We start from the raw sequence: 57,125 nt of genomic DNA, 5'->3' as shown, positions 1-57,125 counted from the left end.
AGCTATTACGGTAAAAAACGCGTTGCTGCGAAATATCCCAAGCGACTTGCCGATTTTCGGCGATCCGAGCGAGCCGGGGGAGGGCGAGCCGTTTGATTACGCCGCAAATTCCGCCGTGAGCGTGGGCTATCCGATGCTGCTGTCGCATTACAGCAGAGACGGCGCGTGGGCGTTCGTACGCAACGATGGCGTGTGGGGCTGGATCAGAAGCGATGCGATAAAGCGCATCAGTCCTCAGCAGGCAGATATTTACGCAAATTCTAAATTTATAACGATCCTGCGCGACGGCGCCGCCGTCTATGACGAAAATGGCGCGGAGCTTTTTAGAGCGCGCACCGGCACGATCCTGCCGTATGATTTTAGCGGCGAACGCGATCTTGGCGGCACGCTCGGCTTGCGGAGCGTATTCGGCGGCGAAATTTTAACTCAGTTTGGCGGCAAGAGATATTTCATTAGCGCGGAGGATGCGAGACTTTGGCCTGCGCCGCTTGATGAGCAAAACTCAAAGATCGTAGCCGCTAGCCTGCTCGGGCAGAAATACGGCTGGGGCGGGTATAAATTTCTTCGCGATTGCTCGCTTATGACGAAAGATTTTTTGGCGAATTTCGGGCTGTGGCTGCCGCGAAATTCTAAGGCGCAATCGGCTCGCGGCGAGCGTTTTTCGCTAGCGGGGATGAGCGCGAATGAAAAGCTTAGCTTAATCGGCAAAAACGGCGTAGCGTATAAAACCCTGCTGTATATGCCTGGCCACGTGATGCTCTACGTAGGGCAGGTGGATGGAAAGCCTGCGGTGCTGCACGATATCTGGGGGCTTCGTACGATGGATGGCGGGCGCGCAGTCATCGGACGCACGGCGATTACGTCGCTTACTATCGGCTCGGATCGCGCGGACATCGCTGAGGATCGCCTGCTGATATCGCGTATCAGCTCGATGAGCGTGCTTTCGGGCGAGGAGGACTTTATTTTGGACGATCGGTTCGCTCCTGAGGATCCGAGTACCCTATCTGCGTATGCGAGCGGAAATTAGCGGCACATGCGCCTATAAGCGCGAATTAGGCTTTACTTTATAGCTGCCGTCGTAATTGATTTTGCTGTTTTATGGAGTCTCACGCGCTTGACGGACGCCGCAATGCCTGCAAGCGTAAATTTAAAATGGCGTTTTTAAATACCGACTATTTTAAATTTAGCCTAGATAGCGAATGAATTTGAAATTTCGGGCTTAAATTTAGTCTAAATTTAAGCCTATATCTCGCAGTCTTTAAAATTTCGGGCAAAATTTTAAAATTAGCCCGCAAGTCTAGTTAAAATTTTAAAATCGCTATCTAAATTTACGCTCCCGCTTTAAAGCTCAATCGCGCGCCGTTCTCTTAAAAGAACAAAAAATATCTCGGCGTTTTGCGTTTATACTCCAAATACTCCCGCCCGTAGGCCTGCTCGCAATAGCGCTCTTCACCCAGGACCACGAGATGGTTGTATATGGCAAAGGGCACTATCGCTATAAGTAGCCACAGCGACGCTGAAGCGACGCAAACGCCCGCCATGCCGAGGAAATAAAAGAAATACATCGGATTGCGCGATAGGCGGTATATGCCGCCTTGTGCGGCCTTGTCCGAAGGGGCTGCCGCATAGTCGTAAAACGCCTTGATGAAGCCCGCAAAAGCCGCTATATAGATCACCGCTCCGATCCAAAACCACGCGCTGCCCGTCTTAAGCGGCACGAACACCGACAAAATAAGCAGCGCTACTTGCAGCAGCGAGCTTATGATCGCATTTCGCTTGTCCGCGAGCGTGTACCAGGAGGTATCGGTAGCGCGCTTGCCGACCTCTTTGTAGATAAACATATACACGAACTGTATCAGCACCATCGCAAATGAGGGTATCCAAGCGCCCGTTAGAGAGGGCTCAAGCGTTGTAAAAAATGAAATTTCCATGATCGCCCCTTTCGCTTTAAATTTTATCTTGCAGCTTTGTTTTGCCCTTGTTTGCTTGCCGTTGTTTTGTCCTTTTTCGCTCGCCGTGGGTTTTAAATTTTACTCCGCCTCGCACTGCCCGTTTGACATGCTGCGGCTATGTTTGTCCGCCGCGCCGCGCGTTAGAGATGTCGCTTTGGTTGGGACAATTCGGTAACGACGCCGTCATTTAGGTATCGACTCGCCGAGCAACGATGAGATCTGTATTTTATGCGGGCGACATCCGCACTTCAACGCGCCAAAATGCGAGACAGCGGCGCTTGTTTTGACGATACGACGACGCCCGCCCGTATGACTAGACGATTTGTCTATTCGGTGTCGAGATAGGACGGGCGGTCTGCTCGGCACCGATGTGCCGCCGCACGATGAAACATTCTGTGCCGATGTATCCGCTGCCTACTACATGATGAAACTGTTCGGCGCGGATGCTGACTACTAGGTGCGGCGCCGACGTCGTTGCTTCGGTGCTGCGTCTTATTTACCCTCTGGATTGAGTCCTTTTAAAATATAGCCAAATTCCGTATCGCTTAGCTCGTAATTCATAAATTTTTTATAAAACGCCTTCGTTTCGGCCTTTATGTCGATGTCGGCAAAAAGCTCCGGCTGGATGGTTTTCGCCGCCCACAAAATTTGAAGCACTGCATCCGCGCCGTATCGATCCCAGTTGAAAACCCCGCGCGGATTGCCGTAAACGCGTCCGTTTTTGACCGCATCCGTGCCGCTGTAAACCGGGCTAGATTTGATCTTCTCTACCGCATCTTCGTTGTGATCGCCGCCCACGATTATGATCTGCGGGTTGCTAGCGATAATCTCCTCGGCGGTTATAGTCTTCATCGGGCCTTTGGTGGCGGTGATCGCATTCGTTCCGCCGGCCAGCTCTATCCACGAGTCGATCAGCGTGCCCTTGCCGTCGATCTTTAAAAGATCGCTTCCGCCTACGATGTGAAGGACGCGCGGGCGCTTATCGGGGCTTAAATTTGCGGTGCGGCCGCTAACCAAAGCGATATTTTTATCTAAATTTGCGATCAGATCCTTCGCTCTTTGCGGCGCGTCGCCGCCTAGCATATCGCCGCACATCCTGATGCTGCGCCTCATCTGCTCGTAATCGCTAAAGCTCGCTTTTAAAACGGTAAAGCCCTGCTTAGCTAAATTTTCGCCCGCCAGTGCGGTTGAGACGATGACTACGTCGGGGTTATGGCTCATTAGCTCCTCTAAATTTACGTCGTTATTTTTTAGCAGCACGGGGATCTGCGCTAGGCGCGGATAAATTTTAAGAAACCATGCGTTTTTGCTGATATTATCGGTGGTAGCGACGATCTTGTCCGCTCCGCCCAGAGCCAGTAAAATTTGATTGTTCGCATGCCAAAGTGCTGCGATGCGCTCTACGTTTGTCGGGATTTTGACCTCGGTGCCGTCCATATCCTTGATAGTTCTAAGCTCTGCTGCGCTCGCAAAAAGAGCACCCGCTAAAAGCAGTAGTAAAAATTTTTTCATTTTTTCTCCTAAACGGTATTGAAATATACGCCGCTATATTACAAAAAACCTCATTAAAATTGCGTAAATTTTAACCGCTATCGCTGCGATTATTTATTATTTTTCAAAGTAAATTTTTATATAATCCATTTTAAATTTAGCATTTTTGAAGGAGAGAAAATGGGTGAAATTTTATATTTGATAGGCGCTGCCGTCGGGGTTTTAATCGCGCTTTTTATCATCGTGCCTCTGTTTTTCAGGCGCATAGTGGAGACGAACGAAGTGCATATCGTCCAAAGCGCGCGCAAGACGACGAGCTACGGCAAAGATACCGGCAACGGCAACAGCTATTATGAATTCCCAAGCTGGGTGCCGGTGTTGGGCGTTACGAAGATCGTTTTGCCCGTCTCTGTTTTTAGCATCAAGATCGAGGATTACGAGGCGTATGATCTAGGCAGGCTTCCTTTCGTCGTTGATATTACGGCGTTTTTTAGGATTATGGATTCAAATTTAGCCGCGCAACGTGTCAATAATTTTGAGGATCTTAACAATCAGCTTAGAAATATCATTCAAGGCTCGATCCGCTCGATCCTTTCGAGCCGCGTGCTTGAGGACATCTTGCAGATCCGCTCCGAGCTCGGAGATGATTTTACCAAGGCGGTAAAAACGCAGCTGCAAAACTGGGGTATCGAACCCGTTAAAAACATCGAGCTGATGGATATCCGCGATAGCAGCGGTAGCAAGGTTATCTTAAACATCATGGAGAAGAAAAAATCACAGATCGAAAAGGAAAGCCGCGTCGAAGTCGCAAACAACACCAAGCTCGCCCAGATCGCCGAGATCGAAGCTGCGCAGGCAACCGAAGTGCGCCAGCAGGAAGCCAATAAGATGGTAGGCCTTAAAACCGTCGAAAACGAGCGGGAGGTCGCGATCTCAAAGGAGCAGGCCGAGCAGCTCATCAAGGATCAGCAAAAGATCACACAGGAAAAGGCGATGGAGGTCGTGCGGGTAAACGACGTCAAGCAGGCCGAGATCAAAAAGCAAGTGGAGATCGTAAAGGCCGAGCAGGAGCAGCGCAAGATCGAGATCGACGCCGAAGCGCGCAAAAACGCCAAGATCCGCGACGCCGAAGCGATCAAAGAAAATCAAATTTTAGTAGCGCAGGGCGATAAAGAGAAGCAGTTTCTCGCAGCCGCGGCGCTTTTGGAGATGAAGGACAAAGAAGCGCAGGGTACGCTAAAGATAGGCTCTGCAGAGGCCGAAGCGCTTAGGCTAAAAGAGCTCGCGCCCGTAAACGCGCAGATCGAGCTGGCGCGCGAGATCGGCGAAAATCAGGGCTATCAGACCTATCTCATTTCGATCAAACAGATCGAAGCGAACCGCGACATCGGCCTAGAGCAGGCCAAGGCGCTAAGCGCGGCGGATCTTAAGATCATCGCGAACGAAGGTAGCGTGGGCGAGGGGATGAGTAAATTCGGCGAAATTTTAAGCGCCAAGGGCGGCACGCAGCTAGCCGCGATGCTTGAAGCGCTAAATCAAAGCGAGGTCGGTAAAAAGGTGCTGGATAAAATTTCAGGCGCCAAGAGTGAGGACAAATCCGAGTAATATTCGCAGCCTGGGGCGAGTAAAATTTTAAATTTACGCGCTAGCGACGCTGCGGACGAGAGTAAATTTGAGCGATACGCTAGCGGCACGGCGCGGGCGAGCAAATTTGAGCGGTCTGCTCGTCCGGGCGGTTTGGCTGTCTGCACTTGGATAAAATTTAAGGCGCTAGAGAAATTTAAAGGTTGCGAAATTTCAAATACTCGCGAAATTTCGGATTTTCGTGGGATTTTAAAACGCTACGAAATTTCAAACGCTCGTAAAATTTCACGCCCTTGTGCGCGAGCATTTAAAGACGGCGCTGTATCGCAAGTATTCGCAGAGCGCCGAAACTGCGGGTAAATTTTAAAAAATTCGCAAAGCGAGATTTAAAATTTAGGCGCGGGTGCATAGCGCTCACGGATTGCACTTAGTAGCCGCCAAATGCTTAAACTCTGCCGCCTAGCGGTCAAATTTCGCCGACTAGCGAGGCTAAATTTATTCGGTTAGCATTAAATTTAAGAAGCGCGAGCCGTTTGAGCAGCGCAAAATTTAATCCGCCTGCATAAAATTTTAAGGAGCGCACGATGACAAATGCCGTAAATTCCGCGCAGTACCAAGCGCGCATTAAGCAGGCGGAAGCTCTTTTTGAGGGGCAAAATTTTACCCGGCGCCAAACGATAAATTTAGGTAGCGGATATGAGATCGTAAAGGACGCATATAGGCTCGGCGCGGCAAATTTTAGCGGCGGCGAATACACGCTGTTTGGCGCGCCGCAGATAAAAAGCCTACACCGCATAGACGACGGAAATGGCAGCTGCGTAGCCCATCTCAAAAGCCGCGCGATAAAAACTTGGCGCTGCATAGACGATCGGGTGGAATTTTTCAGCCTGATCCGCCACGCAAACGGCAAATTTTACCTCGTTTTTCGCCAGGATCTATACGGCTACAGCGTGCTTGAACTGGATCGCGGGCGGATCATGCGCTTCGTGCCGGACGCCTGGACGCTCGGCAAGGAGAGCTTTATCTTCAGCGGCGTGCGCTATCTGCGGGGCTGGGACGCGCTGGCCGTGAGCGGCTGCTACTGGGCGGCTCCAAACGGCGTGCATTTGGTGAGCTTTGCCGAGCCGATGAGCGAAGAGCAGAGATATATCGATGTCTTAGACTGCATGCAGGGCGGCTACGACATCTACGAGCAGGCTGATTTTGCGGGCTTTGAGGGTAATGAACTGAGCCTGAAATGCTTTCGCGCGGACATCTTGCGATATGAAAACGTAAAAATTTCGCGCGAGCAATGCCGCGAATGGATGCGCGAAGTAAAACGGCTATAAGCTTTAAATTTGCTAAATTCGCGCTTAAATTTCAAGGCTTGCAAAACGGTAAAATTTAAGACAAGCCGCAAAAAGCGGAATTCGGCGAGACCAAGGGGGCTATAATAAGGAATACGGATGTTTTTTGAATACATTTTAATCGGCGCCTGTGTGGGCTTTATCAGCGGATTTTTCGGTATCGGCGGCGGCACCGTCGTGGTGCCCGTGATGATGCTCTTCGGCTACGATGTCAAGTACGCCATCGGCATTAGCATCATGCAGATGATCTTTAGCTCGATCTTCGGCTCGTTCGTAAATTTTAAAAGCAAAATGCTAGACATCGCGCCCGCGCTGGTGCTAGGGCTCGGGGGCTTTTGCGGCGCGCTTAGCAGCGGCTTTATCGTAAGCTATTTCTCGTCAAAATTCCTTCTGGGCACGCTTATTTTGGTGCAGATAATAAATTTAATCAAACTCTTCAAAACCCCGACCGAGCCCGCGGGCGAGGCCAACGAATCTAAAATTTTGCTCTTTATCGTGGGGCTGTTCGTCGGCGCCGTGGCGATCAGCGTGGGTATCGGCGGCGCGGTATTCGTGATGCCTATTTTGATCAGCTTTTTAAACTACGACATCAAAAAGGCCGTCAGCACGGGGCTGTTTTTCGTGATATTTTCCTCAAGCGCGGGCTTTATTAGCCTTGCCGCGCACGGGCTCGTGTACTACGAAATCGGCGCGTTACTCGGCGTCGGCTCGCTAGCGGGCGTTTATGCGGGCGTCAAAACCTCGCACAAGATCGGCAAAAAAGCTCAAAAGCGCTGGATGATAGCTCTCATCGTCGCAATACTTTGCGTGACGATCAAAAAATTTATCGTCCTAAACTAGCGCTATTCGTTTCGCCTGCCACGCCTAAATTCGGCCTAGAGCGTGCTTTAAATTTTAAAATTTAAACTCCGTCCGTTTGCGCGAGCGATTTTTGAAATTCGTATTTGAAATAAAATGCCCACGCTAGCGGACAAAGGATTATTAAAATGACGGCTGTGACTTCGGCGGCTTGCGCATGAAATATTACGAATAAGGCACCTATGTAGTTAAGAACATAAGCAAAACCCCAAAATACCGCGCTTGAGCGGTCGTTTGATATCTCGGTTGCGACCAAATAGATGCAAATGCAAATTAGCGAGGCAATTAAAAAGGCCTCAAAGACGCCTAGTTCTTGGTAGTTTACGTCCGAAGCAAAATAACCCAGCGCGCAAGACGCTAAGATTATCGCGAGTAAAATTTTGCATAAAATTTTAAGCGATTTGACTTCGGGCGAAGCATAGATTATATGCGCGCAAAGAGCTATAAAATAGGCACCTGCGACAAAATCAAAAAATATGTAATAAGCGAATTCTCCAAATATCCCCAAATCATAGCCGCTTCCTAAAATTTTTTCATCTATGACATATAGCGCGCCGAATTTCGCCGCTAAAAATGCAGCCGTAAGCAGGATCGGGTGTAGTAGCGCCCTGCCTGCGAGCAGGTCCGCGTAAATGCGCCCGAAGAAATTTATCAATCTTTTCACGCTAGGCTCCTTTGAGATTTCGCCGCTTTCGGCGTCTTTCGTGAAATTTTCGCCGCTTGGTTTAAATTTGATCTTAAATCGGGATAAATTTTAGCTTGAGAGCTTTTAAAAATCGCTTAGTGGCAAAGGCGGTGAATTTGCATGCTTGGAGGCAGGCTGCATATTTTAAAATTTACGTTGCTTAAATTGGCTTTCTTATCACAAGCTGTTTTGCGGGCGAGCACATATTACAAAAAGTGCGGATGAAATGGGGCATCAACTAGCTCGTCCGTCCGCTCGTAGCATTTAAAATTTTATTCGATTTTTAGTTGCGCAGCTGGCTTATCTGCGGCGGGTTTGCGTATAGCGAGGTTTGTGCGCGGCTGGCTTGCTTGCGGTATAGATTTGCACGTAGTGAGGTTTTGCACAGCTAGGTTGCGCGCAGGCGGCGGGTGGATTAAAATTTGTTTTAAATCATTAGCGAGGGTGTGCCCCTTTTCGCAGCGGATGCGAAGCAGGGCACAAATTTTATAAATTTACGGCAGATCGCCGAGCTCAAAGCGTAAAAATTACGCGCCTAAAACTACAGCCGACAAAAGCCCCCACAAAATGGCCTCTATCGCTAGCACCGAGTGAAGTACGGCCTTACTCATCGCTTCTCCTTTGTTTTTAATTTTATTTATTTGCCAGACTCGGGCCGCTATGGGCGTGCCCGATCGATCTATGGACGGGATTATACAGAGCGATTGTGTTCTTAATGTGTCTTTTTGAAATTTAGAACAAAATTTCTCCGTCCGTCGCAAAACGCGAGCGAGCGGCAGGGGATTTAAGGCAAAATTCGGCAGTCTGTGTTAAGGCGCGGCAAATTTAAGCGAGCCTGCCGCCCGCCGTAATGCGCGGCAAAGTCGTAAAGGGCGGTAAATTTAAAGCAGAATTTCGACTTTGTCGCGGCGCGCGAGGCGTCCGCGCTTTTTTACGTCGTCAAAGCTTGTATCATCAGAGATTGCATCGGCCAGGATTGTGCCGTCAGGGCCCGTATCGTCAAAGCTTGCATCGGCGCGACTTCGCCTGTGGGGCGAAATTTTACGGCGAGCTACGAATTACAAGACGCAGATTATCCGCGCCGTCTTGATCTGAAATTTAAAGCGGAATTTTAACGCTCGCTTCGGTTCCGACGCCGGGTTCGCTTTCGTATTCGATCTGCCCGCCTAAAAGACCCACCGCCGTGCGTACGATGCTAAGCCCAAGTCCGCTGCCAAGCTCCTTGTGCGATTCTTCGCACTGATAAAATCGGTCAAAAATTTTATCCAGCTTCTCGCGCGCGATGCCGATGCCTTCGTCTTTGATGCTCACCTGTGCAAAACCATCGCAAGCGCGGCAACGGACGAAAATTTTACTGCCCTGGCGCGAGTACTTAAGCGCGTTTTCGATCAAATTTCGCCAAATTTGATTTAACAGCCCCGTGTTTGATCGCACGCTAAGCGGCGTTAGATCGAGCTCAAACTCGCGCTCTCCGTAGCTTTGGCTCAGCGATATGATGCATTGCCTAAGCTGCTCGTCGATACGTACCGTCTCATCTAGGCGCACCGCCGCACCGCTATCGAGTCTCGTTAGCTTTAGCATGTCGGTGCAGAGCTTGCTTAAGCGGTTTGCTTCCGCGCCGATGGAGGCTGCGTATCGCACCGCGCGCTCCTCGCTCACGCCGCCTTCGATCATCTCGCTTAACGCAGCGATCGAGGAGATCGGCGTTTTCATCTCGTGCGAGACGTTTGAGACGAACTCTTTTTGCAGCTGCTCGTGCTTTTGCAGTTTCTGCGCCATTTTATTGACGTTTACTACGAGCTCGTCCAGCTCGTGCATATAGACGTAATCAGTGCGGTACCTGTGTATCTTACGCTCGGCGCGCGCCTCAAAATCGCCGTTTGCGATCGCGGTAATCGCGCCTAGTAGCCGCTTGATCGGGCGAAATAAAATTTTAAGTCCGAAGTAAAGCAAGGTAAAATTTAACGCCATCGTGATTAGGCAGATGATCGCGCACAGCGCCACTCCGTCCCAAAACCCGCCGATCTTACCGCCGATGCCTATGTAAAAAAGCATGCAAACCGCAAAGCAGACGATGAAATTTATCACACCGAATGCGAGCGAAGAGTAAAACGCGATGAAGCTTTTGAGGCTGATGAGGTATTTTTTCATGCTCGCTCCTTTTTTACCGCTTTGTAGCCGAGCCCGCGCACGGTGATTATCTCAAAGTCTTTGGAGTTTTCGAATTTCGCCCGTAGCTTTTTGATGTGCGTATCTACGACGCGCTCGTCGCTGTCCGTTTCGTAGCCCCAAATTTCGCTCATTATCTCAAATCTCGTAAAAATTCTGCCCGCGTAGCTTAGCAGCAGAAACAAAAGACGAAATTCCTTCGGCGCCAGACTTATCCGCTCGCCCGCCGCGCGGACGCTTAGCGTATCGTAGTCAAGCTCGCTTCCGCCTATGAGAAGCCGCTTTTCGTTCGCGATCTTGGCTCGCCTTAGCAGCGCATGCACGCGCAGTACGAGCTCTTTTAAATTTATCGGCTTACTCATATAATCGTCCGCGCCGCTTTTAAAGCCCGTCTGCATATCCTCGATCTCGTTTTTTGCCGTTATGATCAGTATCGGCTGGCTCTTGCCGTCGCGCCTAACGTATCTGCTAAGCTCAAAGCCGTCCATCTTAGGCATCATCACGTCCGAGATGATCAGATCGAAGTGCGCCTCATCCAGTGCCTCTGCCGCCTGCTTGCCATTGGAGGCGCAGCTCACGCTAAAGCCCTCATCAAGCAGCTTTTCTCTTATCGCCGAGCTCAAAACCTCATCGTCTTCGACCAGTAAAATATTAAGCATAATCGCTCCCGTTTTGCTAAATTTATGCGCTTAAATTTATACATAAAATTTTAAGAAATAATGAGATATTATACGTAAATTTTTTCAAGGAGTAAAGAATGAATTTCAAAAAAACCATATCGGCTGCCGTTATTGCAGCTTCTGTGCTGGCGCTATTTAGCGGATGCGCGAAAGAGAGCTCTCGCGTAGTACAAACCCCTACGGTAGCGAGTCTAAATACCAACTACTCGGGCGAGCGGATCGCCGTGTCGGTAGGACGCTTCAACAATCAGTCCTCTTACAACAACGGCGTGTTCTCCGACGGCGAGGACAGACTGGGTAACCAAGCGCAGACGATTTTGATCTCAAGCTTGCAGCAAACAGGACGTTTCTCGGTGCTTGATCGCACGAATATGCGCGCCATCAAAGAGGAAAGCGCAATCTCCAAAAGCGCACAAAACTTAAAGGGCGCCAGATACGTTATCACCGGCGACGTGACTGAGTTTGGCCGCAAGACGACCGGAGATCATCAGCTGTTTGGAATTTTGGGTAAAGGAAAGACCCAAACCGCGTATTCTAAAGTAAATTTAAACATCGTTGATGTTAGAACGTCCGAGGTGGTCTTTTCGACCCAGGGCGCGGGCGAGTATGAGCTATCAAACCGCGAAGTGCTAGGTTTCGGCGGCACTGCGGGCTATGATTCGACGCTAAACGGCAAGGTGTTAAGCCTAGCGATCATCGAAGCGGTCAATAATCTCGTAAACGGCCTTGAAAACGGCGCGTTTAAAGTGAGATAAGGATAAAATTTGAAAGCAGGTAGCGTTTTTGCGCTTTCCGCTGCTGCCGTGATCTTTTGCGGCTGCGGCGGCGGGACGCGGAATCAAATTTATTACTGGGACGGCAGCTACACGGACTCGACCTATCAGTATCTAAAGCAGGAAGGCGACGTAGGCGAGCAGATCGAAGCGCTTGAAAAATCTATCCAAAAGGCATACGAAAAGGGGCTCAAAGTCCCGCCGGGGCTTTATTCACATCTGGGACTTTTGTATCTAAGCGCGGGCAACGGCGCGAGGGCGAGGGAGAACTTTGAAAAAGAAGCTCAGGCCTTCCCTGAATCAAAGCCGTTTTTGACCTTCGTTACAAACCCCGCCGCGCTTAAAAAAGCTGAGGCTGCGACCAAGCCGGGCGCTGATAAAGTCCAAGGATCAAGCGAACGCGAAGTCGCCAAAGCAGCCTCTGTAAAGCAAGGCAAAGCTGCCGCGAAACAGGGCGGCAAAACGAATAAAAAGGCTAAAAAATGAAAAATAAAGCTCAAATAGCGATTTTTAGCGTATTCGTGGCGCTGTTTTTTAATGCGTGCGCTCTAAGTGAGCCTGAAATTTATGACTACTCGGCGCTTCAGCAGGCTAAGCCTCGATCGATTTTGGTGCTGATGCCGACAAACGAAACTACCGAAGTGGATGCGGGTCCCGCCGTGCTTGCCAACGCGATCTATCCGCTAAGTGAGGCGGGCTATTATGTATTTTCGCCTGCGCTCGTGCATGAGACCTTCAAAAATAACGGAATTTACGAGGCGAGCGAGATTCAAAACGTCTCCGCGCACAAGCTAAGGCAGATTTTTGGTGCGGACGCCGTGCTGTATCTGAACGTCGTCAAATACGGCACTTCGTATATGCTTATCAAAAGCACGAACGTAGTGGCGGTCAATGCCAAACTTGTGGATCTGCGAAGCGGCGCGACGCTCTGGGAGGGCTCGGCGCAGGTCAGCGACGACTCGGGCGGAGGCGGTAACAATCTCGTGGGTATGCTGATCTCCGCTGTCATCAAACAGATCGGCGATACTGTCTCCGACGCGGGATACAAGCTCTCTGCGAGCGCAGATGCGATACTTTTGGGGCAGAACTGCAACAAATGCTTGCTCTACGGCCCGTATTCGCTACACTACGGACAGGATAGACAGCTTGGCGGCGGCAAATAAATTTTAAAAAGGACGAAAATGAAACTAGCCGAGGCGCTGATACTGCGCGCAGATATACAAAAACGCATCGAGCAGCTAAAATCAAGACTCGCAGATAACGCAAAGGTGCAAGAGGGCGAGAATCCTAGCGAAGAACCAAAGGCGCTGCTAGCCGAGCTAGACGCGCTCACAAGCGAGCTTGAGCGGCTAATCGTTCGGATAAATTTAACCAACTGCACCGCAAAAGCGGACGGCAAGAGCCTAACCGAGCTAATCGCCAAGCGCGACATACTCACGTTAAAAGCGGGCGCATTGCGGGCTTTCGCGCAAGCTGCCGCGCAAAAAGTGGACGCTTATTCGCGCAGCGAGATTAAAATTTTAAGCACGGTCGATGTCGCGGCGCTGCAAAAGCAGGTGGACGAGCTAGCAAAGCAGATCAGGCAGCTCGACACGACGCTGCAAGGCGCGAACTGGCAGACCGATCTGATCGAAAGCTAAAAGCGTAAAATTTAGAAAAATTTCGGGTAAGTATCGCAAGAGGCGAGTACGAAACTCACCTGCGAAGCAGGTTTATGGCAGCGCTCGCGGAAACGGGCGCACCCCTTTTACGATTTATTTTCAGTAAATTTACAGGGGCAATGTAACTACGCAATGTAACTACCGCGTACTGATCTAGCGATACCGAGGGCGGGAACGGGGAAATTTAAAACGAAATTTTGATTTTTACGGCGCGCTTTGCGGGATTGCAGCGAAATCCCGCGGCGGATTTCGGGCGGGCTTGACGCCCAAATTTTGCGTTAATTAAGGCGCGCTTGCTATTTTGTATTTTAACCGCGAGCGTCAAATTTTACAAAAATCATAAAATTTAGCCAAATTTAAAGGATGAAATTTGAAATTTAAAACCCTTGCGCTAGCGGTCGCATTTTTCTTTGCGACCGGCATGAATGCGGAGCTTGCGACAGAAGCAAATTCCATAAATTTTAGAAAAACGAGCGGCGCGGAGCAAAATCTCGCGGACGCAAAAGACGCCAAATTTCAAAACGCACATTTTAAAAGCGCAGATACCGCAGCGCGCAGCATAAACCCAAACTCATCGCAAAAAGCAACCCTCATCGACGAAGCGAAAAATTTCTACCGCGTGGACGAGCTGCTGTTTCGCAGCGCTCAGCTTGATGGAAGCTACGCCGCGAAGCTGCACGAGCTAGGCATCAAAAGCATCGTAAATCTGCGCCATTTTAGCAGAGGCGGCGACAGAAGGGCGTTTGGGGATCAATTTTGGCTCGCGAACAAGCCGCTTCAAAGCTGGGAGATAAAGCCCGCGCAGATCGCGGACGTCTTGCGCACCATTCGCGAGCGCCAAAAGGAGGGCGCCGTGCTCATGCACTGCTATCACGGAGCCGATCGCACGGGCCTTGTGGTGGCGATGTACCGCGTGATCTATCAGGACTGGAGCCTGGGTGCCGCGCGCAGCGAGATGATAGACGGCGGATACGGCTTTCACTCCATGTGGCAGGATATCGCGGGCTTTTTGACGCCGCAAAACGAAGCACTCGTAAGAGCCGAGCTTGGAATTTAGACGAAATTTCTCTGCCCTATAAGACGGCGGCAAAATTTGTAAATTCGAAGCGCGTGAGCTTGATTTAACAAAAGCTTGTGCGGCTTAAATTTGACTAGAGCCCGCCTGGCTTAAATTTGGCGGGCTTAAATTTGCAAACTACCGCGGCGAGTTATTGCGGTGGCGGAGACATTTGCGGGCCGAGCCGCGGCGAGCCTAAATTTTACGGCGGCATAGTTTGAAAAGAAGTTTTGCGAGCTCGATAGATGGGTTTAAATTTAGCGTCACCGCTTGCGCGATAAAATCACGCGCTTTAAAATTTTAAAAACGGAGATTGCAAATGATACATCACTTTGCGGATCTGCTAGATCGAAAGGACGATTACTGGGCGATGGTGCCGAACCGCGAGCGTTTCGCATTCGCGCTAAACGGCCCCGTGGCGGATAAGCAAAGCTTGCAGATCGCTACTATCGGGGCGGAGACTCCTTTTTGGGAGCAGATTTTTGAGTGTGGGGATCTGCAGGAGCTTACTCTGCATCTTCCGAGCAAGGAGCAGATCGCCGCACTACCGAGACTTGGGCAGCTTAAGCGTCTGCGCATTACGAGAGCTCAAGTAAAAAATATCGATTTTCTCGCCGAGCTGCCGCTTTTGCAGGAGCTCGTTTTGGAATACGTCTCGGGATTTTGTGCCCTTTCGCCTCTGCGCGAGCTGAAAAACTTAAGATCGGCGCATTTTGAAAATTTACGCAGAGCGAGCGATTTTTCGGGACTTAGCGGCATAGCCTCGCTACGATATCTGTGTATCAACGGTACGCTGGATTGGGATCAGCCGATTGTAGATTTCGAGTTTCTCAAAGGCTTATGCGGTCTTGAAGTGCTAAAACTAACCTGGGTGAAGTGCAAGGCTCCATATCCGGCGCTTTTGCCGCTTGCCGCTCTTAAAAATCTAAAAAAGATAAGCCTGTATCCGCACGCCTTTGCGCTGGAGGAGTATGCGCTTGCGCAGCTTATTTGTGAGGGCGTAGAGGGTGCGCAAATGTCGCTTGCGGTGGAGTTTAAAGATACCGGCTATGTATATTTTCTAGGGCGAGGCTCGGGATACACCAAAATGGGGGCGAAAAACGAGCTGCAAAGACGCGCGGAGTTTGAACAAAAATTTGAGGCGTGCAAACAAAAGGCGCGGGAAATTTTAAATTTATAGGTATCGCTAAAATTTCACTCTTTGCGGCGAGCTAAATTTAAAACCGAAAATTCCTAAAAAATATAGCAAAGAGATTGCAAGATGTAAAATTTAAGTCGTAAAATTTTACGCATTTTTCTACTGAAAATTCTCATACCCTTTTTTCAAATATGCGCTCACGCCGCCGCCGCGCACGTATCGCAACCACAATCGGCTAAATTTTAAAAGTCCGATTTACGCTTGCGGCGACGGGACGTGTAAAACGCCGCAGATATTAGAAAAATATCCGTAAATTTAGCCGAAACAGAGTAAAATTTGAGCGGCAAATTTAGCAAAAGGAGCGATCGTGGAAAATTTATTGTTAGCGCAGTTGCGCGAGGCGCTACCGCAGGGCATGCGCGTGCCGAGCGAACTTGAGACGCTTTATGCGTGGATCGAAGCAAACGGCTTTTATGACGACGCGGGCGGGCGCAGACGCGGCTATCTCTACCCGCAAGATCGGCTGCAGCAGAGCTGGAGCGACGATGAGCGCGAGGGCGGCATGGACATCGTATTTTTCACGGATGAGCCGAAAAATCGCGACGAGGAGTTAAGGTATTGGTTTTACGGCGAGGATCGCGAGCTTGCCGCGGAGATCAAGCAGCGGCTTTGCGTGCTCGCGGGCAGCGGCTCGGAGGGCTCGATGTGCGCGCTATGGCTGGACGATGCAGGTGAGACTAGACCCCGCACATGGGCTCCGGCTCGGGCTCGAGCATGACCTGTGTTTTGGCTAACAGCGGGCTTGATTTTTTGCGATTGCTCGCGATCGGATACGATGAGATCTGCTGGGATGAGGATTTTAGCACGCCGCCAAACAGCGAGGATGACGATTTTATCGTGCATCCAAACGTGAAATTTCAGCAGTGGGTAACACAGACGTTCAAAACGACGATCCCGCAGACCGCGCTTGAGCTCGTCACTCCCGCGCATCTAGACAACGAGAACCCGAGCGATGAGTTTTTGATCTGGGTAAATCGCGTCGCGGGATAAAATTTAAAGCGGCTTTTTTGCGCTACTTAATGAAGTATTGCGGGGTTTGCTTTCACAGGAAACCTTGTGAAATTTAAGCTTTTGCTGGCTAATTTAAAGAGCGTAAATTTAATGGGTATCTTTTGATTAAAATTTTAATGGTAGCGGTATCCATTTGGAAAAGCATTAATCATCTATTACTGCTTTTGCTACTCTTAAAAATTTTAATAAATCTGCCTGATAGAATTTAACTCTTTGCAGTGTGGCGGTAGAATTTTGCTGCTATTTGAAATAAGACGCGATAGAAAAGTTGGCACGTTTTTAAGAATCCAAATAAATTTAGCTAAATTCTGCGCGGATGGGTTATATCAAAGCATGGAAATTCTGTCGGTTTATTAGCAAAGAACTGATTGAGACTAAATTCTAAAGCAAAAAAACAAGGCTAAAAGCTTTTCGGTAGTTTTAGCGATAGGTTGTCTCTAAGTGTCGTATCAGAAAAATTGTGACCGCAGCGACGTAGGCAGCGCGCGCAGAGCAAAAAATGGTGCACATCAGTATCGACGTAGAGCTTTTAGATTTCGTATAAAAGATCACATCCAAACGATCCTATTGTCAAATATCTGCATAAATATTACGACGGATTTTTATCGAGGGCATGGGGGCGAGCTACAAGGTATATCCAGCGAATACGTCTTTGCAACTAGCTGCGCGCAGGCATTTAAAAGACGGAAAGTAAAAGCGAACAAGTTAAAATCTGAAAGCATTAATAGCCGCGCAATAGGCAAATTGCGCTCAGTGGCGAAGTGAGCGCAGCAAACTTTTCTTTGAGCTATTTGCACGCGCGCAGGGTGGTGGCAGGCGCTACTTTACTTTAAATCTCTTTTTGGATCTTGGGTTTGCGCGCGCAGAGCAGCAAGCGCTAAGCAGCTCGGCGCGGAGGTATCGTATTTTGCACCGCTTTCGCAGTAACTCTCCTTGATACCTGCCAGCTGACGCACTTTCTAGCAAGATGAGTGATTGTTGTTTTGACATTGATGAGGATGAGCTTGGCGGGCTCATGACAGCATATACAGCTCAGTAGCGGTAAACGCGTAGTTCGCAGCGTTTTATGAATTTAGCGGAGGGTTTGAGCCGGGTGGGCATGCATAGTTTTTTAGCGCCTTGTGGAAATTTAATACGAGTATTATTGCGAGCGGGTGCAAATTTTTAGGTAAAATTTTATGCTCATTGATTTTTATATGGCTGCACTAAAGCATGCTCTATACGGAAAAATTTCGTATAAATTTTTAACGTAAACTTTGCCCATTTAGGGGGAGAGGAGAAGGGAATAAAATTTTACGATCAAAAGGGTGGGGGATTATTCAGCAAGCTGCGTGTGCAACGCAAAAATAGCGATCCAGGAAGCGTGCCAAGCAGTACGGATGAAACGAGACGATCTTCATCCGCCACTTTTTAAAATAAAATTTCGCGACTAAAAAAGCGATTTTGCCTTTGTAAATTTTAAAATTTTGCTAAAAATTCTTCGTATTTTTCTGCACTTTTTGCGATATATTCGCTATCTGGATGAAATGAAAATCCATAGCCAAAGTGGCACGGCAGCAGCTTGGCGCCTGTAAAATTCATCGCGCATTTAAAAGGCGTGATAACTTCTTCTATGTCAAATCCGATCGTGCCGTCTTTTTTATAGTTGTTTCGCTCGTCGCCGATAGTGATCGCTAGGGCGAATTCTTTACCTTTTAGCTTGTCGCCGGTGCTGCCGTAAGCCCAGCCGTAGGCAAATACATCGTCGAACCATCGCTTTAAAAGCGGCGGATAGCTGTACCAATAAAGTGGAAACTGAATGATAATTTTATCGTGGCTCAAAAGTAACCCCTGCTCGCGCGCTACGTTTATTTTGCCGTTAGGATAAGCGGCGTAAATTTCGTGAATATCAAATTTATCCGCTTGCTTTTTGGCTACCTCGCGCCACGCCTTGTTTGCGTGTGAGCTTGCCATATCGGGATGAGCGATGATGATGAGATTTTTCATATTTTATCCTTGTTTTAAATTTCTTACATTATATGTTTTTTGGCTGAAATTTTGATTTATCATCTAGCATAATATGGGTATGAAATTTCAAATAAAATTTTACTTCCACTCAAATACTACCGGAAGACTTGTAGTTTTTTGCATGCGATTAGAAGTTAAATTTATAAGCAAATATGGCAGACCCCAAAATCGATAGAATTTTATCTATTAGATTGTATTAAAAATTTTAAATGGTATGAAAAATGCGCCGAAAAATTCGGCGCAAATGAAAGGAATACTAATCTTAGATCAGCGCAGGAGCTACGATAAATCCTAGCGCGACTGAGATACCTACCATTAGGGTACCCGGGATAAAAAACGAGTGATTAAATACGAATTTACCGACCCTCGTCGTGCCGGTATCGTCCATCGCGATAGCGCCCAGCGTCGTAGGATATGTAGGTAGCACGAACAAGCCCGAAACGGCTGCGAACGATGCGACCAAGATCCAAATTTGACCGGAATTTTCAGGGCTAGTCATTCCAAGCGCGGCGGCAACGGCAGGCATCATGACCTTTGTAGTCGCAGCCTGCGAGTATAGCAAGCAGCTTAGGAAGTATAGCGCGATAGCTAGCACGAAAGGATACTGCGTGACGACGTTTTTAGCCACATCTTTGATGGCATCGATATGTCCGTTTACGAAAGTCGTACCGAGCCATGCGATACCGATGACGCAGATGCACGCATTCATACCGCTTTGGAAAGTGCTGGTAGAGAGCAGTTTGCCCGTATCGATCTTGCACAAAACAGCGATAAGAAAGCCGATAGTTAGCATAAAGCTGATGATCGCGCTATCTCTTGAAAGGATTGGTTTTTCTACCAAGCCGACGCTCTTTGAGATCGCAAGCGCATAGCAAACGACGATCAAAACACCGACGGCAAATATCGCAACCGATCTTTTCGCGTAAGGTTTCGGCTCTTTATACTCCTCGGCTTTGATCTCGGCTACAAGACCTTTTGAAAGTCTCTCTTTGTAAACAGGGTCTTTTGAAAGATCGAGATCGTAGAATTTATTTACGATGAAAGCCGTGATGATCATAGCTACGAAGGTAGTAGAGATGCAGATAAACAAAAGCTTAGGATAGCTAACGCCTAGCTTCTCGCACAGACCGCTCATAGCGACGAATGCCGCCGAAATAGGGCTCGCAGTGATCGCTACCTGAGACGAGACGACCGAGAGCGCAAGAGGAGCGGAAGGCTTGATATTCTGCGTCTTTGCGACCTCGACGATAACCGGGATCATAGAAAACGCAGTATGCCCTGTGCCCGCAAGTATCGTAAGTAGATAGGTAACGATAGGCGCTAGGAAGTTGATCTGCTTAGGATTTTTCCTTAAAATTTTAGATGCTACCTGAACCAAATAATCAAGTCCGCCTGCGACTTGCAGCGCCGTAATCGCGGAGATTACCGATGCGATAATTAGGATAACGTCAATCGGGATATCCTTCATATCGACCTTCATGCCCAAAATGGCTAGGACGACAACGCCTAAGCCGCCTGCATAACCGACGCCCATGCCGCCTAGCTTAACGCCTAGGTAGATGCCGCCGAGCAACACGATAAATTGCAATATCACCATAAAGTCCATTGCAAAACTCCTTATAAAGTATTTTTTTTAACGGCGCGCAGAATTCTAAAGATCTCAGCAGGTAAAATCCGAATTATCTTTATAATTCAGTGGTCGGAATTCTATGCGGAATTTTATCCTAAAATTTCGCAAGTGGAATTTTACTCCACGGAAGCTAAATCTAACTTGATGAAATTCTGCATCTACGGAATTCTGCACGATCAATCTTATCTATATTAGAATAGAATTCTACTTTGCGGAATTTCGCCTATTAAATTAACCGACGAAATTCCGCGCCGCACCTAGTTTGGAACTATTTTTTGCTCATATGTGGGTTGAGCATAGATTTAGGCTCTAGGATCTTATCGATCTCCTCTTTTTTCAAATATCCGCGCTCTAAGCAGATTTCGCCGACAGATTTTCCGGTCTGAAGTGCCTCTTTGGCGATACTTGCGGATTTTTCGTAACCGATGTAAGGATTAAATGCAGTAACGATACCGACGGAATTTAATACCGATTTTAAGCAAGCTTCAGGATTTGCCTTTAGGTGTTTGATAGCTTTTTCAGCTAGTGTATTCATCGCATTTTCTAAAAGCACGATCGAGTTAAATAACGCATATGCGATGCCGGGCTCGAACGCATTTAGCTCAAATTCTCCGCGTTCGGAGCAAAGCATAATAGTCACGTCGTTGCCGATTACCTCGTAGCAAGCCTCGCCTACGACCTCGGCGATGACCGGATTTACTTTGCCCGGCATGATGGAGCTGCCCGGTTGCATCTTAGGAAGCTCGATTTCGCCTAGACCGCATCTAGGACCGGAGTTCATAAGACGTAGGTCGTTTGCGATTTTACTTAGGCGGACGGCTGCTGTTTTTAACGCGCCGCTAACGTGAACGAAATCGGCAGTGTCTTGCGTAGCGGCGATGAAATCCTCTGCAGCTTTAAATTTAACGCCGGTGATCTCGCCTAGCTTTTTCTCGACTACGTTTTTGTAATCAGGGTGGCAGTTGATACCCGTGCCGATCGCCGTAGCACCCATATTTAGGTAAGTCATAGACTCCCTAGCGGCTTTGATAAGTGCGATATCGGTTTTGATGTAGGTAGCAAAAGCATTGAAGGTGTTTCCAAGAGTAGTAGGAACGGCGTCCTCAAGCTCCGTCCTTCCCATTTTGATGATATCTTTGTATTCTTTGGCTTTAACTTCAAGCTCTTTTTTCAAATTTTCCATAGCTTTTAATAGATCGGTTAGCTTGGCGTAAGCGGCGACTTTGATCGAGCTAGGATAGGTATCGTTGGTACTTTGACCCAAATTTGTGTGGTCGTTTGGATGGAGGTATTGGTATTCGCCCTTTTTATGTCCCATGCTCTCCAAAGCTATATTGGTAATGACCTCGTTGGTATTCATATTCGTCGAAGTTCCGGCGCCGCCTTGGATCATATCGACTACGAATTGATCTCTAAACTCTCCTGCGATGAGCCTGTCGCAAGCTTTTGCAATCGCATCGGCTTTTTGTGCGTCTAGGACTCCGACCTCTTTATTGGCTAGCGCAGCTGCTTTTTTGATTTGTGCAAATGCTTTGATAAAAAATGGATAGTCTTTGAGCGTTCGTCCGCTTAGATGGAAGTTCTCTAGTGCCCTAAATGTTTGCACACCGTAGTAAAAATCGTCGGAAATTTCTAATTCACCGATGAAATCGTGTTCTTTTCTGGTCTTTGCCATAATAAGTCCTTTCGTTGAAATTGTTAATGGAATTTTAAAGCTTTTAGTATTAAAAACAGCTTAAAACGTAACGAAAAATTAAAATTTAGAAATTAGTATGATTGTTTAAGGCTTTAAATAGAATTTTACTTAAAAAATATTTTTGAATTCGCTACTAAGGCATAATTACACTTTAATAGAAATATCGTATTGCACGCAGATTATGAAAGTGAAATTATAAAAATTCTTGTTTAGCTTAAATTATAATTTGAAGAATTTGAACTTAAAGGCGATAAAATGGAATTTTTTATTGTATTTATATTTACTAGCGCGAAGCTATTTTTTGCGTTTTATAAAATAAACATATAGAAGCGAGATTATAATGACGACGGCGAACAGAGCGATCGTAATTAGATGCAGATCTTGCTTGATTAGCTCCTCGTTTTCGCCGATGAAATATCCCAGGCTCATCAGTATTAATGTCCAAATCGCAGCCCCAAGGCCGGTAAATAGCACGAAGCGCGCGATATTCATCTTTGCAAGCCCCGCAGGAAGGCTGATGTATTGACGAATGCCTGGGATTAGGCGGCAGTTAAACGTTGAAATTTCGCCATGGCGGTTAAAAAACGCTTCGAATTTTGCAAATTTCTCCTCGGTGATACCTACATATTTTCCGTATTTAGCGATAATCTTACGTCCAAAAAAATAGCATAGATAGTAATTAAACAGCGCGCCGGTGATGCTGCCGCCAAGCCCACAAACAAATGCTATAACAAAGCTCATCTGCGATTTTGAGGCCAGATAGCCCGCAGGGATCATCACTACTTCACTTGGGAAGGGAAAGAAGCTGCTTTCTAAAAACATCATCACAAAAATGCCAAGGTATCCCCAGCCCGCAACAAATTCTACGATAAAATTTACGATATTAGAAAGCATTTGAATTCCTTGATTTAATGTGTAAAAAACTAGCTACGCTTAAAATTCCGCAAAATTTAACATCAGCAGAGCGAATAAATTTAGAATTTAACAATCCGACGATATAAGAGTGAGCTTAAAATTTCGCAAAATTTAGCGCATATAAAACAAAAGCGCGGGCTAAAATTTATCCTTGCAAGTTACTGCCGCAGCGAACTTACGTATAAATTTAATAGCCTCGCGCCTTAAAATTAAAACTATTTTGCGTATTCGATGTTTAGTTTGCCGAATAGCTCGTTAGCTTTGTCATCGATTTTTTTGTTTACTTTGCTTGGAAGTAGCTGATTTTTGATGAGATCTTTTACTTTTTCAAACGGCATAGTCTCAGCCTTTTTGCTGCTTTCTTTGTAGATTACATGATATCCGAATTGTGTCTTTACCGGCGTTTTGCTCATCTCACCATCTTTTAGCGCAAACGCCGCTTTTTCAAACTCCGGCACCATCATGCCTTTGCCAAAAGAACCCAGATCGCCGCCGTTTTCTTTAGCACTTGGATCGATTGAAATTTCTTTAGCTAGCTTATTAAATTCCTCTTTTAAATTCTCTTTTTTGACTTTTGATAGTTTCGCAATCGCATTTTTAGCAGCCTTTTCGTCTGCTACTAAGATATGACTTGCGGTAACGGAATCTGGTTGCATGAAATTCTGTTTATTTTCATCATAAATTTTTTTAGCTTCCTCGTCGCTGATGCTTACGTCTTTAGCCTGTTCGCGTTGCCATAGATTAAATGCGATGCCATCTTTAGCAAGCTCTAGCTGATGCTTATATTCGTCGCTGTTTTCAATGCCTGATTTTTTTGCCTCTGCGATTAGGAGTTTGTATTTGATTAGATCATCGATTAGTTTTTTCTTCTCATCGGCGGTCGGTTCCTGCCCGCCGTGCTGCATACCTTGAGCTAAAAATGGTGCAACATCCTCATCCGTAATAGTGATATTCGCGTCTTTTGCAGTAGCCAAAACGCCTGCATTAAGCGAAGATATAGCCATAGCGGCAACAAAGCTGAAAGATAAAATTCTTTTCATTATTTTTCCTTTATTCGGTAAATTTCGCGCAATTATAAAAAAAGATAGTAAATAAAATAGCGAATGCCAGCAAATTCGGCGCGAATCGTGCGCCGAATTTTAAAAAGAGGAGAAGTTAAAAAGACGGGATGATTGCGCCTTTATATTGCGTCTCGATAAATTTTTTCACTTTCTCGCTTTGGATCGCTTTATCTAGCGCCTTGATTTTAGGGCTGTTTTCGTTGCCTTCTTTAACACTGATGACATTTGTGTAAGGGTTGCCCTCAGCCTTTTCTAAAAATAGCGAATCCTTGATTGGGTTTAAATTTGCATTAAAGGCAAAATTTGAGTTGATAACTGCAATATCTACATCGCCCAGGGTTCGCGGAAGCGCGGCGCCTTCAAGCTCTAAAATTTCTAAATTTTTAGGGTTTTTCGTGACATCTAACGGCGTGCGAAGCTTGGCGTTTTGATCAACTTCGATGAGCCCCGCGGCTACGAGCAGATCAAGTGCGCGGCTTTCGTTGGTCGGATCGTTTGGCACGGCAACTTTGGCGCCGTTTTTAAGATCTTTTAAATTTTTAATCTTATGGCTGTAGATGCCCATCGGCTCTAAATGCACGCCCACGGTCGCTTTTAATTTTGTGCCTTTATTAGCGTTAAATTCCTCCATATACGGCACGTGCTGAAAAAATCCCGCATCCACGTCGCCGCTATCAGTAGCGAGGTTCGGGGTTACGTAGTCGTTGAAAACCTTGACCTCAAGATCGTAGCCTTGGGCTTTTAGATCGGGTTTGATCTGCTCTAAAATTTCGGCATGCGGTATCGGAGTAGCGGCGACTACGATTTTTTCGGCAAGAGCGAAGCTGACGACGCTGGCGCTAAGAAGCGAAGCGAGAAGAAATTTCTTCATATTTAATCCTTTTGGTTAAAATTTCGCGGTATTATAGCAGGTAGAATTTTTAATGTCAAGTGTTTTTATATGATTTTTCAAAATTTTATCTAAAATATTCTAAAATTCGATATTTTTATATATATTTAAATACTACATTTTATTGTATAATGCAGAATTGGCACGCTTTAATGAGCGCTTTACATAAATTCCGCTAAAATCGCAAAATTTAAAATTTTAAAAAAGGGCTGAAAATGGCAGATTTTTACGACGCGAAAGCCGTAGAGGAGAGCTTTTATAAAATTTGGGAGCAGCGCGGCTACTTCGAGATCGACGGCAATAAAGATATCCAGCAAAAAGGCAAAAACTTTTGCATTATGCTACCGCCGCCGAATGTCACCGGAGTGCTTCATATCGGGCACTCGCTCACTTATACGTTGCAAGACATAATGACGCGATACAAGCGAATGGACGGTTACAAAACGCTGTGGCAGCCGGGGTTAGATCACGCAGGTATCGCGACGCAAAACGTCGTCGAGCGCGAGCTTTTGGCGCAAGGGATCAAAAAAGAAGAGATAGGGCGCGAGGAGTTTTTAAAACATGTTTGGCACTGGAAGGAGCAAAGCGGCGGGCAGATCGTAAAACAGATGAAGCGCCTTGGCGTCACGCCTGCGTGGAGCAGACAGCGCTTTACGATGGATGAGGGGCTTAAAAACGCCGTGCGTAAAGCATTCGTAAATTTATACGACGCGGGGCTCATCGTGCGCGGAAACTATATGGTAAACTGGTGCACGCACGACGGCGCATTAAGCGACGTAGAGGTCGAGCACAAGGAAAACAAAGGAAAACTTTATCATCTGCGTTACTATTTTGCGGACGAGCAAGATAAATTTATCGTAGTGGCTACTACGCGCCCCGAGACCTACTTCGGCGATACCGCCGTAATGGTAAATCCCGCGGACGAACGCTATAAAAATTTGATCGGCAAAAAAGTCGTACTGCCGCTAATCGGCCGCGAGATAGAGATCATCGCCGACGAATACGTCGATATGAGCTTCGGAACGGGTGCCGTGAAGGTCACGCCAGCGCACGACACCAACGACTACGAGGTCGGCAAGCGCCACGAGCTGGAGTTTATCACGGTATTTGACGAAAAAGGAATTTTAAACGAGCAGTGCGGTAAATTTCAAGGCCTAGAGCGACTTGCCGCGCGCGATCAGATCGTAGCGGAGCTTGAGCGACTGGGCTTTATGGAAAAAATCGAGGATTACGAAAATCAAGTCGGCTACTGCTACCGCTGCAAAAACGTCGTCGAGCCGTACATCTCGCAGCAGTGGTTCGTCCGCGCAGATATCGCAAAAAATGCAATTACCAAAGTAAATTCCGGTGAGGCGGAATTTTTCCCAAAGCACTGGATCAATAGCTTCAATGCCTGGATGCGCGAGCTGAAGGACTGGTGCATCAGTCGCCAGCTGTGGTGGGGGCATAGAATTCCCGTGTTTTACTGCGACTGCGGCCATCAGTGGGCGGATGAGCGAGAAAGCCCCGATGCTTGCCCAAAATGCGGCGGCAAAAATTTTACTCAAGATCCCGACGTGCTCGATACGTGGTTTTCAAGCGGTCTTTGGCCGATCAGCACGCTTGGTTGGGGCAACGGCGAGGCGCTGAAAAACGAGAAGTGGTTTGAGGAGGATTTGAGCGAATTTTATCCGAATACTATGTTAATTACGGGCTTTGACATTTTGTTTTTCTGGGTCGCGCGCATGATGTTTCAGTGCCAAAACGCCATGGGCGAGCTGCCGTTTCGCGACATCTACCTACATGCTCTAGTAAAGGACAAAGACGGCAAAAAGATGAGCAAATCGAGCAAAAACGTAGTCGATCCGCTGCTAAAGATAGATGAATTTAGCGCCGATATTTTGCGCTTTACGCTTACGATTTTGTGCGTGCAGGGGCGCGATCTGCGCCTTAGCGACGATAAGCTTTTGATATATCGAAATTTTACGAATAAGCTCTATAATGCGAGCAAATTTTTGCTTTTAAACGCTTCTAAATTTGACGATTTGGACGCGGCGCAGATCAAAACGAGCCTCGGCAAATATATGCTTTCGCGCTTTAACTGCTGCGTGAGCGCGGTGCGGGAAAATTTAGACGAATACCGCTTCAACGACGCTGCGACCGAGCTTTATAAATTTTTCTGGGACGAGTTTTGCGACTGGGGCATCGAGCTTAGCAAGGCGGACAAGGCCGCGATAGGCGAGCTGGGGATGATTTTTAAAGAAGCGATGAAGCTACTAAGCCCGTTTATGCCGTTTCTAAGCGAGTATCTGTATCAGGAGCTAAGCGGCACGAAGCTGCAAGACGCACGCTCCATCATGGTGATGCGATACCCGCAGCCTGGCGAGCGCGACGAGCGGATCGAGGAGCTGTTTTCGCTCGTTATTGAAGCGATCGTTAGCATTCGCCGCGCAAAGGCGACGATCGAGCTCGGCAATGCGCGCGTAGCCAAAGCCTACGTCAAATCCGCAGTCGATCTAAGCGCCGCCGCGGACTATATCAAAACGCTAGCAAAGGTAGATGAAGTGGAATTTACGCAGCAAAATATCGCAAATTCCGCCCGCGACGTAAGCGAGAGGCTAGAAACTTTCGTACCGCTCGAGGGAGTCGATCTTAGCGGCGTGGTTTCGCGCCTTAGCGCGCAAAAAGCGAAGTTGCAAAAAGAGATCGAAAAGCTCTCTGCGATGCTCGGTAATGAAAAATTTATCTCCTCCGCGCCCGCTGACGTCGTCGCCGCAAACCGCGAAGGGTTGCAAAGCGCGCAGGAAAAATTCGCCAAAGTATGCGACGAGTTAAAGGCATTTGGCGAGTAATCCGCTCGTTTGAGCCTAAATTTTAAATCAAGGAGAAAGAATGAAAGGCGGTATCGGTGGATTTACGTTAGGCACGGTCATAGCCGTCGCACTATCGTGGGGAGTCAATAAAAGCATAATGTGGGCGATAATCCACGGATTTTTAAGTTGGTTATATGTGATTTATTATTTCCTACTGAGGTAAAATTTCATCGGCAGCGCGCCGTTTTACGCGCTAAATTTTAAAATTTGAAGGATAAAAAATGAGCGAAAAAATAAAAATAGCGGTTTTAGGATATGGAAATTTAGGTCGCGGCGTGGAGCTTGCCGTGCGAAATAGCAAGGATCTGCAGCTTTCGGCGGTGTTTTCTCGCCGCGAGTCGCACAGCGTGCAAACATGCGGCGCTCCGGTATTTAGCGTGGATGAAATTTTATCGCACAAGGGCGAATTTGACGTTTTGGTGCTTTGCGGCGGTAGCGCGACCGATCTGCCGACGCAGACGCCCGAGTTTGCGCGGAGCTTTAACGTCGTCGATAGCTTCGATACGCACGCGAAAATCCCAGAGCACTTCGCCGCCGTGGATGCCGCAGCCAAAGCGGGCGGAAATGTAGGCATCATCGCCGTGGGCTGGGATCCGGGTCTGTTTTCGTTAAATAGACTATTTGGCGAGAGCGTGCTACAAAACGGCAGCAGCTACACGTTTTGGGGCAAAGGCGTGAGCCAAGGCCACTCCGACGCTATCCGCAGGATCGAGGGCGTCGTGGATGCGCGCCAATACACCGTGCCGATAGAAAGCGCCTTGGGGCGAGTCCGCGCGGGCGAAAATCCAAAACTTAGCACGCGCGAAAAGCACCTACGCGAGTGCTACGTCGTAGCCGAAGAGGGCGCCGAGAAAGCGCGCATAGAAAAAGAGATAAAAACGATGCCGAATTACTTTGCCGACTACGACACGAGCGTACATTTCATAGATCTTGCGACGCTTAAAAAAGAGCACGGCGGCATCCCTCACGGAGGATTCGTCCTGCGAAGCGGAGCGACGGGCGAGCGAGGCGAAAATAAGCACCTGATCGAGTTTTCGCTAAAGCTTGACTCAAATCCAGAATTTACCGCAAGCGTGCTCGTAGCCTACGCCCGAGCGGCGTATCGTTTGGCGCAAAGAGGCGAGCGCGGCGCGTTTAGCGTATTTGACATCGCTCCGGCGCTTCTTTCGCCAAAGAGCGCAGATGAGCTAAGGCGCGAAATTTTATAAATTTCTGGGGGCGTTTCGGCGGAATTATGAACGAGGAAATCTGAGTGATAAAGATAGAAAATTTAAAGAAATTTTACGGCAAAACCTGCGTGATCGACGATGTGAGCTTGGAGGTGAAGCAGGGCGAAATTTTTGCCATCGTCGGTCGCAGCGGTGCGGGCAAAAGTACGCTGCTGCGCTGCATAAACGGCCTTGAGGACTATCAAGAAGGAAGCCTCAAGGTAGAGGGCAGGGAGGTAAGAGAACTAAGCGGCGCTCAGATCCGCGAGCTGCGCAAAAATATCGGTATGATTTTTCAACACTTCGCGCTGATGAGCCGCCGCAGCGTCGCGCAAAACGTCGCCACGCCGCTTGCGTTTTGGGGCCATTCCGAAGACCACACGAAGCGGCGCGTAGCCGAGCTTTTGGAGCTCGTGGGGCTTGCGGATAAAGCAAATGCCTATCCTAGCGAGCTTAGCGGCGGACAGAAGCAGCGCGTGGCGATCGCTCGCGCGCTTGCATTAAGCCCTAAAATTTTGCTTTCTGACGAGGCGACTTCGGCGCTTGATCCTAACACCACCGCTCAAATTTTATCGCTTCTGCGCCGCATCAATCGCGAGCTGGGCATTACGATCGTGCTTGTTACGCACGAGATGGAGGTCGTAAAGGGCATCGCGCAGCGAGCGATTCTGCTTAAGGGCGGACGCGTGAGCAACTCGGGCGATATCGTCTCGCTGTTTTTGCACCCGGATGAGAATATGAAGGAGTTTTTGGGCGAGGAGGAGGTGCTGCCCGCAAGCGGCGTGAATATCAGGCTCTTTTTCCCGCCCGCGGTCGCGTTTGACAGCGTGATCACGCACATGGCGCGCGCTTTGGAGATAAATTTTAACATCGTCTGGGGCAAGCTCGAGCGCCTTGATAAAAACGTCGTCGGAAGCCTCGTGATCAACGTGGAGCCTGCACACGTCGCGCGCGTGGAGGAGTTTATCAAAAACGCGGGCGTAATCTACGAGATCGTATCGCAGGATGAGATCAAAGGCTGCGCCGCGATCTAGGTGCGATTTCGCGCCCTGTGCGCTTGCGCCGCACTAAATTTAAGAGCTTACGCGGCATGGCGAATTTAAAAGCTCGGGCGAGGTCGCGAACTCAAAGGCTGGCTCGGCGTTTTTGATTTGACGTGCGCGTCGTGGCATTATAAATTTTTTAATTAGTTTCACTGGCGGTTTAAATTTTTATCTCGCCGCGGTAAAGTAAGCTCGGCGATGCACTGTTGGCGTGCGCTCTGGCTAGCTTTGATTCGCGTTTAGAATTCGACTAGCCATAGCGAGATGGTCTAAATTTCAGGGATCACTGGCGACCGAGCGCATTTAAGCCGCGCCGCGTTTGAAATTACAGGCGTTTAAATTTAAATTTGAATTTTTTCGGAATTTCACACATACTTCACTTTTACGGAAGTATAATTCCGCTAATTTCTTTTAAGGAGTACGTAATGAAAAAACTTACTTTGTTTGCGCTTAGTGCGCTATTTGCTGGCACTTTTGCCGTAGCTGCCGACATGGGCATGAAAGATGAGATGAAGGACGCCAATACATCAATGCATAATAGTGCGAAAGAGATGAAAGGCGATATGAAGGATATGCACAAGGATGCTATGAAAGAGGGTAAACATATGAAGGATGAGATGAAAGGCGAAATGAAAAAAGAGATGAAAAAAGAGATGTAGTGAGTAAAATTTTACTCGTAGAGGACGATGAGACGCTTTGCGATCTCATCGGTGAATATCTAAAAGACGCGGGCTTTGACGTATGCGTTTGCAGCGACGCTCAAAGCGCCGCGGATCTTGCTTATGAGCAAAAATTCGATCTTTTTATCTTTGACGTAAAAATCCCCAAAGGTGACGGATTCTCACTTTTAAAAGAGCTGCGCAAGAGCGGCGATCGCACCCCCGCGATATTTGCCACGTCGCTAAATACGCTCGATGATCTTGAGGTCGGTTTTAAAAGCGGCTGCGACGACTATCTCAAAAAACCGTATGAACTAAAAGAGCTGCTGCTGCGCGTTAATTCGCTCATAAAGCGAAACTTCAGCCATAATTTTGATGATTTTGTAACTATTGACGACGAGTTTAAATTTTATTTTGCAAGCAAAGAGCTACGCAGATCGGGCGTGCCCGTCGCGCTTTCAAACAAAGAACGCGAGCTGCTGGCGCTTTTTTTGCAAAATAAAAATAGGCTTTTGAGCAAGGATGAAATTTTCTCCGCGATCTACGCTTTTGACGAAACTCCGAGCGAGGAAGCGCTACGAACTTATATCAAAAATCTACGCCGCGTCCTAGGCGAAGAGCACATCATAAACCGCCGCAACGCAGGGTATCTGTATGTCTGAAAAGACCGCTTTAACGCTTAAAATTCTATCTTTATATCTCATTTCAAGCGCGTTATTTTTAGGATATTTTTTCAAGATAAATTACAGTATGAACGAAGCCGCGCTACTTTCGCACAGGATAAAAGAGCTAAAAGAGATCAAAATGATGATCTATATGAAAGCGAGTATGGACGGGCTGGAATCGCTAGCGGACTTTGAGCGCGAAAAGGGCGTGAGTGCGTGTATATTTAAGCCAAACTCTGATGAAATTTACGGCTGCGGTGGTGAACTCGGAGCGCTTGATAAAGCGAAGCTAAAAGCGGAATTTATAAGTGGCGGTAGGCTAGGAATTTATGAAAATCTGCAAAATATGGAGGAGCGAAATGCCTTTTCCAAGGCTAAAATCATTCTGCTTGGAAGTAGCGTGCAGGGCGAAATTTTAACGCTTCGTATCAAAACCGCAGCGATGATGATAGCGCTTTTGGGCGTGATTTTAGCCGTGGCGTTTTATCTGGTGCGGCTAGGCACCAAACCGCTTTACGATAAGATCGACACGCTAAATCGCTTCATCAAGGATAGCACCCACGAGATCAACACTCCGCTTAGCATCATCTCTATGAGCGTTGAGACAATGCGGCACGCAGAGCTTGGAGAATACAACGCCAAGCGCGTCGCTAATATCGATCTTGCCGCCAAGACGCTTTCGCGCATCTACGAGGATCTCGTGTTTTTGACCTTCGGTATGAATAAGGATGGCGAGATTAGCTCGATCGATCTAAAAAGCCTCGTCGCTTCGCGCTGCGAATACTTCGCGCCGTTTATTCAAAAACGCAGACTAAGCCTTAAAACAGATCTTTCGGATGCGAGCATGAGCGCGAACGTCTATGAAATTTCGCGCCTGATTGACAATCTGCTAAGCAACGCCGTAAAATACGCCGATGCAGGTGGCTATGTGGATGTGCGGCTAAGGCGCGGCGAGCTAGCGATCTCAAACAGCGGCGAGGGGATCGATAAGAAAAGGGGCGACGAAATTTTTAGGCGTTTTGCGCGCTTTAACTCAAGCGAGGGCGGCTTTGGAATCGGGCTTAGTATCGTAAGCGAGGTCTGCAAAAAATACTCCTTTTCTATCTCCTACGACAGCGTGCCGGGCGAGATAACGACCTTTCGCCTTACGTGGCGCGAATAAAATTTTAAAATTTAGTGAAATTTTAAAATTTAAAAGCGGCCGCTTGCGGTTTAAATTTAATCGTCGTTTGGTCGCTTAAATTCCGCGCAAAAAAATTCTAATTGCAGGGCGTTTAAATTTAATCGTCGCTTGTCTTTGTTCTAAAACGGAGCGTGGAATTTTATCAGTCGCTCGCTTTGCGCTCGTAAAATGACCCTGAAAGTTATTGGTGCGGAATTTTATTCGTCCGAGATTTTATAAAATTTAGCTTTTATTTCTCGATAGATATATCCAGTGGACTGTATTACTGAATAAAATCGGAACAGACATACCAAAAAACATTGAGCCGCCTCCAAAAAATGATAGCCAACCAAACAGGCTTTCTCTGCTCGCAAAAGTAGGAAATATCCGTCCGCTGCCTACTTTGTGTGGGATGCCGTTTATGGCAAAATCGGCGTAGAAATAATTATTTAGAAGCCAATAGATAAAAGGTATGCCGATAAGCATAATTAGCTACGTCTTGACGGCGGGAAGCTCTTTTTCGTATAAGAATACGGCGATTGGATAATACACGCAGCTTAGCGCGAAAGCCATTAAAATAGGTACCCACAATGCCGCGACGTAAAATTCCGCAAGCTGCGTGTGCGGGCTTATTTTGCCGATCGCGGCGATGTTTGGAAAAAACCGCTTCATAAATCCAACGAAGTCCGCGCATGCCGCACTTACGTCTAAAATGTTTTCGGGCAGCACGAATACGCTAAGCGCAGTGATCGCAAACAGCGTAAAAACCGCCGCGTAGAGCCGCCCGAAAAATTTAGTAAATTTCGTATCGGGATACGGCGCCTCTTGCTCTTGCGTGCCTTGAGAATTCGGCAAATCGCTCATCGTTCGCTCCTTTAATAAAATTTGCGCGTCAAAACCTGGCCACGCTAAATTTTAAAATTTTATGCCTTATCGTTCGGTAAAATTTCACGACGAGGACTTGCTTTGGAATTTTACGGTCTAATTTGAAATAAAATTTATTAAATTTAACCGAGCAATGCTTTTTTGCAAACAAAGAGTCGCCGCTTCTAACGCGCAGTGATCTAGGCGGGGTTTGGGCGGCAGACCTGCTTGCGGTTGCTAACCGAAGCAAAGTAAAAGGGCGCTTCGTAAGTAGAATCCCTTCCGCCCCCGAGGAAGAATTTAAGCTTTATCGAGAAAAGCGCAAACTCGTATGCAGTGTAGCAACTTCGCGTATCGTCGGAGCGAGAAAGCCCCTAAAATAAAGAAAGCCCTTTCATTTCACGCAAGCTCACAGCCAAGACCCAAAATTTAATTGCCTAACAAAAAAGGCAAGTTAGCGTCGCTGCTCGCAAAATAACCGCGGAATCCCGCTAGATCAAATTTAAAATTCCGAGTATTTCTGATAGTCGATCTGCGCGGAGTTTTTATTGATTGTATCGACCGTGGCTTCGGCGATCGCGAGCTCCTCGTTGGTAGGGATTACGAGCGTTTTGATTTTACTATCCGCCGCGCTTAAATTTCTAATCGATCCGGTATTTTTTGCGTTTTTTGTCGCATCGATTCCGATGCCGATATGAGCGAGCTTCTCGCAGACATTTTGTCTAAAATGCGGTGCATTTTCGCCGATACCGCCGGTAAAGATCAAAGCGTCCACGCGCCCGAGCACGGCATAATATGCCCCGATCATCTTAACGACGCTGTAAACGAGCATCTCAAACGCAAGTTTCGCGCGTGGCTCACCGCCTTCCATCTTTTCATATACCTTTCGCAGATCGCTTGCGCCGCAGATGCCCAAAAGCCCGCTTTTTTTGTTCATTATGACGTCCATATCCTGCGCGTTGTAGCCCGCGACGCGCTCGATGTATGGGATGATCGCAGGATCGATCGAGCCGCATCTGGTGCCCATGATGATGCCTTCAAGCGGCGTTAGCCCCATTGAGGTGTCGATACACTTGCCGTTTTCTATGGCGCTTACGCTCGAGCCGTTGCCAAGATGTAGCGTAATGGCGTTGAAGTTTTCGTATTTTTTACGCAAAAATTTCGCTCCCATCGTCGAGACGAACCAATGCGATGTGCCGTGCGCGCCGTAGCGACGAACCTTATATTTTTCGTAGAATTCATACGGCAGCGCGTACATATACGCATACGACGGGATGCTTTGATGAAAGATCGTATCAAAAACTGCGACGTTTGGAATTTTTGGAGCGATCTTCAGGCAGGATTTGATGCCTGCTAAATTTGCGGGATTGTGTAGTGGTGCAAGCGGCGCAAGCTCTGCGATTTTAGCCATTACGTCCTCATCTATGAGTGCAGGAGCGTCGAAATAATCCGCACCCTGAACGATGCGGTGTCCGATACCGCCTACTTGAGTTAGATCTTTGATTACTCCGCTTTGTTTTAAAAGATCGATCGCAATCGCAATCGCGGTTTCGTGATTTGGAATTTGCTCGTTTTTAACCTTTATGCTTCGTCCGTTGGCGCAATTGATGCTTCCGCTTGCGTGCGTCGAGCCGATCTCCTCGATGAGCCCGCTTGCGATGCAGGCGTGATTTAGCATATCGTGGAATTTAAATTTAACCGAGCTCGAGCCGGAATTTATGACTAGGATATCCATTAATTCTCTCCTGCTTGAATGGCGCTGATAAGTATCGTGTTTACGATATCGGCGACCTTGCAGCCGCGGCTTAGATCGTTTACCGGCTTTTTTAAGCCCTGCAGAATCGGCCCGATCGCCACGGCGCCTGCGGTGCGCTGAACGGCTTTGTAACAGATATTTCCGCAGTTAAGATCGGGGAAGATAAATACGTTCGCGCGCCCTGCGATTGCGGAGCCTGGCATTTTTTTCTTAGCGACCGCCGCATCAACCGCTGCGTCGAATTGCAGCGGTCCGTCGATTAAAAGCTCGGGCGCCTTTTCGCGCGCTTTTTGCGTCGCCGTTTTGATAAATTCTACGCTCTCTCCGCTACCGCTATCGCCGCTGGAGTAGCTTAGCATCGCCACGCGCGGCTCAAGCCCGGACGCCTTTGCGGTCGCGGCGCTTGAAATCGCGATACCTGCCAGATACTCTGCGCTCGGGCTCGGCGCTACGGCACAGTCGGCAAAAAGCAGAGCCTGCGTATCCAGGCACATTATAAACGCGCCGCTAACGGTCGCGATGCCGGGCTTTGTCTTGATGATCTGAAGCGCAGGGCGGATCGTCTCCGCAGTAGTCGTGCCGGCACCGCTTACCATCGCATCGGCCAGCCCTTCATACACGAGCATCGTGCCGAAGTAGGTGCGATCGCGCACTAAATCGCACGCCTGAGCCTCGCTCATACCCTTTGCCTTGCGAAGCTCATATAGATCGCGCGCAAATTTTTCTAAGCTCGTATCCGTCTGCGGATCTAAAATTTTAACGCCCGCTAGATCGAGACCCAGCTTGCTTGCGTTTTTTTGCACTTCGTCTTGCTGCCCTAGAAGGATCAAATTCGCAGCACCGCTTTGCTTTATAATCGCAGCCGCGCGCAGAATTCTCTCGTCGTCGCTTTCTGGAAGCACGACGGTTTTAATGCTCGCGCGAGCCTTGGCGTAGAGCTTACTTTCAAATTTCAATGGGGTTAGAATTTCACAGCGCGTAGAGTTTGCGGCGTCCGTGAAGTAGCTTTTGTCGGCAATGACTTTATCAAGCTCTATCGCGCCGCTTTGGCAAGCAGAATTTTCGTCGTGAAATTTTGTGCCCTTTTCGCAGGCGGAATTTTTGCCGCAAAGCTCCGATTTTTTAGAATTTGCACCCTCTTGCACAGGTCTTAGCGCGGAAAATGAAATTTTATCCTCATATACGCTGGCAAAGCTTACTGCTTTTGCTGCGGTGATCAAGCGTGCGCCGATGCGCGCGGCAATTTCGTTAGGATAAAATCCGCAAACGGGGATATTTAGATCCTTCGCGATTTGTAAATTTAGCTCGCGCAGATCGGCTCCCGCCACGCCGCGAACCAGCACAAAATTACACTGCTCTAAAATCTGCGCAAAGCGCTCTATCGCCGCCTTTCGCACGCGCTCATCCTGCCCGTTTGCAAGCGCTTTTTCAAGCTCGCTCCTGCTAAAAAGGGCATTGTCGCCAGCGATGCAAAGTTGCAAAACGTTGTGAAAGCTCATGGATAAAATTTTATCTAGTTTTTTTATCTCGGATTGGTAAGCGGCGGGCTCGTCGCATAGGAGCAAAATTCCGTTCATCGGTTGATCCTTTGAAATAAGATAGGCAATTGTAGCAAAATTTTGCTTGCGTGTTAATCAAAGATTTATCGTGAGGGTTTAGAATTTGGTAACTTCCAACAAAGGAGCGCACATGAAAAATTTAGTGATTTTGGCTCTTTTAGTGAGCCTCGCCGCGGCGAAAATCAACATAAACGAAGCTAGTCGCTACGAGCTGATGACGATCGGTGGGCTTGATGCGGGTAGGGCGGATATGCTTATGCAATACCGCCAAAAGCGCGAAATTTCAAGTGCAGATGAGCTAAAGGGCATCAACGGCTTTGCAAGTTACGATACTGCTAAACTGCAGAAGAGCTTTGAAATATCGCCTAGAGCTAACGTGCAGCAGCCGGTGCAGCCCGATCGCGACATAGTCGTAGTCGAAAAGACCCGAACCCGCACGGTTTACGGAGGCTCTACTTACAAACGCGTTGAAAATTACGGCAATGGCATCACGATCACAGAGACTGGCACTTTACCGCCACCTCCTCCGCGAGGATATGGTAGGCACGGCGGCATGATGCCGCCGCCTCCCCCACCTCCTGGCGGTATGCCACCACCTCCGCACGGAGGCATAAAACCGCCTCCTCCACCTCCACCGCCACCTCCGCGCGATGATTATTCTCGCAGGAGAAGTTCTAATAGTATGAGCGATAGCGAGATTGGCGGAAGTTCGCGCCGTAACATGCCGGTGCCTATGCATATGGGAACGATCCGCTCGAAAAGATCCAGTAGCGTCACAAGCTTCGGCGACTGCGATCCGCAAAGCGGCAACTGCGCTAGTGTAGGCGTGGGCGTGCAGGTAGATAGAGGATTTTAAAATTCATTTTACGCGGGCGGAATTTTAGGATTTTAAATCGAGATTCCGCCCGCCCTAAATTTACGGCTAAATTTTAAAATTTCGTAACGTAGAATTTAAAATTTACACAGGAGTGCTCTGCACTACGATAAAATTTCAAAGAATTTTATAAATTTAATCCAAGCCTCGCATGGTAAAATTTTAAGCCAAAATTTTACGTTAAAACTGATGCGCTGCGTTTGGTCGAAACAAATCTACACTTTAAAATTTTAAATCCGAACATCCCGTCCGTTTTAAATTTATGGCTAAATTTTAAATTTGCTTTTTCTACTCTTGCTAAATTCTGAAATTTTGCCCCGTCTACGCCGCTATTAAATTTGAAATTCGACCCGATTTAGCGCCTAAAATTCGTGAAATTTAATTTACAAAATAATATAATCACAAAATTATTCCAATGAAACAGGATGGGCGTATGAAAGAAATTAGCGGATCGCAGATGATCGTGGAGGCGTTGCGGCAGGAGGGGGTCGAGGTGGTTTTCGGCTACCCGGGCGGCGCGGCGCTAAACATATACGATGAAATTTACAAACAAAAATACTTCAGACATATTTTGGTGCGCCACGAGCAAGCTGCGGCGATGGCTGCGGACGGATACGCGCGCGCTAGCGGCAAGGTCGGCGTGGCAGTCGTCACGAGCGGCCCCGGATTTACAAACGCGCTTACGGGGCTTGCTACGGCGTATAGCGATAGCATCCCGATCGTGCTTATTAGCGGGCAGGTGGCGACCTCGCTCATTGGCACCGACGCCTTTCAGGAGATCGATGCGATCGGAATTTCACGTCCTTGCGTCAAGCACAACTATCTAGTTAAAACGATCGAAGAGCTGCCTAGAATTTTAAAAGAAGCCTTTTATATCGCTCGCAGCGGCAGACCTGGACCCGTGCACGTCGATATTCCCAAAGACGTAACGGCGAAGCTTGGCGTTTTTGAATATCCTAGCGAAATCAAGATGCAAACTTACAAGCCGAATTATAAGGGCAACGCTAAGCAGATCAAAAAAGCCGTCGAGCTAATCGCAAACTCCAAAAAGCCTATCCTCTACATCGGAGGCGGCGTTATTAGCGCGGGCGCAAGCGAGCTGGTTCGCGAGCTTAGCGAGTTTGCGCAGATCCCGGTCGTGCAAACCCTTATGGCGCTGGGAGCCGTGCGAAGCGATGATAAATTAAATTTAGGTATGGTCGGAATGCACGGCAGCTACGCCGCAAATATGGCGCTTAGCGAGTCTGATCTGATAATCTGTTTGGGCGCGAGATTTGACGATCGCGTCACGGGTAAGCTTAGCGAATTCGGCAAAAACGCAAAGATCATCCACGTCGATATCGATCCTAGCTCGATCTCAAAGATCATAAACGCGGATTATCCGATCGTGGGCGACGTGAAATCGGTGCTAGAGGAGATGCTGCCGCGTATTAAAAATGAGGTTAGCCCTGCAAATTTCGAGCAGTGGCGCGAGCTCATTCGCAAATACAATGAAATTCACCCGCTTAAATTTAACGACAGCGATGAAATTTTAAAGCCGCAGTGGGTTATCCAAAGCACCGCAAAAATCGCGGACGAGGACGCCATCATCGCTACGGATGTGGGGCAGCATCAGATGTGGGTCGCGCAGTTTTATCCGTTTTGCAAGCCGCGCACTCTGCTAAGTAGCGGCGGGCAGGGCACGATGGGATACGGCCTCCCTGCGGCATTGGGCGCGAAGGCTTATGCGGGAGACAGACCGGTTATAAATTTCAGCGGCGACGGTTCGATTTTGATGAATATCCAAGAGCTGATGACTGCGAGCGCGAGCGGCTTAAACGTCGTAAATATCGTATTAAATAACAATTTCTTAGGCATGGTGCGGCAGTGGCAGAGCCTATTTTACGGGCAGCGTTTCTCATCGACCGATCTTAGCTCGCAGCCTGATTTCGTAAAAATTGTCGAGGGCTTCGGCGGCGTGGGCTTTAGCGTTAGCACCAAAGCGGAATTTGAAGACGCGCTGAAGCAGGCTCTTGCGAGCAAAAAGGTAAGCGTCATCGAGGCTAAGATCGATCGCTTCGAAAACGTCTGGCCGATGGTGCCCGCAGGCGGCGCGCTTTATAATATGATTTTTGAGCAGGAGTCGCAAAGATGAATAGCATAAGAAGAATAATCTCGGTCGTCGTTACCGATGAGCACGGCGTTTTGTCGCGGATCTCAGGGCTTTTTGCGGGGCGCGGCTATAATATTGACAGCCTCACCGTTGCACCTATCCCAAATACCGGTCTATCGCGCCTTAGCATCGTCACTTCGGGCGACGAGCGCGTCATAGAGCAGATCACTAAGCAGCTTCATAAGCTGATCCCCGTCTACAAGGTCATCGAGGATGCAAAATTCGTCGAAAAGGAGATGGTTTTGGTAAAGATCGCGCTGGGCGAAAATTTAGCGGGGCTTGATGCCGTTTTAAAAGCCTACAACGGCAGCATCGCAAACAGCGACGACAGCAAGATCGTCATCATGGCGTGTGATGACGCAGACCGCATCGACGGCTTTTTAAAGACGATAAAAAAATACAATCCAATCGACATCGTACGCGGCGGCAGCGTCGCGCTGGATATGTAGGCGGCGATAAAATTTAATCAAAGGAGCGCAAATGAAATTATCAAAAATTGCCGAAATTTTAAACATAGAGCTTAGCGGAGCGGACGCGGAGATTACCGCGATAAATTCGCTTCAAAACGCAAGGCAAAGCGAGCTAAGCTACTGCGATAGCGACAAAAACGAGAAATTTTTATCCGCCACCAAAGCAGCCGCCGTATTGGTAAAGTGCGGCACTGCGGTTCCAAACGGCGTGCGAGCGCTGGAGTGCGAAAATCCGCACCTGGCCTTTGCGATTTTAAGCGCGCATTTTGCCAAGCCCCTCATTCGAAAAGGTGCGCCCGCAAAGATCGCCGCTAGTGCGCAGATCGGGCAGGGCGTGCATATCGGCGCAAATTCTACGATCGGCGAGAACTGCGTTATCTTAAGCGGCGCATACATCGGCGATGACGTGCATATCGGAAGCGACTGCATAATCCACGCAAACGCCGTCATCTATAACGACGCGATCATCGGCGAGCGCTGCATAATCCACGCAAACGCCGTCATCGGAAGCGACGGCTTCGGTTACGCGCACACCAAAACGGGCGAGCACGTTAAAATTTATCACAACGGCAACGTCGTGCTACAAGACGAGGTCGAGATCGGCGCGTGCACGACGATCGACCGCGCGGTGTTCGGCTCGACGATCGTTAAGCGCGGCAGCAAGATCGACAATCTCGTTCAGATCGGGCACAACTGCGAGCTTGGGCAAAACTGCCTCATCGTCTCTCAGGTGGGGCTTGCGGGCTCGACGACGCTTGGGCGCAACGTCGTGATGGGCGGACAGAGCGGCAGCGGCGGGCACGTAAGCGTGGGCGATTTCGCTCAGATCGCGGCGCGCGGCGGCATAAGCAAGGATCTAACGGGTGGCAAAAACTACGCAGGGCATCCTATAATGGAGCTTAGCGAGTGGTTCAAGCTGCAGGCTAAGATCGTTAGATTTTTTAAAGATAAAAAGCACTAGCTGTTTTGCCTTGGTTGATTAGATCGATTGGCTTGATTTGATCGTTTTGATCGTTCGCTCTGATCGACTCCTCTAGCTAGCTTAATCTAACAGGCTCGCGTCGTTTCAGTGAAGTTTGAAATCGCCAGGCAGTTGGTGATTGTGGAGTGGTTTGCGTTGCCGTTTGGGTTTTGGCGTATTTTGTAATCGCTGCGGCGGTAAATTTTGCCCTTTTATCGGCACAATTCTGTCCGCGCTATTTTTCATCGTGCGCTTGCTTTGTGGGCGCGGTAGAATTTACTCTGCTAGTTTGGGTCGCATTGCTCGCAGTCATTGCGGCAAAGCTTTACGAGCGCTTTTAAATCAGCGCAAATTTAATTAAAGGAAAAACAATGATAGAGATGTTTTTATGCTCCTATTTTGCGGGTGCGGCGACGCTTTTTGAGGACTATGCGAGACAAAATATCCGCGCTAAGGAGGTGCTTTTTATCCCGACCGCCGCAAACGTAGAGGAGTACCGAGACTACGTGGACGAGGCGAAAGAGGCGTTTGCCAAAATGGGCTTTGAGGTTCAAATTTTAGACGTTTCCAAAGCGAGCGAGGCCGAAGCGAAGGCAAAAATCGGCGCAGCGCAGGTGCTTTACGTAAGCGGCGGCAACACCTTTTATCTTTTGCGCGAGCTTAAAAAGAAGGATCTCGCAGGCCTCATCGCTAGTCGCGTCCGAAGCGGCGAGCTCGTATACGTGGGCGAGTCGGCAGGCGCGATGATCGCTGCACCCAGCGTGGAGTACGCGAGCGCGATGGACAATGCGGGCGACTACGGGGCTGCGGCGCAAACAGGGCTTGATCTGGTGAAATTTTACCCCGTACCGCACTACGGCGAGGAGCCTTTCGTGCAAAGCGCGGCTGAAATTTTAAAAATTTATGGCGGCAAGCTAAATTTGGCGCCGATAAATAACGCCGAAGCGATCGCGGTGCACGGCGATAAATTTGAAATTTTGGGGCGGTAAACTGCGGCGTGAAAGTAAAATTTAGTAATTAAACGCTTCATAAAATTTACGCTTACATTTTCGCATAGGGCTGTGAGGTGAAATTTTAACTTAGGTGTGCGAGTGTCGCTAACGAATAAATTTAATCAAAGGATTAAAATGAAAATACTACTTATCAACGGCGGAGCGCCGTTTAATGGCAAAGGTGGCAAGCTAAGCAATACTCTGCACGAGCTAGCCAAAAAGACGCTACAAGCCCTAGGGCACGAAACGCGCGAAACTACGATACATGAGGGCTACGATATAGAAGGTGAGGTAGAAAAATTTCTATGGATGGATGCCGTGATCTGGCAGATGCCCGCGTGGTGGATGGGCGAGCCTTGGCTAGTCAAAAAGTACGTGGACGAGGTGTTTATGGGCGGCATAGGCAAGATAGTGGCAAACGACGGACGGCACGGCGCAAGCCCAAACGACGGCTACGGCACCGGCGGACTGATAAAGGGCAAATCTCACATGCTAAGCGTTACTTGGAATGCGCCGCTTCAGGCGTTTGAGAAGCCAGGCGATTTTTTCGAGGGCGTGGGCGTGGACGGCGTTTATCTGCATTTTCATAAGGCAAATGAGTTTTTAGGCACGAAAAGGCTGCCTACTTTTATGTGCAACGACGTCGTTAAAAACCCTGATGTGGAGCGTTTTATGAAAGATTACGAAGCGCATCTAAAAAGGTTTTTCGGCTAGTCTTAACGGACTCAAACGAGTTTATCTGCTCGTAGTACAGCGCCAGATGAGCTAAAGCAGATTTATAAGATTGCTTCTTAAGCTCGGATATTACAACGCTTATGAAAAGTACTTGTTCGAGTGTGGCTTGCGACGCACGAGGTTTTCGCAAACGAGATTCGAGCTTTGCTCGGCTGACTGACACTGCGTGATGTGCAGGAGGTGTGAAATTTGCGGCGTTGCGGTGTGAAATTTCGAGTCTTGCGGCGCGCGATTTATGCAGTCACTATATAAAATTTCATACGGCTGTCGCAGCTTTTAAGTCTGTGCGAAATAAAACTTGCGAAACGACGTGGCATTTTGCGATCGTTTTGAATTTTGCAAATGCGCTGTATTTTGGCTCGGCGCGAGATAAAATTTTGTGCGGCGCACTTTTATATGATGTACGCGTCTGGCTTGCCGTTGCTCGTTAGCGCCATGTCAGCGAGTGCTAAGCATGGATGAGCGCGATGGCTGGCTCGTGTAACTATTAGCGTGAGTGGCTTTAAGAGGCGCGATGTGTGTTTACAGGGGAAGAGATGCTAAAAATCGATATGCTTGAGTTTTTTCGCTCGGGCGAGTTTACTGACGTAAAAAGCGGCTTGAGCTGCGCGCAGATCGTCGCGATGTTCGGTCCTGCGGATGCGAGCTTTAAGAGCGCGGGGCTGAAATTTTAAGATACGGCGCCTTTGAGTTTCACTTTTTTCGGGACGAAATTTTTATGATTTTTTCGGATCATTTCAGAAGTGAGCCTCTAAATTTCGGCGGCGGAAGCGCGCGGCAAATCGAAATAGAGCCTTGGATATTATCGGGCTGTCCTGCTCCCATCGACCTTGCGGCAGTGAAAGGCGCTTTAAATCGTAAGCGGATCGAGTATCGCGAGCTCGCAACGAATGAGGGTTTGGAGTTAAACTTAAGCAGCGGCGTTACGCTTGCATTTGAAAGCTTTAGCGGGTTGGGCGAGTCCCGCGGCTACGAACTTGCCGCATTTTGGATAAAATTTTAGCGGAATTTAAAAAGAGAAATATTTCTTTCGTGCGCTTTTTAAATTTAGCTTTTAAATTTACTCTTCGTCGAATGAAAATGAATGAAAATCCAAGACGAACTTCGGCAGAAGCGGCGCCTTGTATCGCGCACGGCGACGGAAAAACCGAGCCGCATTAATTGCAAAGGTACGATTTTAAAGATCGCGATAGCCTGGAGTGATACGGCTTTGTTTTTATGCCGATACGGCGTGCCAGGATAAAGCGCCGAAATAAAATTTAAACAAAAGAGGTTTGATGTTTTTTGATACAAAATACGATGAAAAAAAGATCGCTAGCTTTATCAGATGAATACGCTTTTAAGATGTGTGCTGTTGTTTTTTATCCTTGGCGCGGGCGCGGCGCTGTATATGTCCTACACCGCGGTGCTGCCGTCTAGCCCCGAGTATTTGCAGACCATAGAGGGGCGCGTCATATGTGCAAACAAATAAGAGCAGAGGGACTAGTTATTATAAGTTAAATTTGGTGGATGGCGCGCTTAAGCAGAGGCGTTTTTCTTTAGATGTTTGCAGCACTGAAATAGAGACGGATACAAGGTCGCGATATACGACAAGGACGTAAAAATTTGGTACCAAAGGATCGGGGGCGATACCGACCTTGCACGGCAGATCGCTCTTAAAGACGGACAAATAGTTTTAAAATACGATTATACTTTTGCAACCAGGTTTTATTACGATACCATATCCGATTCCTATAGAATCACATATTTGAAATGGGGCGGCGGTGCGCTTGCGCTTTTGATTGTTCAGATCGTTTTGACTCGGATAGCGAGGAGAAAATACCGCGCCAAATGGGGCTACTACGAAAAACCTACGAATAAAATTTAAAATCGGTCGTCGCCAAATAAATTTAAGCAAAATTTTGACCGGGTAGAATTTCGGATCGGCTTTTGCGCGCCGATTAAATTTACGCGCCAGTTACGCCGCGAAATTTAAATCTTAAATTTAAATAGCGAAATCAAAGGAGCGAAAACGCTGCTTAAATTTAGCTTTTTAAAAATCGTTTTAGTAAAAGGGCGGACAGAGATCGGGGTTTTATCAAAGAATTTTGTTTTTGGCAACTTCTGCGGGAAGTGGTCAAAACGCGCTTTTTACTTGCGCGGTCAAGTTGGTACTTTAAATTCTCGCCTTGAAACAGCGGTTTGGCTGTCGATGTAATCTTAGTCACAAACTCATACTTTAAAATTTAGCTTTAGTGAAATGGCAGTGCAGCTTAAGTGTAAATTTTATCGTTGTGCCTTGAACAGTATATCTACGCGATAACATAGTAAATTTATAAAATTTTATGCTCCGTCCGAGTTCAAAAACCTGTTTTCGTGCGGCTAGCACGGTAAATCTATAAAATTTCACGCTGCGCAGCGCAAGAAAAATCGGTCTGTAAATTTCTCAAATAGGCGTAAAAATTTAGCCCAAATTTAAGGCTAAATTTCAGGCGCTTCCTAATTTTTTCTTGATTAATTTTTTCTCGATAAATTTTAAAATTTCATCAGCGCTTACGCTCTGCCGCTTTAGACCTGCGCGAGTGATGAACTCGACACTTCCCTCTGCTAGGGCTTTGCCCACGAGTACCGCATACGGAAAGCCCATCAGCTCGAAGTCGTTCATCTTCACGCCAAAGCGCTCCGCGCGATCATCAAGTAGCACGCGGATACCGCGCTTGCGGCACTGCTCGTATAGCTGCGAGGCAAACTCTACCGCCGCCGCGTCTTTGTGATTTGAGATGATGATCTCAAGCTCGAAAGGCGCTAGCTCGCGCGGCCACACGCAGCCTCTCTCATCGTGGCTGCTTTCGATCGCCACGGCGATTAGGCGGCTTGCGCCGATGCCGTAGCAGCCCATAAAAAACGGCTGTGCCTTGCCGTTTGCATCCAAAAATCGCGCCCCCATCGGCTCTGAATATCGCGTGCCGAGCTGAAAGATATGGCCCACCTCGATGCCTTTCGTGATGCCAAGCTCGCCGCCGCAGCACGGACACGCATCGCCCGCGCCCACGGCCGCGAGATCCGCAAAGCGCGATTCGTTAAAATTTATCACGCTTGCGCCCACGTAGTGGTAATCCGGCTCGTTCGCGCCCGCGATCATCTCGCGCACCCCTTTTAGCTCGGCGTCGATGTAAAATTTCGCTCCCTCGCCGAGCCCGAAAGGTCCGCAAAAGCCCGCCGTAAAGCCAGCTCGCGCGATCTCCTCCTCGCTGGCATCGACTAACTCAAGCGCGCCGCAGGCGTTTTGCGCCTTGGTCTCTTGCAGCTCGTCGCAGCCGCGGATAAAAAACGCTACGATCTCGCTGCGATCCTCATATAGCGCTTTTTTGATCACCGCCTTGATGGTGTAGAATTTATCCACTTTAAAAAATTCCGCGACCGCGTCGATCGTTTTCATCGCGGGGGTTTTAAATTTCATCATGCCGTCGGTCTCGGGCGCGGCGGCGTTCGTGGTTTTGGGCGCACGGCGCGCAGCCTCGATATTTGCGGCATACTCGCAGCGCTTGCACACGACGATATCGTCCTCGCCGTTGTCCGCTAGCACCATAAACTCCTTACTGCCGCTGCCGCCGATCGCGCCGCTGTCCGCATCGACCGCGCGAAAATTTAATCCAAGTCGCGTAAAAATCCGCGAGTACGCCTGCCTCATCACCTCAAACTCGCGCTTCATATCCGCAGCGTCCGCGTGGAAGCTATAGGCGTCCTTCATCGTAAACTCACGGCCGCGCAGAAGCCCAAAGCGAGGGCGCGCCTCGTCGCGGAATTTCGTATTGATCTGATAGATATTTAGCGGCAGCTGCTTGTAGCTCGTGATCTTATCCGCGATCATCAAAACCGCTGCTTCCTCGTTAGTTGGGCTTAGCACAAAGTCGTTATCTTTACGATCTTTGAAACGCAGCAGCTCCTTACCGTATTTGGCGTAGCGACCGCTTTTTTTCCACGCATCCGCGGACGTCACGACGCTAAAAGAGACCTCCTGCGCGCCTGCAGCGTCCATCTCCTGCCTGATGACGGCGCAGATCCGCTCTAGCACTATCTTTCCTAGCGGCAAAAAATTATAAAGCCCGCTGCCCAGCTGCTCGATAAATCCCGCGCGGATCAAAAGCGCGTGGCTAGGTAGTACCGCGTCTCTGGGGGCTTCTTTTAGGCTCGGAGCGAAAAGCTTGCTAAATTTCATTTTGTTTGTCCTTTTTCTCGTTTTCTTGATTTAAAAATTTTTCGTAGTTTTCTTGCAGTTCAAAAATTTCGACCAGCGCATTTACCGTGCCGTCAGTATCGTCCGCTTCGCCAAGGTTTTTTAAATTTACCGTCGGAGCATGCAGAAATGCTTTAAAAACCTGATGAATTAACTTGCGCGCCTCCTCTGCATCGCTGTGCTTTAGATAACCCTTTTTAAGCGCCTTGGCTAGCTCTAGCTCGGCTACTTGTTTCGCGCTTTGGCGCAAAGCCTTGATGATCGGCGTGGATGCCGCCGCCCTCAGCCATTTGAAAAATTCATTCGTGCATTTTGCCACGATCGAGTAAGCGATCTGCGCCTGCTCCTCGCGAAGCAGCAAATTTTTCTTTACGATCTCCTCCAGATCATCGACGCTGTAAACCTCGACGTCCTCGCTTTGGCTAAGCTCTACGTCGCGCGGCACGGCTATATCGAAAAAATATCGCTTAAAGCTTTTGGGCTCAAGCAAGCTATCGGTAATGATCGGCTCTTGCGAGCCCGTAGCGCTGAAAAATAGGCTATTTGCGTTCAGATATTTTTTCAGATTATCCAACGCGTCGGTCTTGATATGAGCTGCGCAGATATTTGCGCCGTCGCTTAAATTTGCGCCGCCTTTATCATCGCGGCTCGCACGGTCGCTCGCCGTAGAAATTTTATTCGTAGCCGCGCAGCCATCTGCGTCGCCGTTTGAGCCTGCTTCCGCGCAGTTTAAACCTGCGCTGCCGTCCAAATTTACGCCGCAGTTCGCGCTCATGTTATTTAGATTAACATCCGCGCGATTTAAATCTGCACTATTTTCCGAATTTGCGCCGGCTTCCGCGCCGATCAAAGAATCCGCCAGCCTCTGCGCGCCGGCTAAATTTCGATTTAAGATCGTGATATTCGCGCCGTTTGCGAGTAGGTGCTTGCACGCCAGCTCGCTCATCTCTCCCGCGCCCACTACCACGGCGTCCGTGCCTTGCAAGGAGCCCAGTCTGCCCTTTGCCATCGCCACGGCGACGCTTGAGACCGAGATTGGATTTTTTGAAATTTCGGTTTGGTTGCGAATGCGCGCCGCGCACTTTAGCGCTTCATCTATCGCTCTTGCGATCTGCGCGCCGGCGCGAGCGTTTTGCATCGCGAATTTATAGGCGTCTTTGAGCTGGCCTACGATCTGCGTTTCGCCCACTACGAGGCTGTCAAGAGAGGCTGCGACGGCGAAAAGATGGTGTATCGCGCCGTAATCCTCGTAAATATCGGCACGCTCGGCTAGCTCGTCGTAGCTCACGCCGCTAATGCGCGAAAGTGCCAAAAGCACGAACTTTTGCGCTTCATCAAAGTCGCTTACGACGGTAAAAATTTCTACGCGGTTGCAGGTGCTTAGTACCAAGCACTCCTCTATCGCGGAGTTTGAAGCTAAAAGGCGCAAAATTTCTTTCTTGCGCACATCGTTTGAAAACGAAAGTTTCTCGCGCACCGTGATGTCCGTGTTTTTGTGGGTGAAGCTCACGCTCATATACGCCATCAAAACTCCCTATCTATCATATCTCGCACGATTTGCTCCAGCTTGTCGTTTTTAAATTCCGCCACGGCTTCAAGCGCCTTTTGCCCGTAGGCGCGAGCTTCGTTTATACAGCGCTCGATGATGCCGTGCTCGCTAAGCTTTGTCTTGATCCATGAAATTTCGCTCTGGCAAAGCTGCTTTTTAAAAAACGATTTTAGCTTTTGCCGCTGCGCATCATCTAAATTTTCGTATAAATAGATGTAGGGCAGGGTGGTTTTGCCCTCCGCAAAATCGCTCAGGCTCGGCTTGCCTAGCGTTGCGGAGCTTTGCGTGACGTCTAAGATGTCGTCGATGATCTGAAAGGCAAGCCCTAAATTTTTGCCGTATTCGCCGAATTTTGCGCTCGCGCTTGAAATTTCATTATGATCTTTCGCGGCGCTTGGAATTTCGATCTTGTTTTTTGCGCAGCTCATATCTGAAATTTCGCCGTGATTTTCTGCGTCGCCGAATTTTAAAAATGCCCCGCAGCGCGCGACCTCTTCGATCAAGGCGGAGGTTTTTAGATAGATCATTTGCAGATATTTGCTCGCATCGTCGTTGAAATCGTCGCTTAAGCTTACGTCCATCAGCTCGCCCACGGCCAGCTTCGTGACGGCGCCCGAAAGCGCGGCGGCGATGCGGCTTTCAAATTTAGAAAGCTCAAAGTATGCCTTGGAATAGAGTATGTCGCCCAGCATCACGGCGTTTTTGGAGCCGTAAGTGGCGTTGATCGAAGGTTTGCCGCGGCGCACCGAGCTTTCGTCGATGACGTCGTCGTGCAGCAGGCTCGCAGCTTGAATGAGCTCGATGATCGCGCACAGATGCAGCGATTTTTCATCTTTTTGCGCGATGTTTAGCAGTAGCTTGGAGCGCAGTTTTTTGCCGGGGCTTAGCCTATCAAACATCTCGTTAGCGGGCTCGTAGCCGCAGTCTGCGATGAAGTTTTTCATAATTAAATCGATTTGATCTAGCATTATTCGTTGTTGCTTAGGATATTTCCGCTCATTTGCAAAAATTTGTCGTTTAGCTCGTCTTGTAGATCTTGCTGTGCGATGAAGCTTTTGATCTCGCGCTCGCTAATGCCGCGCGTTTGGCAGAGCCGCTCACAGGCGATTAGGCGGATTAGAGCTTCTTCGATTTCGTTTTGCACTAAAGTAGGGCTTGCAGCGGATAAAATTTCAAAAAATTTCTCTCTTGGGCTGCCTTCAAAAATATCCATTTACCTTCCTTAAAATTTCGCGATTATAGCAAATGTAAAATTTAATTTAGGTTAGGGCGCGGCAAACTATCGGTGCTTTTAAACAGGAGCGATTACGCAGATTTTGCACTTGCGTGTGGTAAATTTTAAGCTTAAGCGCGGGATTTTGGGCTTTAGATTTCGCAATTTTAAAATTTTACTTTTTTGCGAGATAAGTAGAGCGAGCGAAATTTAAAAATTTAATCTTGGTCGCGTGGCGGATTAAACGCGAAGCTTTGTAGATAGGCGGAATTTTAAATTTACAGATAAGCGGCTTGATTTTTGCGGAAATTTTAAAATTCCGTGGCACGAGTGAAATTTTAGATTTCGCTTGAGTGGATAGAATTCCGCTTTGTTTGAGCGCTAAAATTCTTGGATTTCGCGCAGGATTTGAAATTTCATGGACGCAGTAAAATTCCAAAATCGCGTTTGGCATTAAATTTTAAGCCTGATTTTTGAGGTAAATTTTAATTAACCCGCAAGAGGGCGTCTTTAAATTTTAAAATTCCGCCACCTTTTACAAATAGGATTTTCATTTTTCACGCAGTTGAAATCGCGCACCACAAGAGCTACTTTTAAAATTTTAAATTTCACTCGCGCAGATGAAATCCCGGTTTTTGTGCTGGCGGAATTTTCTGCGCAAGGATTATTTTTAAATTTTAATTTCGCTCGCGTTGCGCGCAAGGATGGAATTTGCTCCGTTTTAAGAGTTAAGCGTGATTTTGCCATGCTGCAATACTGCTTTTAATTAGCTATGCCTAAAAAGCCAGGCTGTTTTAAATTCCGCCGATGATTTCGCGCGCTTGCGCGATGCTTAGGGCATTGCGACTTAGTTCGCTAGGCTCGCCAAACCCCCAGCATACCTGCAAATACTCAAGTTTTGCGCCTCTTAGATCTGCCAAGTTTGCCTGAAAATGTCGCGCTGCCGCAGTTTGTGCGCTTTCCGTCGCTTCTGCTTTTGCGGAAATTCTGGCGCCTTTAAAGCTTAGCGTTGCCGCCTCGCCAGCGTTCGAGTCGTTAGAGCGGAATTTTTCATCCGCGTTAAGATTTTTGCCGCAAGAGCTTAAGCTTCCACTGCTAGCGCTGAAATTCTTTTTACTAGTGTCACGGCTGGCATTTAAGCTCTCATCGTCATTGCCGCCTTGAAATTTTAAATTTTGTAAAAAATCCGCGCCACGGATCGCGGCTAGCTCATCTTTTTTGCTATCACCCAAAAAAATCGCGTTTTTGTGCGGTGAGCGCGAGATTACGTGTAGCAGCATCGCAGGATTGGGCTTTGATGGCATCTGCTCGTCCGCGCCTACGACCAGATCAAATAGCCTGCGTACGCCCGTTTTTTCTAAGATCGCGCTTATGGTATAGGAAGGCGCATTGGAGGCGACTGCGAGGAAAAATCCTGCTTTTTTGCACGAGTGCAAAAGATCTTCGATACCCTCGTAAAGCACGGCAAAATCGCGGTAATTGCTTACGAATTCTTTCTCGAAAAAAACAAGCTCTTCGGCGCTCGCTTCGGTTTTGCCGTAAAATTCCAAAAATGCGTTTTTGCTAGGATCGTTGATGGTGTGAACGATGAAATTCTTTTGCAGTGGCGCTAGGCCGTAGAGCTCGCGGCGAGTGTTATTGACGCTGATTTCGATCGCGCGCGAGGAGTCAAGCAGCGTGCCATCCATATCAAAAATCACGGTTTTCATCTAATAATCCTTTAAAAAATCGATTTTGTGCTTGTCTTTTTTGTAACTTTTATTGTTTTTGAGCTTTTGCAAGGCGTTTGCTTCATGCTGTAGCGCCGATCTAAACGCGGCATGGCTGGTCTGTCCTGCCTCGCTAGCATCAAGGACGTTTTTAGCAAAGCTCTCAAGCGCCTTGGTGTATGGGCTATCGAGATTTACAGCGGCCGCTTTAGATAAAATTTCGTAGTTTTTAGCTATTCGCTTCGCAAAAAGCTCTGCGTCGAAATCCTCGCGCTTTAGCAGTGCTACGGCGGATTTTACGAAGCGTTCTAATGCGCGGATATATTTAACGCGCTCATCTTTTTCTTTGATTTGCATGATCTTTCCTTAATTAAAGCGCGCATTATAGCAAAATTCGAAATTTTGGCAAAATTACGCATATTGTAAAACTATATTTTAATAATATTTTTTCTATAAATCCCGTTATTATAGGCATTTTAAAACCATATAAAAATACTTGACTTTATTTTAAAATTTAGCTATTATTCGTCAAATTTTTTACAAAGGACAAAAATGCAAAAAGAAACCCTTGCAACTCATTTTGGTTACGACTCCGTCGCCGGCTACGGCACGATGGCAGTTCCCATTTATCAAAGCACCGCGTTTAACTTCGGTTCTAGCAAAAAGGCCGCCGATCGCTTCGCGCTGCGTGATTTAGGGCCGATTTATGGGCGTTTGACAAATCCTACTACTGATGTTTTTGAGGCGCGACTTGCGGCGCTGGAAAACGGCAAAGCCGCCATCGCGGTCTCTAGCGGGCAGGCAGCAATATTTTTTGCGGTAGCAAATTTAGCCGCAGCGGGCGAAAATATTATCATCGCCGAGAAAATTTATGGCGGAGCAACTACGCTTTTGGCGCACACGATCAAGCGTTTCGGCATCGAGGCTAGGGTTTTTGATTCCGAAACTGCGGATAATTTGGATGGTTTAATCGACGATAAGACTAGAGCGATCTTTTTTGAGACGCTTTCAAATCCTCAAATTTCGGTTGCAAATACCGCTAAAATCGCTACAATCGCAAATAAGCACGGCGTAGTAACGATTGCGGATAACACGATCCCAAGCCCTGCGCTTTACAATCCGCTTGATGACGGCGCCGATGTCGTAATCCACAGCGCTAGCAAATATATAAGCGGGCAGGGGCTTAGCATCGCAGGCGCGATCGTTTCGGGCAAGGGATTAAATTCCAAGCTCAAAGGCAATCCGCGTTACGCACATTTCAACGAGCCTGATGAGAGCTATCACGGCTTAGTTTATGCAGATTTAGTAGATAATTTCGACATTTACACGCTTAGGATTCGTTTGTCCCTGCTTCGCGACATCGGCGCGACGCTATCGCCGTTTAACGCGTTTCAGCTCATTCAGGGGCTTGAAACACTGCCGCTTCGTATGCAAAAACACTCGCAAAACGCGCTAAAGATAGCAGAATTTTTACAAAATCATCCGAAGGTAAAGCAGGTCAATTATCCGGGGCTTGCAAGCTCGCCGTTTAATGCCGCGATCAAAGCGAAATTTAAAAACGGCTATGCAAGCAGTTTGATGAGTTTCATCGTAGATAGCGAAGAAACAGCGCTAAAGGCGGTTAGTAAGGTTAAAATTTTCTCCGTCGTAGCAAATATCGGCGATACGAAGTCGATCATCACTCATCCTGCGAGCACGACGCATTCGCAGCTAAATGAGGAGCAGCTAAACCGCGCTGGCGTGCCTGCGAGCTTAATTCGCCTAAGCGTGGGTATAGAGGACGCGAATGATTTGATTTCCGATCTTAGTGAGGCACTGAAATAATGGCACTTTTAAGCACAAAGGGCGTTTATGGGCTGGCTGCGATTTTGCAGATCGCCAAAGCTAGCGAAGTAGCGCCAATAAGTATAAAAGAGATCGCCGAGCGTACGGGAGTTTCTAAGAATTATTTGGAGCAAATTCTAAATACCCTTAGAAACGAAAAGCTAGTGTGTAGCATCAAAGGTAAAAACGGCGGTTATCACCTAGCCAGAGATGCTAGCGAGATTTCTTTCGGTGAAATTTTTACCGCGCTTGAAAAGGATCTGCGGATGACTAGCATTCAGATGAGTGATCCTGGACTGCGGGCGTTTTTTGAAAAATTTGACGTCAAGCTGGCAGAGATATTTAACGAGCCTCTAAGCAGCTACGAGGAGATGATGGCGCGAAGCGTCCAGTATTTAAATTTCAGCATTTAAAGGAAAAACATGAAAATAGCAAACGATGTTACGGAGCTCATCGGCAATACTCCGTTAGTCAGAATCAATACGTTTGGCAAAAATGCCCTCATTCTAGCCAAGGCGGAATTTTTAAACCCAAGCCACTCGGTCAAGGATCGCATCGCATGGCAGATCGTAAAAGACGCGCTAAGCTCAGGCAAAATCGATAAAAATAGCGTTTTGATAGAGCCTACCAGCGGAAACACGGGTGTGGGGCTTGCGATGATTGCAGCAAAGCTCTGTATGAAGCTCATTCTAACGATGCCAAGCTCGATGAGTATCGAGCGCCAAAAGCTCATCGCCGCATTCGGCGCTAAAATCGAGCTGACCGATCCGAAATTCGGAATGAAAGGCGCGGTAGATAGGGCAAATGAGCTGGCTGCGAGCACTCCAAATAGCTTCATTCCGAGCCAGTTTGATAACCCAAGCAATCCAAAGGCGCATTTTCAAAGCACTGGACCTGAGATTTGGGAACAAAGCGGCGGCAAGGTAGATATTTTAGTCGCGGGATTTGGCACCGGCGGCACGCTCAGCGGCACGGCGAAATTTTTAAAATCTAAAAATCCAAACCTCAAAGCCTACGGCGTGGAGCCTGCTAGCTCGCCGCTTCTTACGTGCGGCAGTGCGGGTGGGCATAAAATTCAGGGCATCGGCGCAAATTTTATCCCTGATAATCTTGATAGAAGCGTCATCGACGGCTTTTTGAGCGTTGAGAACGACGATGCGTTTGCGGCAGCTAGACAGCTGGCACAAAAAGAGGGCTTGCTCGTGGGCATCTCAAGCGGCGCGAACGTTTACGCAGCCGCGCAGATCGCCGCCAAGCCCGAGAACAAGGGAAAAGTGATCGTTACGATCCTCTGCGATACCGGCGAGAGGTATCTTTCTACTGAGCTTTTTAAATAGGCGGCGGTTTTGCGTGGGTGCGGCGTTAGCGCGGTAATTTTTACGCATTTTACGCGGGCGCGCAGCTTCGCGAGATTAAATTTACGCTGGCGCCGGAATTGGCGCGATGAGTTTTGCGCGATCGTGCGGATTATTGCGACGATTGCGCGACTATATTTTACATTTTTGCGTTACGTAGGCGCGAGATTAATACGTTTCTGCGCGAGCGAGGCGATAGTCGCGATGGTCGTGCGATGATTTTATGAGAGCGAGACGATTTTTAGCTTTGCTGATTTTGTGTTTATTGATTTGCTAATTTGGCGGCTCGTCGCCTGCCGCGAGATAAAATTTAGCCCCAAAATAGGGCTAAATTTTAAAATTTCATCTTACGCGCCTAGCTGATTGCGGGCGCGCTATGTATGACGGCGCGACCACGCAATGCGGGCATTAAATTTTAAAACCGCTAGGCCCGCCAAATCTGCGCGATCTGTTTTCGCCGCAAAATTTTATATCGCCAGCTCGCGCGCGGCATAAAATTTTAAAATCCTGTCTAAAATTTTCAAGTCTGCTGCGCGCCGCAAATTTCAAGCTCTCACCGTGTATAAATTTCAAACCCTCGCCGTATGTAAAACCCAGACCGCTCTTTAAATTTAGCCGAATTTCAAAATTTAATCATAAAAACGCTATCATCGGGGCAAAATTTTTAAGGGTGTAAAATGAGTTTGAGCTTGAAATTTCGCCCCAAAAGCCTTGATCAAATCGTGGGGCAGGGCAAGATCGTAGCGGTTTTTAAAAAATTCGTCGCCGCAGGCAGCATTCCGCACAGCATATTTTTCGGCGCCGCAGGCAGCGGTAAAACGACGATGGCGCGCGTGATCGCAAGCGAGCTGAATTACGATTTTTACGAGCTTGACGCCACGAGCCTGAAGGTCGAAGATATCCGCAAAATTCTATCCTCGCACGCCGGCTCGCTCATCAAGCCGCTCATTTTCATCGACGAGATCCACCGCCTCAGCAAGACGCAGCAGGAGGTGCTGCTCATCCCGATGGAGAACTACGCCGCGATCATCATCGGCGCGACGACGGAAAATCCGCAGTTTGTGCTAAGCAGCGGCATCCGCTCACGCTCGATGATCTTTGAGTTCGAACCGCTTAGCTACGAGGATTTGGAGGCGCTTTTGTCGCGGGTGCAGGGCGAGATCGGCTTTGAGATGGACGAGGAGGCGCGAAAATACCTGCTAAACTCTAGTAGCGGCGATGCGAGGAGTATGTTAAATTTGCTGGAATTTGCGCTTTTAGCAGACAGCGCCATTACGCTGGATACACTTCGCACGCTGCGCGCAAATGCCGTCGCTGCGGGCGTTAGCAGCGACGATCTGCATTATGAGCTTGCTAGCGCGATGATCAAAAGCCTGCGCGGCAGCGACGCCGACGCCGCGCTGTATTACGTCGCGAGGCTGATAGATGCGGGCGAGAGCGCGGATTTTATCGCGCGCAGGATGGTGATCCTAGCTAGCGAGGATATCGGCAACGCCAATCCAAACGCCCTAAATATCGCCGCCAGCACGCTAACTGCCGTCAGCAAGATCGGCTACCCCGAGGCTCGCATTATCTTGGGGCAATGCGCGATCTATCTGGCGCACAGCCCCAAATCAAACGCCGCGTATTTGGGCATCAACGCCGCTTTGAAGTTCGTCCGCTCCGCTGCACCGCTACTTACGCCGCGCTATCTCATCAACTCGGACAAGCAGATCGTAGACTACAAATACCCGCACGACTTCGGCGGCTGGGTCGAGCAGGCCTATATGAGCGAGGCGGCGAAATTTTACGAAAGTAAAGGGATCGGTTTTGAAAAGACGCTGGATGAGTGGTTGGCGCGATTGCGCAAAGAAAAGATCGATATCAAGGAGTGAGAATGAACTTCAGCAGCGTCCTAAAACTAATGAAGCAGCGCTACGGCGCGGATGGCGAGTATCTGTGGGATGAATATCCGAATTTTGCGGTTTTTCGTCACGCAGGAGGGAAGCGCAAGTGGTTTGCGCTTTTGATGCGCGGGCTTGCAAACGAAAAGCTCGGTCGCGCACTTCCTGGCTCAAGCGACGTGATAAATTTAAAAGTTTCGCCCGATTTGGCGGCAATTTTGCGTGACGAAAAAGGAATTTTTGCAGCCTATCATATGAATAAAAAGCACTGGATCAGCGTCTGCCTTGATGCGGTGCCGCGCGAGCAGATAGAGGATCTAATCGAGCATAGCAGGGAGCTTACGAGGTAGAATTTGCGCCTGGGCTCGGTTTAAATTTGCGTGCGAAAGAGGCTAAATTTGAACCGAGAGCGCAAATTTTAACGGCTCACAAAGCTTAAATTTAAAAATATTCGCAAGGAGCGCGGATGAATGAGCAAAATTTGAAATATATCGCAAATTTAAAAGCGCAGGACGTGCCGTGGAGCAGGCTCACGACCGCTTACGGTAGGGCGAGCGAGTTTGCTGAAATTTTTGAGAAACTCGCGCGAGCAATCGAAGCTTGTAATGCGCCGCGCAGTTCGGGCGGTGAGCAAAATTTAAAAAGCGAGCCCGGTGCAGGGCAAAATTCTACGGATGCGGCAAGATGCGGCGCGGCACAAAATTCCGTAAATTTAGTGCAAAATAGCGAGCCTAAATTTGAAATTGCGGATATCAAGGCGG

At 48.2% G+C, this 57,125-nt stretch carries 56 protein-coding genes and 1 pseudogene (1 of these 57 running past the window's edge); 34 read left to right on the top strand and 23 right to left on the bottom strand.

Translation table 11 applies throughout. The features are described 5' to 3' along the window. Nucleotides 1-1,027, top strand: partial view of an SH3 domain-containing C40 family peptidase gene (locus KH703_RS07675; protein WP_304295308.1) — the 3' portion only. 356 nt of this gene lie to the left of the window's left edge; 1,027 of the gene's 1,383 nt are visible here — the last part of the coding sequence; its start codon lies off the left edge, out of view; its stop codon occupies nucleotides 1,025-1,027. Nucleotides 1,028-1,367: 340 nt separating this feature from the next. On the opposite strand, the gene KH703_RS07670 is transcribed toward KH703_RS07675, so the two are convergent. Together KH703_RS07670 and KH703_RS07665 are read right to left on the bottom strand one after the other, a co-directional pair. Beyond that, nucleotides 1,368-1,931 (bottom strand): isoprenylcysteine carboxylmethyltransferase family protein, encoded by a 564-nt coding sequence (locus KH703_RS07670; protein ID WP_304295307.1) that lies wholly within the window; start codon nucleotides 1,929-1,931, stop codon nucleotides 1,368-1,370. Nucleotides 1,932-2,444: 513 nt separating this feature from the next. Continuing rightward, nucleotides 2,445-3,464, bottom strand: a complete 1,020-nt coding sequence (locus KH703_RS07665) for an ABC transporter substrate-binding protein (RefSeq protein WP_304295306.1) — start codon at nucleotides 3,462-3,464, stop codon at nucleotides 2,445-2,447. A 159-nt stretch (nucleotides 3,465-3,623) separates the two neighbouring features. On the opposite strand from KH703_RS07665, the gene KH703_RS07660 reads away from it, so the two are divergent. From KH703_RS07660 to KH703_RS07650, 3 genes are all read left to right on the top strand, one after another. Further along, nucleotides 3,624-5,048 carry an SPFH domain-containing protein gene (locus tag KH703_RS07660; RefSeq protein WP_304295305.1) on the top strand — a complete coding sequence of 475 codons (1,425 nt, stop codon included), beginning with the start codon at nucleotides 3,624-3,626 and terminating at the stop codon, nucleotides 5,046-5,048. Nucleotides 5,049-5,611: 563 nt separating this feature from the next. Continuing rightward, nucleotides 5,612-6,355: a hypothetical protein gene (locus tag KH703_RS07655; protein WP_304295304.1), complete on the top strand. Its 744-nt coding sequence runs from the start codon at nucleotides 5,612-5,614 to the stop codon at nucleotides 6,353-6,355. A gap of 117 nt (nucleotides 6,356-6,472) precedes the next feature. Next, complete coding sequence (locus KH703_RS07650; protein ID WP_304295303.1) at nucleotides 6,473-7,213, top strand: sulfite exporter TauE/SafE family protein; 741 nt, start codon at nucleotides 6,473-6,475, stop codon at nucleotides 7,211-7,213. 61 nt (nucleotides 7,214-7,274) lie between these two features. On the opposite strand, the gene KH703_RS07645 is transcribed toward KH703_RS07650, so the two are convergent. The 3 genes from KH703_RS07645 to KH703_RS07635 all read right to left on the bottom strand — a co-directional run bounded on the left by KH703_RS07645 (nucleotide 7,275) and on the right by KH703_RS07635 (nucleotide 10,744). Continuing rightward, nucleotides 7,275-7,895 carry a hypothetical protein gene (locus KH703_RS07645; protein WP_304295302.1) on the bottom strand — a complete coding sequence of 207 codons (621 nt, stop codon included), beginning with the start codon at nucleotides 7,893-7,895 and terminating at the stop codon, nucleotides 7,275-7,277. 1,119 nt (nucleotides 7,896-9,014) lie between these two features. Further along, nucleotides 9,015-10,067, bottom strand: coding sequence for a HAMP domain-containing sensor histidine kinase (locus tag KH703_RS07640; RefSeq protein ID WP_304295301.1), 1,053 nt, complete (start codon nucleotides 10,065-10,067; stop codon nucleotides 9,015-9,017). Beyond that, a complete protein-coding gene (locus KH703_RS07635; protein WP_304295300.1) occupies nucleotides 10,064-10,744 on the bottom strand; it encodes a response regulator transcription factor in 681 nt (226 codons plus the stop codon). The genes KH703_RS07640 and KH703_RS07635 overlap by 4 nt, the downstream gene beginning before the upstream one ends. A gap of 98 nt (nucleotides 10,745-10,842) precedes the next feature. Here KH703_RS07635 and KH703_RS07630 point away from each other — a divergent pair, with 98 nt between their 5' ends. From KH703_RS07630 to KH703_RS07595, 8 genes are all read left to right on the top strand, one after another. Then, nucleotides 10,843-11,520, top strand: a complete 678-nt coding sequence (locus tag KH703_RS07630; protein WP_297902493.1) for a CsgG/HfaB family protein — start codon at nucleotides 10,843-10,845, stop codon at nucleotides 11,518-11,520. A 9-nt stretch (nucleotides 11,521-11,529) separates the two neighbouring features. Further along, entirely contained in the window at nucleotides 11,530-12,024 is a 495-nt protein-coding gene (locus tag KH703_RS07625) for a DUF4810 domain-containing protein (RefSeq protein WP_304295299.1), read from the top strand. Beyond that, nucleotides 12,021-12,701: a DUF799 domain-containing protein gene (locus tag KH703_RS07620; RefSeq protein WP_304295298.1), complete on the top strand. Its 681-nt coding sequence runs from the start codon at nucleotides 12,021-12,023 to the stop codon at nucleotides 12,699-12,701. Before KH703_RS07625 ends, KH703_RS07620 begins: the two co-directional genes overlap by 4 nt. A gap of 18 nt (nucleotides 12,702-12,719) precedes the next feature. Next, on the top strand, nucleotides 12,720-13,178 hold the full coding sequence (locus KH703_RS07615) for a DIP1984 family protein (protein ID WP_304295297.1): 459 nt from the start codon (nucleotides 12,720-12,722) through the stop codon (nucleotides 13,176-13,178). 391 nt (nucleotides 13,179-13,569) lie between these two features. Beyond that, nucleotides 13,570-14,256 (top strand): tyrosine-protein phosphatase, encoded by a 687-nt coding sequence (locus tag KH703_RS07610; RefSeq protein ID WP_304295296.1) that lies wholly within the window; start codon nucleotides 13,570-13,572, stop codon nucleotides 14,254-14,256. A 319-nt stretch (nucleotides 14,257-14,575) separates the two neighbouring features. After that, nucleotides 14,576-15,436, top strand: a complete 861-nt coding sequence (locus KH703_RS07605; RefSeq protein ID WP_304295295.1) for a hypothetical protein — start codon at nucleotides 14,576-14,578, stop codon at nucleotides 15,434-15,436. A 325-nt stretch (nucleotides 15,437-15,761) separates the two neighbouring features. Next, nucleotides 15,762-16,172 (top strand): hypothetical protein, encoded by a 411-nt coding sequence (locus KH703_RS07600; protein WP_304295294.1) that lies wholly within the window; start codon nucleotides 15,762-15,764, stop codon nucleotides 16,170-16,172. Next, entirely contained in the window at nucleotides 16,169-16,444 is a 276-nt protein-coding gene (locus KH703_RS07595; RefSeq protein WP_304295293.1) for a hypothetical protein, read from the top strand. Before KH703_RS07600 ends, KH703_RS07595 begins: the two co-directional genes overlap by 4 nt. Nucleotides 16,445-17,923: 1,479 nt before the next feature. Here the strand turns inward: KH703_RS07595 and KH703_RS07590 are convergent. The 6 genes from KH703_RS07590 to KH703_RS07565 all read right to left on the bottom strand — a co-directional run bounded on the left by KH703_RS07590 (nucleotide 17,924) and on the right by KH703_RS07565 (nucleotide 24,645). Continuing rightward, complete coding sequence (locus tag KH703_RS07590) at nucleotides 17,924-18,451, bottom strand: NAD(P)H-dependent oxidoreductase (protein ID WP_298757837.1); 528 nt, start codon at nucleotides 18,449-18,451, stop codon at nucleotides 17,924-17,926. 283 nt (nucleotides 18,452-18,734) lie between these two features. Further along, nucleotides 18,735-20,078, bottom strand: coding sequence for an anaerobic C4-dicarboxylate transporter (locus KH703_RS07585; protein WP_304295292.1), 1,344 nt, complete (start codon nucleotides 20,076-20,078; stop codon nucleotides 18,735-18,737). Between the two features lie 292 nt (nucleotides 20,079-20,370). Beyond that, complete coding sequence (locus tag KH703_RS07580; protein WP_304295291.1) at nucleotides 20,371-21,777, bottom strand: aspartate ammonia-lyase; 1,407 nt, start codon at nucleotides 21,775-21,777, stop codon at nucleotides 20,371-20,373. A 315-nt stretch (nucleotides 21,778-22,092) separates the two neighbouring features. Beyond that, nucleotides 22,093-22,692 carry a DedA family protein gene (locus tag KH703_RS07575; protein ID WP_304295290.1) on the bottom strand — a complete coding sequence of 200 codons (600 nt, stop codon included), beginning with the start codon at nucleotides 22,690-22,692 and terminating at the stop codon, nucleotides 22,093-22,095. A 236-nt stretch (nucleotides 22,693-22,928) separates the two neighbouring features. Further along, nucleotides 22,929-23,753, bottom strand: a complete 825-nt coding sequence (locus KH703_RS07570) for a peptidylprolyl isomerase (protein ID WP_297880512.1) — start codon at nucleotides 23,751-23,753, stop codon at nucleotides 22,929-22,931. Nucleotides 23,754-23,868: 115 nt separating this feature from the next. Continuing rightward, complete coding sequence (locus KH703_RS07565) at nucleotides 23,869-24,645, bottom strand: MetQ/NlpA family ABC transporter substrate-binding protein (protein ID WP_005870677.1); 777 nt, start codon at nucleotides 24,643-24,645, stop codon at nucleotides 23,869-23,871. A gap of 233 nt (nucleotides 24,646-24,878) precedes the next feature. Here KH703_RS07565 and KH703_RS07560 point away from each other — a divergent pair, with 233 nt between their 5' ends. From KH703_RS07560 to KH703_RS07530, 7 genes are all read left to right on the top strand, one after another. Next, nucleotides 24,879-27,494: a valine--tRNA ligase gene (locus KH703_RS07560; protein ID WP_304295289.1), complete on the top strand. Its 2,616-nt coding sequence runs from the start codon at nucleotides 24,879-24,881 to the stop codon at nucleotides 27,492-27,494. 40 nt (nucleotides 27,495-27,534) lie between these two features. Further along, nucleotides 27,535-27,678, top strand: a complete 144-nt coding sequence (locus tag KH703_RS07555) for a hypothetical protein (protein ID WP_304295288.1) — start codon at nucleotides 27,535-27,537, stop codon at nucleotides 27,676-27,678. 58 nt (nucleotides 27,679-27,736) lie between these two features. After that, entirely contained in the window at nucleotides 27,737-28,723 is a 987-nt protein-coding gene (locus KH703_RS07550; RefSeq protein WP_304295287.1) for a diaminopimelate dehydrogenase, read from the top strand. 44 nt (nucleotides 28,724-28,767) lie between these two features. Next, complete coding sequence (locus tag KH703_RS07545; RefSeq protein ID WP_177389285.1) at nucleotides 28,768-29,757, top strand: methionine ABC transporter ATP-binding protein; 990 nt, start codon at nucleotides 28,768-28,770, stop codon at nucleotides 29,755-29,757. Nucleotides 29,758-30,191: 434 nt separating this feature from the next. Further along, nucleotides 30,192-30,425: a hypothetical protein gene (locus KH703_RS07540; protein WP_005870662.1), complete on the top strand. Its 234-nt coding sequence runs from the start codon at nucleotides 30,192-30,194 to the stop codon at nucleotides 30,423-30,425. Further along, nucleotides 30,425-31,087, top strand: coding sequence for a response regulator transcription factor (locus tag KH703_RS07535; protein WP_297879887.1), 663 nt, complete (start codon nucleotides 30,425-30,427; stop codon nucleotides 31,085-31,087). The genes KH703_RS07540 and KH703_RS07535 overlap by 1 nt, the downstream gene beginning before the upstream one ends. After that, nucleotides 31,080-32,252, top strand: coding sequence for a HAMP domain-containing sensor histidine kinase (locus tag KH703_RS07530; RefSeq protein ID WP_304295286.1), 1,173 nt, complete (start codon nucleotides 31,080-31,082; stop codon nucleotides 32,250-32,252). Before KH703_RS07535 ends, KH703_RS07530 begins: the two co-directional genes overlap by 8 nt. Nucleotides 32,253-32,495: 243 nt before the next feature. Here KH703_RS07530 and KH703_RS07525 read toward each other — a convergent pair whose 3' ends face one another. The 4 genes from KH703_RS07525 to pta all read right to left on the bottom strand — a co-directional run bounded on the left by KH703_RS07525 (nucleotide 32,496) and on the right by pta (nucleotide 36,449). Then, nucleotides 32,496-32,738, bottom strand: a complete 243-nt coding sequence (locus KH703_RS07525) for a hypothetical protein (protein ID WP_304295285.1) — start codon at nucleotides 32,736-32,738, stop codon at nucleotides 32,496-32,498. Between the two features lie 6 nt (nucleotides 32,739-32,744). After that, nucleotides 32,745-33,116: a hypothetical protein gene (locus tag KH703_RS07520; protein WP_304295284.1), complete on the bottom strand. Its 372-nt coding sequence runs from the start codon at nucleotides 33,114-33,116 to the stop codon at nucleotides 32,745-32,747. A gap of 502 nt (nucleotides 33,117-33,618) precedes the next feature. Beyond that, nucleotides 33,619-34,851 carry an acetate kinase gene (locus KH703_RS07515; protein ID WP_304295283.1) on the bottom strand — a complete coding sequence of 411 codons (1,233 nt, stop codon included), beginning with the start codon at nucleotides 34,849-34,851 and terminating at the stop codon, nucleotides 33,619-33,621. Beyond that, nucleotides 34,851-36,449: a phosphate acetyltransferase gene (pta, locus tag KH703_RS07510; protein WP_304295282.1), complete on the bottom strand. Its 1,599-nt coding sequence runs from the start codon at nucleotides 36,447-36,449 to the stop codon at nucleotides 34,851-34,853. The genes KH703_RS07515 and pta overlap by 1 nt, the downstream gene beginning before the upstream one ends. A gap of 112 nt (nucleotides 36,450-36,561) precedes the next feature. On the opposite strand from pta, the gene KH703_RS07505 reads away from it, so the two are divergent. The 9 genes from KH703_RS07505 (at nucleotide 36,562) to KH703_RS07465 (ending at nucleotide 44,086) form a co-directional block, all read left to right on the top strand. Beyond that, on the top strand, nucleotides 36,562-37,287 hold the full coding sequence (locus tag KH703_RS07505) for a helix-hairpin-helix domain-containing protein (RefSeq protein WP_304295281.1): 726 nt from the start codon (nucleotides 36,562-36,564) through the stop codon (nucleotides 37,285-37,287). A gap of 451 nt (nucleotides 37,288-37,738) precedes the next feature. After that, entirely contained in the window at nucleotides 37,739-39,439 is a 1,701-nt protein-coding gene (locus KH703_RS07500) for an acetolactate synthase large subunit (protein ID WP_304295280.1), read from the top strand. Then, nucleotides 39,436-39,906 carry an acetolactate synthase small subunit gene (gene ilvN / locus KH703_RS07495; RefSeq protein ID WP_298978262.1) on the top strand — a complete coding sequence of 157 codons (471 nt, stop codon included), beginning with the start codon at nucleotides 39,436-39,438 and terminating at the stop codon, nucleotides 39,904-39,906. The genes KH703_RS07500 and ilvN overlap by 4 nt, the downstream gene beginning before the upstream one ends. 31 nt (nucleotides 39,907-39,937) lie before the next feature. Further along, a complete protein-coding gene (gene lpxD, locus KH703_RS07490; RefSeq protein WP_304295279.1) occupies nucleotides 39,938-40,888 on the top strand; it encodes a UDP-3-O-(3-hydroxymyristoyl)glucosamine N-acyltransferase in 951 nt (316 codons plus the stop codon). 371 nt (nucleotides 40,889-41,259) lie between these two features. Then, the gene (locus KH703_RS07485; RefSeq protein WP_304295278.1) at nucleotides 41,260-41,877 is read left to right on the top strand and encodes a Type 1 glutamine amidotransferase-like domain-containing protein; all 618 of its coding nucleotides are present in this window, start codon (nucleotides 41,260-41,262) and stop codon (nucleotides 41,875-41,877) included. Between the two features lie 138 nt (nucleotides 41,878-42,015). Then, a complete protein-coding gene (locus KH703_RS07480) occupies nucleotides 42,016-42,594 on the top strand; it encodes an NAD(P)H-dependent oxidoreductase (protein ID WP_304295277.1) in 579 nt (192 codons plus the stop codon). A 539-nt stretch (nucleotides 42,595-43,133) separates the two neighbouring features. Further along, nucleotides 43,134-43,289 carry a hypothetical protein gene (locus KH703_RS07475; protein ID WP_304295276.1) on the top strand — a complete coding sequence of 52 codons (156 nt, stop codon included), beginning with the start codon at nucleotides 43,134-43,136 and terminating at the stop codon, nucleotides 43,287-43,289. 44 nt (nucleotides 43,290-43,333) lie between these two features. Then, on the top strand, nucleotides 43,334-43,618 hold the full coding sequence (locus KH703_RS07470; RefSeq protein WP_304295275.1) for a hypothetical protein: 285 nt from the start codon (nucleotides 43,334-43,336) through the stop codon (nucleotides 43,616-43,618). A gap of 345 nt (nucleotides 43,619-43,963) precedes the next feature. After that, entirely contained in the window at nucleotides 43,964-44,086 is a 123-nt protein-coding gene (locus KH703_RS07465; RefSeq protein WP_304295274.1) for a hypothetical protein, read from the top strand. Between the two features lie 996 nt (nucleotides 44,087-45,082). On the opposite strand, the gene KH703_RS07460 is transcribed toward KH703_RS07465, so the two are convergent. The 7 genes from KH703_RS07460 to KH703_RS07430 form a co-directional block, all read right to left on the bottom strand. Next, nucleotides 45,083-46,813 (bottom strand): proline--tRNA ligase, encoded by a 1,731-nt coding sequence (locus KH703_RS07460; RefSeq protein ID WP_304295273.1) that lies wholly within the window; start codon nucleotides 46,811-46,813, stop codon nucleotides 45,083-45,085. Further along, nucleotides 46,803-48,356, bottom strand: coding sequence for a glutamyl-tRNA reductase (hemA, locus tag KH703_RS07455; RefSeq protein ID WP_304295272.1), 1,554 nt, complete (start codon nucleotides 48,354-48,356; stop codon nucleotides 46,803-46,805). Before hemA ends, KH703_RS07460 begins: the two co-directional genes overlap by 11 nt. Beyond that, nucleotides 48,356-49,348, bottom strand: coding sequence for a polyprenyl synthetase family protein (locus KH703_RS07450; RefSeq protein ID WP_304295271.1), 993 nt, complete (start codon nucleotides 49,346-49,348; stop codon nucleotides 48,356-48,358). Before KH703_RS07450 ends, hemA begins: the two co-directional genes overlap by 1 nt. After that, the gene (locus KH703_RS07445; protein WP_304295270.1) at nucleotides 49,348-49,593 is read right to left on the bottom strand and encodes a DUF2018 family protein; all 246 of its coding nucleotides are present in this window, start codon (nucleotides 49,591-49,593) and stop codon (nucleotides 49,348-49,350) included. Before KH703_RS07445 ends, KH703_RS07450 begins: the two co-directional genes overlap by 1 nt. Before the next feature lie 175 nt (nucleotides 49,594-49,768). Further along, nucleotides 49,769-50,047: a hypothetical protein gene (locus KH703_RS07440; protein ID WP_304295269.1), complete on the bottom strand. Its 279-nt coding sequence runs from the start codon at nucleotides 50,045-50,047 to the stop codon at nucleotides 49,769-49,771. 340 nt (nucleotides 50,048-50,387) lie between these two features. Then, nucleotides 50,388-51,302 (bottom strand): HAD family hydrolase, encoded by a 915-nt coding sequence (locus tag KH703_RS07435; protein WP_304295268.1) that lies wholly within the window; start codon nucleotides 51,300-51,302, stop codon nucleotides 50,388-50,390. After that, complete coding sequence (locus KH703_RS07430) at nucleotides 51,303-51,662, bottom strand: hypothetical protein (protein ID WP_304295315.1); 360 nt, start codon at nucleotides 51,660-51,662, stop codon at nucleotides 51,303-51,305. It abuts the gene before it with no gap. Between the two features lie 192 nt (nucleotides 51,663-51,854). Between KH703_RS07430 and KH703_RS07425 the strand changes: the two genes are divergently transcribed. From KH703_RS07425 to cysK, 3 genes are read left to right on the top strand one after another with little or no spacing between them, the layout of a single operon-like run. Continuing rightward, nucleotides 51,855-53,126: an O-acetylhomoserine aminocarboxypropyltransferase/cysteine synthase family protein gene (locus KH703_RS07425; protein ID WP_304295267.1), complete on the top strand. Its 1,272-nt coding sequence runs from the start codon at nucleotides 51,855-51,857 to the stop codon at nucleotides 53,124-53,126. Continuing rightward, on the top strand, nucleotides 53,126-53,539 hold the full coding sequence (locus tag KH703_RS07420) for an Rrf2 family transcriptional regulator (RefSeq protein WP_005870604.1): 414 nt from the start codon (nucleotides 53,126-53,128) through the stop codon (nucleotides 53,537-53,539). Before KH703_RS07425 ends, KH703_RS07420 begins: the two co-directional genes overlap by 1 nt. Nucleotides 53,540-53,548: 9 nt before the next feature. Beyond that, nucleotides 53,549-54,463 (top strand): cysteine synthase A, encoded by a 915-nt coding sequence (gene cysK / locus KH703_RS07415; protein WP_304295266.1) that lies wholly within the window; start codon nucleotides 53,549-53,551, stop codon nucleotides 54,461-54,463. A 426-nt stretch (nucleotides 54,464-54,889) separates the two neighbouring features. Here the strand turns inward: cysK and KH703_RS07410 are convergent, their stop codons facing one another. Further along, nucleotides 54,890-55,054, bottom strand: a complete 165-nt coding sequence (locus KH703_RS07410; RefSeq protein ID WP_304295265.1) for a hypothetical protein — start codon at nucleotides 55,052-55,054, stop codon at nucleotides 54,890-54,892. Nucleotides 55,055-55,158: 104 nt separating this feature from the next. Between KH703_RS07410 and KH703_RS07405 the strand changes: the two genes are divergently transcribed. The 3 genes and pseudogenes from KH703_RS07405 to KH703_RS07395 all read left to right on the top strand — a co-directional run. Next, nucleotides 55,159-56,355: a replication-associated recombination protein A gene (locus KH703_RS07405; RefSeq protein ID WP_304295264.1), complete on the top strand. Its 1,197-nt coding sequence runs from the start codon at nucleotides 55,159-55,161 to the stop codon at nucleotides 56,353-56,355. Nucleotides 56,356-56,357: 2 nt separating this feature from the next. Beyond that, on the top strand, nucleotides 56,358-56,714 hold the full coding sequence (locus tag KH703_RS07400) for an MmcQ/YjbR family DNA-binding protein (RefSeq protein ID WP_297896650.1): 357 nt from the start codon (nucleotides 56,358-56,360) through the stop codon (nucleotides 56,712-56,714). 116 nt (nucleotides 56,715-56,830) lie between these two features. After that, a pseudogene (locus KH703_RS07395) lies at nucleotides 56,831-57,125 on the top strand (hypothetical protein); the annotation flags it as partial.

Source organism: Campylobacter gracilis (genome assembly GCF_018374135.1).
In the GTDB taxonomy this organism is placed as follows: Bacteria; Campylobacterota; Campylobacteria; order Campylobacterales; family Campylobacteraceae; genus Campylobacter_B; species Campylobacter_B gracilis_A.
Note: the sequence above shows the minus strand (reverse complement) of the source record. Positions and strands in the feature narration are given on the sequence as shown.

Coding starts and splice junctions, on each gene's coding strand:
- KH703_RS07670 (WP_304295307.1), bottom strand. CDS start 1,931: ATGGAAATTTCATTTTTTACAACGCTTGAGCCCTCTCTAACGGGCGCT.
- KH703_RS07665 (WP_304295306.1), bottom strand. CDS start 3,464: ATGAAAAAATTTTTACTACTGCTTTTAGCGGGTGCTCTTTTTGCGAGC.
- KH703_RS07660 (WP_304295305.1), top strand. CDS start 3,624: ATGGGTGAAATTTTATATTTGATAGGCGCTGCCGTCGGGGTTTTAATC.
- KH703_RS07655 (WP_304295304.1), top strand. CDS start 5,612: ATGACAAATGCCGTAAATTCCGCGCAGTACCAAGCGCGCATTAAGCAG.
- KH703_RS07650 (WP_304295303.1), top strand. CDS start 6,473: ATGTTTTTTGAATACATTTTAATCGGCGCCTGTGTGGGCTTTATCAGC.
- KH703_RS07640 (WP_304295301.1), bottom strand. CDS start 10,067: ATGAAAAAATACCTCATCAGCCTCAAAAGCTTCATCGCGTTTTACTCT.
- KH703_RS07635 (WP_304295300.1), bottom strand. CDS start 10,744: ATGCTTAATATTTTACTGGTCGAAGACGATGAGGTTTTGAGCTCGGCG.
- KH703_RS07630 (WP_297902493.1), top strand. CDS start 10,843: ATGAATTTCAAAAAAACCATATCGGCTGCCGTTATTGCAGCTTCTGTG.
- KH703_RS07620 (WP_304295298.1), top strand. CDS start 12,021: ATGAAAAATAAAGCTCAAATAGCGATTTTTAGCGTATTCGTGGCGCTG.
- KH703_RS07615 (WP_304295297.1), top strand. CDS start 12,720: ATGAAACTAGCCGAGGCGCTGATACTGCGCGCAGATATACAAAAACGC.
- KH703_RS07605 (WP_304295295.1), top strand. CDS start 14,576: ATGATACATCACTTTGCGGATCTGCTAGATCGAAAGGACGATTACTGG.
- KH703_RS07595 (WP_304295293.1), top strand. CDS start 16,169: ATGACCTGTGTTTTGGCTAACAGCGGGCTTGATTTTTTGCGATTGCTC.
- KH703_RS07590 (WP_298757837.1), bottom strand. CDS start 18,451: ATGAAAAATCTCATCATCATCGCTCATCCCGATATGGCAAGCTCACAC.
- KH703_RS07585 (WP_304295292.1), bottom strand. CDS start 20,078: ATGGACTTTATGGTGATATTGCAATTTATCGTGTTGCTCGGCGGCATC.
- KH703_RS07580 (WP_304295291.1), bottom strand. CDS start 21,777: ATGGCAAAGACCAGAAAAGAACACGATTTCATCGGTGAATTAGAAATT.
- KH703_RS07575 (WP_304295290.1), bottom strand. CDS start 22,692: ATGCTTTCTAATATCGTAAATTTTATCGTAGAATTTGTTGCGGGCTGG.
- KH703_RS07570 (WP_297880512.1), bottom strand. CDS start 23,753: ATGAAAAGAATTTTATCTTTCAGCTTTGTTGCCGCTATGGCTATATCT.
- KH703_RS07565 (WP_005870677.1), bottom strand. CDS start 24,645: ATGAAGAAATTTCTTCTCGCTTCGCTTCTTAGCGCCAGCGTCGTCAGC.
- KH703_RS07560 (WP_304295289.1), top strand. CDS start 24,879: ATGGCAGATTTTTACGACGCGAAAGCCGTAGAGGAGAGCTTTTATAAA.
- KH703_RS07555 (WP_304295288.1), top strand. CDS start 27,535: ATGAAAGGCGGTATCGGTGGATTTACGTTAGGCACGGTCATAGCCGTC.
- KH703_RS07550 (WP_304295287.1), top strand. CDS start 27,737: ATGAGCGAAAAAATAAAAATAGCGGTTTTAGGATATGGAAATTTAGGT.
- KH703_RS07540 (WP_005870662.1), top strand. CDS start 30,192: ATGAAAAAACTTACTTTGTTTGCGCTTAGTGCGCTATTTGCTGGCACT.
- KH703_RS07530 (WP_304295286.1), top strand. CDS start 31,080: ATGTCTGAAAAGACCGCTTTAACGCTTAAAATTCTATCTTTATATCTC.
- KH703_RS07525 (WP_304295285.1), bottom strand. CDS start 32,738: ATGCTTATCGGCATACCTTTTATCTATTGGCTTCTAAATAATTATTTC.
- KH703_RS07520 (WP_304295284.1), bottom strand. CDS start 33,116: ATGAGCGATTTGCCGAATTCTCAAGGCACGCAAGAGCAAGAGGCGCCG.
- KH703_RS07515 (WP_304295283.1), bottom strand. CDS start 34,851: ATGGATATCCTAGTCATAAATTCCGGCTCGAGCTCGGTTAAATTTAAA.
- pta (WP_304295282.1), bottom strand. CDS start 36,449: ATGAACGGAATTTTGCTCCTATGCGACGAGCCCGCCGCTTACCAATCC.
- KH703_RS07505 (WP_304295281.1), top strand. CDS start 36,562: ATGAAAAATTTAGTGATTTTGGCTCTTTTAGTGAGCCTCGCCGCGGCG.
- KH703_RS07500 (WP_304295280.1), top strand. CDS start 37,739: ATGAAAGAAATTAGCGGATCGCAGATGATCGTGGAGGCGTTGCGGCAG.
- ilvN (WP_298978262.1), top strand. CDS start 39,436: ATGAATAGCATAAGAAGAATAATCTCGGTCGTCGTTACCGATGAGCAC.
- lpxD (WP_304295279.1), top strand. CDS start 39,938: ATGAAATTATCAAAAATTGCCGAAATTTTAAACATAGAGCTTAGCGGA.
- KH703_RS07485 (WP_304295278.1), top strand. CDS start 41,260: ATGATAGAGATGTTTTTATGCTCCTATTTTGCGGGTGCGGCGACGCTT.
- KH703_RS07480 (WP_304295277.1), top strand. CDS start 42,016: ATGAAAATACTACTTATCAACGGCGGAGCGCCGTTTAATGGCAAAGGT.
- KH703_RS07470 (WP_304295275.1), top strand. CDS start 43,334: ATGATTTTTTCGGATCATTTCAGAAGTGAGCCTCTAAATTTCGGCGGC.
- KH703_RS07460 (WP_304295273.1), bottom strand. CDS start 46,813: ATGAAATTTAGCAAGCTTTTCGCTCCGAGCCTAAAAGAAGCCCCCAGA.
- hemA (WP_304295272.1), bottom strand. CDS start 48,356: ATGGCGTATATGAGCGTGAGCTTCACCCACAAAAACACGGACATCACG.
- KH703_RS07450 (WP_304295271.1), bottom strand. CDS start 49,348: ATGCTAGATCAAATCGATTTAATTATGAAAAACTTCATCGCAGACTGC.
- KH703_RS07445 (WP_304295270.1), bottom strand. CDS start 49,593: ATGGATATTTTTGAAGGCAGCCCAAGAGAGAAATTTTTTGAAATTTTA.
- KH703_RS07440 (WP_304295269.1), bottom strand. CDS start 50,047: ATGCCAAACGCGATTTTGGAATTTTACTGCGTCCATGAAATTTCAAAT.
- KH703_RS07435 (WP_304295268.1), bottom strand. CDS start 51,302: ATGAAAACCGTGATTTTTGATATGGATGGCACGCTGCTTGACTCCTCG.
- KH703_RS07425 (WP_304295267.1), top strand. CDS start 51,855: ATGCAAAAAGAAACCCTTGCAACTCATTTTGGTTACGACTCCGTCGCC.
- KH703_RS07420 (WP_005870604.1), top strand. CDS start 53,126: ATGGCACTTTTAAGCACAAAGGGCGTTTATGGGCTGGCTGCGATTTTG.
- cysK (WP_304295266.1), top strand. CDS start 53,549: ATGAAAATAGCAAACGATGTTACGGAGCTCATCGGCAATACTCCGTTA.
- KH703_RS07405 (WP_304295264.1), top strand. CDS start 55,159: ATGAGTTTGAGCTTGAAATTTCGCCCCAAAAGCCTTGATCAAATCGTG.
- KH703_RS07400 (WP_297896650.1), top strand. CDS start 56,358: ATGAACTTCAGCAGCGTCCTAAAACTAATGAAGCAGCGCTACGGCGCG.